The sequence below is a fragment of the Terrabacter sp. 2YAF2 genome, assembly GCF_052114705.1.
GTDB lineage: Bacteria > Actinomycetota > Actinomycetes > Actinomycetales > Dermatophilaceae > Terrabacter.
The window spans coordinates 57,672-114,793 of record NZ_JBFRFG010000016.1; the positions used below are offsets into that span (position 1 = coordinate 57,672).

Here is a 57,122-nt window from a genome sequence, read left to right on the forward strand (position 1 = left end):
GTGCCACTCCGTCCCGAAGTCCGCCTCGCTCGCGAGGGCGTATGCCGCCCCGGCCGCCTCGGCATACTCCGTGACCTCGGGCGCCACGTGCAGTCGCACACCAGCCCCGGCGAGGTCGGTCAAAGCCTTGGGCAGGAAGTCGGCGGCGACGTCGCGGTGGACGAGCAGCGACTCGGCGGCGTTGCAGACGCTGGGCCGCTGCGTCTTGGCGTTGAGGGTGATCGCCTGCGCCTTGTCGAGGTCGGCCGCGCGGTCGACGTAGACGTGACACACCCCGACGCCGGTCTCGATGACGGGGACGGTGGACTCGCGGACGACGGTCTGGATGAGATCGGCTCCCCCACGCGGGATGACGAGGTCGACGTAGCCACGCGCCGTCATGAGGGCACGAGCCGCATCATGGCCACCACCCTCGAGGAGCGTGACTGCGTCTGCTGGGAGTCCTTGTGCCGCAAGGGATCCGCGCATCGCCTCGACGAGGGCGTGGTTGCTGCTCGCTGCCGCGGAGCCACCGCGAAGGATGACGGCGTTCCCGGACTTGAGGGCGAGGCCTGCGGCGTCGACGGTGACGTTGGGACGCGCCTCGTAGATCATCCCGATGACGCCCATCGGCACCCTCACCTGACGGATCTGCAGGCCGTTGGCGAGCGTGGACCCGCGCACGATCTCCCCGACGGGGTCCGGCAGGGCCGCCACGTCACGCAGCGCCTGCGCCACGGCCGCCACCCGCGCGTCATCGAGCCGCAGGCGGTCCTGCAGGCTCTCGCTCATCCCCTTGGCGCGGCCGCGTTCGAGGTCCTCGCCGTTGGCGGCGATGACCTCGGCGACCGCGGCGTCGACGGCGTCGGCGAGCTGCAGCAGCGCCGCGTCCTTCTCGGCGCGTGACAGCAGGGCGAGGCGGCGCGAGGCCACGCGCGCGCGCTCGGCGAGGGTCGTGACGTGCTCGACGACGGCGGGATCGATGGTCTGGGACATGCCTCAAGCGTAGGTCGTGCAGCTCTGACCGGACCGCCCGTTCCCGGGGGCCGGACCGACGGACCGCCACGAACCTTCGGCCACCGGGGCACCGCCGCAGGGTCCGACCGCGGCACAGCCGTTCGTGGCGGTCGGACGGGTCGGGTGGACGCCCCTGCGTGAGCCGCGGTCCGTCACTAGAGTTCGAGATGTGTCGCCTCACTCCGTCATCAGCACCGCCCGACGGCTCGTCGTCAAGGTCGGCTCGAGCTCCCTGACGGGCACCGACGGTGGCCTCGACCACGCCCGGCTCGTCGCCCTCGTCGATGCCCTGGCCCACCAGCACCTCGGCGGCACCCAGGTCGTCCTCGTCAGCTCGGGCGCGATCGCGGCCGGCATCCACCCCCTCGGGCTCAGCGCCCGCCCCCGCGACCTGGCGACGCAGCAGGCCGCGGCCTCCGTCGGGCAGGGCGCCCTGCTCGCCGCCTACACCCAGGCCTTCGGTGGCCACGACATCACCGTCGGCCAGGTGCTGCTCACCGCCGACGACGTGACGCGTCGGACCCACTACGCCAATGCCCGGCGCACGCTGGAGCGGCTGCTCGACCTCGGCGTCATGCCCATCGTCAACGAGAACGACACCGTCGCGACGAGCGAGATCCGCTTCGGCGACAACGACCGGCTGGCCGCCCTGGTGGCCCACCTCATCGACGCCGACGCACTCGTGCTGCTCTCCGACGTCGACGCCCTCTACGACGCGCCGCCGAACCGGCCGGGTGCGAAACGCATCCCCGTCGTGCGCGGCCCCCACGACCTCACCGACATCGAGGTCGGCGGCACCGGGTCCAAGGTCGGCACCGGCGGCATGGCGACGAAGATCGAGGCCGCCCGCATCGCCACGGCCGCCGGCGTCGTGACGTCCGTGACGGCCGCCGACAGGGTCGTGGAGGTGCTCGCGGGTCAGGACGTCGGCACCGTCTTCCTGCCCATCGGCGTCCGGGGTCGCTCGCGGCGGCTGTGGCTCGAGCACGCGACCACGGCCCGCGGACGGCTCCTCATCGACGCCGGGGCCGTCACCGCGCTCGTCCACCGGAAGAAGTCACTCCTGCCCGCCGGCATCACGGCAGTCGAGGGCACCTTCCACGACGGGGACCCCGTCGACGTCTGCGGCCCGGACGGGGCGACGGTGGCACGTGGCCTCGTCAACTACAGCTCGAACGAGCTGCCGTCGCTGCTCGGACGGTCGACGAAGGAGCTCGCCCGCGACCTCGGACCCGAGTACGAGCGCGAGGTCATCCATCGCGACGACCTCGTCGTCCTCTGACCGGCGCGACGCGTCCCGGGGTCGCGACGGCATACGCCCCTGACAGCGCCAGATCGTGACGCGCGAGTGGCCACGCATCCCGTGGGTGCGTGGCCACTCGACGGACGAGGTTCGCTTCGGGTCAGTGAGGGGTCGCCGTCTCGGCGCCGTGACCGGTGAGCGAGCGGACCTCCATCTCGGCGTACTTGGCCGCGTTGTACTCCTTGCTCGTGACCGTCCCGATGTAGCCGAGGACGAACCCGAGCGGGATCGAGACTATGCCCGGGTTGTCGAGCGGGAACCAGTGGAAGTCGACGCCCTGGAGCATCGACGGGCTCTTCTTCGTCACCGCGTCGACCGCCTTGCCCGAGACGACCGGGCTGAAGATGATCAGCGTGATGGCGCTGACGAGGCCGCCGTAGATGCTCCACAGCGCGCCCCGGGTGTTGAACCGCTTCCAGAAGAGCGAGTAGAGGATCGTCGGCAGGTTCGCGCTCGCCGCGATGGCGAAGGCGAGCGCCACGAGGAAGGCGATGTTCTGCCCCAGGGCGAAGATGCCACCGATGATGGCGATGGCGCCGAGGACGAGCGCAGCGAGCCGTGCGACCTTGACCTCCTCCTCGGGTGTGGCCTTGCCCTTCTTGACGACCGTGTTGTAGATGTCGTGCGAGAGCGACGCGCTCGCCGTGATCGTCAGGCCGGCGACGACCGCGAGGATCGTCGCGAACGCCACCGCCGAGATGATCCCCAGCAGGATCTCCCCGCCGAGCTCGAACGCGAGGAGCGGAGCCGCCGAGTTGACCCCGCCGGGTGCGTTCTTGATCTCCTTGGCGCCCACGAGCTCGGCCGCCCCGAAGCCGAGCACGAGGGTGAAGAGGTAGAAGATGCCGATGAGCCAGATGGCCCAGACGACCGAACGGCGGGCCTCGCGCGAGGTCGGCACCGTGTAGAAGCGCATGAGCACGTGCGGCAGGCCCGCCGTGCCGAGCACGAGCGCCATCGAGAGCGAGATGAAGTCGACGGGGTTCTTGTACTGCAGTCCCGGCTGGAGCAGGTCCTTGCCGCCTGCGTCCTGCGAGGCCGTCGTGGCGTCACCGAGCAGCGTCGAGAGGCTGAAGCCGAACTTGCCGAGCACCCAGACCGTCATGATCGCCGCGCCGATGATGAGCAGCACGGCCTTGATGATCTGCACCCAGGTCGTGCCCTTCATACCGCCGTAGATGACGTAGAAGATCATCAGGATGCCGACGACGACGATGACCAGCCGCTGGCCGAGCGCGCCCTCGATGCCGAGCAGGAGGGCCACGAGACCGCCGGCTCCCGCCATCTGGGCGAGCAGGTAGAAGAACGAGACGACGAGCGTCGAGATCGCTGCCGCGATGCGCACCGGGCGCTGGCGCAGTCGGAAGCTGAGCACGTCGGCCATCGTGTACTTGCCGACGTTGCGGAGCAGCTCCGCGACGAGGAGCAGGGCGACGAGCCAGGCGACGAGGAAGCCGATGGAGTAGAGGAACCCGTCGTAGCCGTTGATGGCGATGGCGCCCGCGATGCCGAGGAACGAGGCCGCCGAGAGATAGTCGCCGGCGATGGCGATGCCGTTCTGGCGACCCGTGAAGGCCCGCCCGCCGGCGTAGTACTCGGCCGCACTCCGGTTGTTGCGCGAGGCCCGGATGACGATCGCGAGGGTGACGACGACGAAGAGGGCGAAGATGCCGATGTTGATCGCCGGGTTGCCCACCGTCGTCGCAGCGGGCGCGACCTTTGGAGCGAGCGACGCGGCCGATGTGAGGAGCGCGCTCACTTCTCCCCTCCCATCTTCCGGGCGAGGGCTTCGGCCTCGGGGTCGAACACGCGGTCGGCCCAGCGGGCGTAGATCATCGTGATGGCAAAGGTGGAGACGAACTGGAGGAGCCCGAGGATCAGGCCCCACGTGATGTTGCCGGCCACCCGCGTCCCCATGAAGTCCTTGGCGAAGACGGACATCAGGACGTAGAGGAAGTACCACGCGAGGAACAGCGCGGTCAGCGGGAACACGAACTTGCGGAACTTGCTGCGCAGCTGGTCGAACTCGGGCGAGTTCTGCATGACGACGTTCGGATCGTCCACCACGCGCTCTGGAGCCTCTTTGCTCACTGGGCCACCTCCGGGCGGTTGGTCGCTGCCGGCCGCGCGGCCGGCGAGAGCAAAGGTAGGAGTTGTCGCGCGTGCCCGGCAGGGACACCGCCCCCGGCATCGCTCAGTGGCGCCGACCGCTCGCCGTGCGTGGACTCAGTCGCGACGAGCGGTCTGCTCGGAGCGACGAGCGGTCACGTCCGTGCTGGCGTATGCCGCGTGCTGCGCTCCGCCGACCGCGCCCTCCGTCGTGGTTGCCGTCGGGGCTGTCGTCGGGGCTGTTGTCGGGGCTGTCGTCGGGGCTGTCGTCGGGGCCGTCGTCGGGGCCGTCGTCGGGGCCGTCGATGGGCGACGGTCCCATCGTTCGGGGTGGAACGATCCCCGGTTGAGGTCGATGTGCTCGGGCGCGTGCAACCGCACCATGGTCCGCGCGACGTGCTCGGGGGCGCTCGCGCGGGTGGCGACCGACACGAGCACCATCGTCGCGAACGACAGCGGGACGCTGACGGCCGCCGGTTGCGTCATGACGACGCCGAACCAGCCGCCGGTAGCGATGCCGAACGTCGTCGCCACGACGGCCCCCATCGCCAGGCCACCGCCCACGACGATGCCGGCGATCGCACCCCGCGCCGTGAGGCCTCGCCACCAGATGCCGAGCAGCAGCATCGGGCAGAACGTCGAGGCCGCCACGGCGAACGTCAGCTCCACTGCATGGGCCACAGGCACGCCCGCCGACACGACCGTGAGGACCAGCGAGACCGCGACGACGACGACCGTCGAGAGCCGGAAGGTGCGGATGCCCTGCCGGTGCCCGGCTCCCCAGCGCACGAGGTCCTGGCTCACGACGCCGGCCACCGAGACCACGAGCCCGGTCGACGTCGACAGGAACGCCGCGAAGGCGCCGGCGGCGAGCAGCGCCGTAAGGCCCTCGGCGAGCGGGCCGTCGAAGAGGCGGCTCGGCAGCTCGAGCACGACCGAGTCGGCGCGGCCCGCGGCGACGAGGTCCGAGGCGACGTAGCGACCGATGACGCCGTAGGCGACGGGCAGCAGGTAGAAGGCCGACAGCAGGACGAGGACCGCCAGTGTCGCTCGCCGTGCGGCTCGGCCGTCCCGGTTGGTGTAGAAGCGCACGACGACATGAGGCAGGCCCATCGTGCCGAAGAAGGTGGCCAGCACGAGCGAGTAGGTCAGGTAGAGCGCATGGTCACCGCGCAGCGGCTCGACCCAGTCGGCGACGAGGACGGCGCCGACGTCGGGGTCCGCACTCCGGTCCCCGAGCGCCCCGAGGAGGAAGAAGAGCGGCGTCAGCAGGGCCAGCAGCTTGAGCCAGTAGTGGAAGGCCTGCACGAGGGTGACGCTCCGCATGCCACCGGGAAGGACGTTGAGGCACACGACGACCGCGACGGCCAGCTGACCCACCCACGACGGGGCCCCGGTGAGGGTGCGCAGGGTCAGGCCGGCACCCTGGAACTGCGGGATGAGGTAGAGCAGGCCGATCGCGACCACGAGCAGGCTCGAGACTCGCCGTGCCCCGGCGGACTCGAGCCGCAGCTGGGCGAAGTCGGGCAGCGTGTAGGCGCCCGACCGCCGGAGCGGCGCAGCGACGAACACGAGCAGCAGAAGGTAGCCCGCGGTCCAGCCGACGGGCAGCCACAGCATGTCCACACCGCGGGCCAGGATGAGACCCGCGACCCCGAGGAACGATGCGGCAGAGAGGTACTCGCCGCTGATGGCCGACGCATTGAGCACCGGGCTCACCCCGCGCGATGCGACGTAGAAGTCGCTCATCGTGCGCGAGAGCCGCAACCCGAAGGCGCCGACGGCGAGCGATGCGAGGGACACCAGGATGACGGCGACGATGCTGGCCGTGTTGCTCACCGGTCGCGCACCCCGCTCACCTGCCGTCGAGAAGGTCGCTGAAGTCGTCCTCGTTGCGCTCGGACTGGCGCACGTAGAACCAGCCCAGGGCGATGATCTCCGTGAAGGCGACGGCGGTGAGCAGGACCCAGGGCAGCGGAACCCCGCCGACGTCGACGTCGGCGATGCCGGGGACGGCCCGGAAGAGCAGCGGCAGCAGCCCGAGCGTCGCGGCCAGGACGAGCAGGACCGCGAGGGCCAGACGGAGCTGGCTGCGCATGAGCGAGGTGATGTAGACCTCCCCGAGGCGTGTCTGCTCGTCGATCTCGGAGGCGATCGAGACGTTCCGGGTGCGCGCGGCGGACGTGCGGGGGCTCGTGACCCGGACCCGGGCGCGAGGCGGGTCCTGGGGTCTCATGAGCCACCGCGTCCGAGTGGTTGGGCACGTCGGACGAGGAGGTCGCGGAGCGCGCGGGTGTGACGGCGGCTCACGACGAGCTCGTGTCCGCCGACGACGACCGTCGTGCGTCCGCTCTCGGTGCGCCACTCGGTGATGTGGCCCAGCGCGACGAGCGAGGACCGGTGGATGCGCACGAACCCCGCGTCGTGCCACTGGTCGGCGAGCGCGGTGAGCGGGACGCGCACGAGGTGGCTCTCGGTGGCCGTGTGGAGACGGGCGTAGTCACCCTGCGCCTCGACGAAGAGCACGTCGGAACGCGGCACGAGCCGGCTCACCCCCGCCAGCTCGACGACGATGCTCTCGTCGGCCGGCGACGCAGCGGGCTCTCGGCCGTGGACCTGGCGCACGACGCGGCGCACGGCCTGGTCGAGCCGCTCGTCCCGCACGGGCTTGAGGACGTAGTCGACGACGTTGAGCTCGAAGGCGTCGACGGCGTGCTGCTCGTGCGCCGTGACGAAGACGACCGGTGGCTGCGTGGTGAACCGCGACAGCACGCGCGCGAGGTCGAGGCCGTTGAGGCCCGGCATCTGCACGTCCATGAAGATCGCGTCGACCTGCTCGTCGTGGAGCACCCGCAGGGCCGCCTCCCCCGACCGGACCGGCACGACCTGTCTGACGCAATCGTGCCGACCGAGCATCCAGGCCAGCTCGTCGAGAGCCGGAGCCTCATCGTCGACGGCGAGCACTCGCAGCAGTGGTGATTCGGTCGTGGCAGCCGAATCACCATGCGTCTCATGGCTGCTCGCGGAGCCGCTCACACGTGAACCCCCGGCCGGAACTTGGGCAACCGCACGATGACCTTCGTGCCGGCGCCGGGGGCGGTCTCCACGACGAGGCCGTAGTCGTCGCCGAAGGCCGTGCGCAGCCGCTCGTCGACGTTGGCCAGTCCCACCGACTCGCTGCTCGGGTCACCGGCCAGCACGCGCCGAACGCGTTCGGGGTGCTCCCCCACGCCGTTGTCCTCGATCGTCACGAGGCACTCGTGCTCGGCGTCCTGCGCCAGGATGCTGATCTCGCCCTGCCCCTCGCGGCCCTCGATGCCGTGCTGGACGGCATTCTCGACGAGCGGCTGGAGGCACAGGAACGGCACGACGACCGGAAGCACTTCCGGGGCCACCCGCACGGTCACGGTGAGGCGGTCGCCGAAGCGCGCCTTCTCGATGACGAGATAGGCCTCGATGGACCGCAGCTCCTCGGCGAGCGTCGTGAACTCGCCGTGCCGCCGGAAGGAGTAGCGCGTGAACTCGGCGAGGTCGAGGAGCAGCTCGCGCGCCCGTTCGGGGTCGGTGCGGGTGAAGGACGCGATCGCCGTCAGCGAGTTGTAGATGAAGTGCGGGCTGATCTGCGCGCGCAGGGCCCGGACCTCGGCTTCCATGAGGCGGGTCCGCGAGGCGTCGAGCTCGGCGAGATCGAGCTGTCCGGAGACCCAGCGAGCGACCTCGTTCGTGGCCCGGACGAGTCCCGCCGAGGCGCGGCCCGTGAAGACCTGCAAGGTGCCGACGACCTTCTCGTCCACGTCGAGCGGCGCGACGATGGCCTGGCGCACCACGCACGACGGCTCAGCGCAGGCCACGTCGGCGCCGTCGACGACGGTCGTGCGTCCGTGGGCGAGGGTGCCGGCCGAGATCACGGCCGGTTGGTGGGCGTGGTGCGAACGACCACCGTCCCAGGCGAGCAGACCGGTGGTGTCGGTCATCGCCACGGCGGTCGCTCCGAGGAGCGATCGCAGGTGCTTGAGGGACTTCTCGGCAGCGGCCGGCGTCAGGCCCATCCGCAGCGGCGGCGAGGCGAGCAGGGCGGTGTGCAGGGTGCGGTAGGTCGCGCGGTCGGCCTCGGTGCCGAGATGACCGCGACGCAGCAGCGCGCCCCACGAGCTCATGCCGACACCCTATGCGCCGACACCTGCCCGGACCCCAGGTCGATGTATTCGCGCGTCACCGGGGCCGCGCAGATACAACCCGGGAAGTCAGGCCTTCTGGTCGTCGTCCTCGTCGGCGGCGACGTGCCACAGGCCGGAGCGGCGCTCGGCGTCGAGCTCCTCCTGCGTCGCAGCCCGAGCCGCGTAGCGGTCCTTCTGCGCCTCTCGCTTCTCGTCACGGGTCGGGCGCGAGGACTCGGACAGGCGCAGGTCGGTGCCGCGTGAGCCGAGCAGCTCCGCTCCGGCCTGCAGCGTGGGCTCCCAGTCGAAGACGACCGCGTCGTCGGTGGCACCGATGACGACGGTGTCTCCGGCGACCGCGCCGACCTTGTAGAGCTCTTCCTCGACACCGAGCCGGCCGAGCCGGTCCGCGAGGTAGCCGACGGCCTCGTCGTTGCTGAAGTCGGTCTGGCGCACCCAGCGCACGGGGCGCGCTCCGGTGACGCGGAAGAAGACGCCGTCGGGACCGTTCTCCTTGGTCACCGTGAAGCCCTGGTCGTCGACGGACCGCGGTCGCAGGACGACCCGCTTGGGCACGGCCTCGCCGATCTCCTTGCGGGCGGCGTCGACGTGGCGGGCCATAGCGAAGCTCAGCTCGCGCAGGCCCTCGTGCGCCACGGCGGAGACGATGAAGACCTCGATGCCCCGGGCCTCGAGGTCGGGCTTGACCATCTCGGCCAGCTCGCGGGCCTCGGGGACGTCGGCCTTGTTGAGCACGACGATGCGGGTGCGCTCGGAGAGCGGGCGACCGCCGAGGTCGGCGTCGGGGACGTAGAGCGAGAGCTCGTTCTCGATGACGTCGAGGTCGCTCATCGGGTCACGACCCGGCTCGAGGGTCGCGCAGTCGATGACGTGGACGAGCACCGAGCAGCGCTCGACGTGGCGCAGGAACTCGAGTCCCAGGCCCTTGCCCTCGTGGGCGCCAGGGATGAGCCCGGGCACGTCGGCGACGGTGAAGCGGCTCGACCCCGCGGTCACGACACCGAGGTTGGGCACGAGCGTCGTGAAGGGGTAGTCGGCGATCTTCGGCTTGGCCGCGGACAGCACCGAGACGAGCGAGGACTTGCCCGCGCTCGGGAAGCCGATGAGGGCCACGTCGGCGAGCGACTTCAGCTCGAGCACGACGTCGACGTCCTCGCCGGGCTCGCCGAGGAGGGCGAAGCCGGGCGCCTTGCGGCGGGCGCTCGAGAGGGCCTTGTTGCCGAGGCCGCCTCGGCCACCAGCGGCGATCACGTGCTCGGTGCCCATGCCGACGAGGTCGACGATGATCTGCCCCGAGGCGTCCTTGACGACGGTGCCCTCCGGAACCGCCAGCACGAGGTCGTCACCGTCGGCGCCGTTGCGCTCGTCACCGGCACCGGGTGCGCCGTTGCCGGCCTTGCGGTGCGGGTGGCGGTGGTAGTCGAGCAGCGTCGTCGACGACGGGTCGACGCGCAGGATGACCGAGCCTCCCCGCCCCCCGTTGCCACCGTCGGGTCCGCCGAGCGGCTTGAACTTCTCGCGCTTGACGGAGGCGACACCGTGCCCGCCCGCCCCGGCGCTGAGATGCAGCACCACGCGGTCGACGAAGGTCACTGCCATGGGAGGTCACTCTTCCAGATCAGGGTGGGCGGACGGCATACACAGATCGCGAATGCCGTGTCGCCCGGAAAGGCGGAAGGGCGGGCCGCACGGGCCCGCCCTTCCGGTGAATCAGTGGTGATCACGTCGATCACTCAGCGGCAGCGGTCTCCGGCTGCTCGATGTTGACGGTCTTGCGGCCGCGCTTGGTGCCGAACTTGACGGCGCCGGCGACGAGGGCGAACAGCGTGTCGTCGCCACCGCGACCCACACCCTCACCCGGGTGGAAGTGCGTGCCGCGCTGACGGACGAGGATCTCGCCCGCGTTGACCTTCTGGCCACCGAAACGCTTGACGCCGAGGAACTGTGCGTTCGAGTCGCGACCGTTGCGGGTCGAGGACGCACCCTTCTTGTGTGCCATGTCAGTCCTTCTCTCGTGAGTCTCTGGGTTCCGGGCAGATCACGCGTTGATGGCGGTGATCTTGACCTGGGTCAGCGGCTGACGGTGGCCCTGACGCTTGCGGTAGCCGGTCTTGTTCTTGTACTTCATGATGACGATCTTGGGGCCCTTGGCGGCCTTGACGACCTCGGCCTTCACCGACACCTTCGACAGCTTGTCGGCGTCGGACGTGACGGTCGTGCCGTCCACGAGGAGCAGCGGCGTGAGCTCGATGGCATCGCCGGGCTGACCCGTCACCTTGTCGACGAGCAGGACATCGCCCACCGACACCTTCTCCTGGCGACCGCCAGCGCGAACAATCGCGTACACAGTGAAACTCACTCTCTCATCAAGGGGTGGTATCGCCACTTTCGGCACCGGCCCGTCAACACGGGCCCGGTGGGCGCACCAAGGACAGAGATTACCGGCTGGAAGCGCCCAGCTCCAAACCGAGGTCAGGCGCCGTCGGCGGGACCGGACTCGCTGCTGGCGCGGGGCGGGCCTGCCGGGGCGACGACCCGTCCACGACGGCGGCGCCCCCGGGCGGCGGGCTGCACCGTCGGATCGACCGGGGACGTCCCGGTGGTGTCGGTGGTCCCAGTGGTCTCGACGGTCGACTCGGGCTGCGCCGCAGCGACTGCGGGTCCCGAGCCCTGGGTGCCGTCTGTGCCGGCGGTGCCGCCGGTGCCATCGGTCGCGTCCGTGACGTCGGACTCGAGCTCCACGTGCACGCCCCCAGCGGTGGCCTGCCTGTTCGCGCGGTCCCCGTCATGGGCGTCGTCACCGGACCAGGGCCCGTTGTCCTCGGGGAAGCCGTGGCCGACGCTGACCTCGCTGCGGGCCTCGCCGTGGACCTCGCCGTTGACCTCGGCGATGGCCTCGGCCGCCGCCTCGCCAGCGGGCTGGCCGGACGCGCTCTTGAGTGCGGCCGCGTGGGCCGCCGCGGCGATCTGTGCCGCGGTCGGGCCGTTGCTCTTCGACTCCGCGTGGGAGGGCTGCTGGCCGGACTGCTGGCCGGACTGCTGGCCGGACTGCTGGCCACCGGCGCCGTTCCCGTTCTGGGCACCGCCGCCCTGGCCGGAGCCCTGGCCCCGGCCGCGACGACGGCTGTTGCCGCCGGAGTCGCCCTGGCTCTGCTCCTGCGGGTGCGCGCCCTTGTCGACGGGGTCGGTGTGGATGATGAAACCGCGTCCGTTGCAGTGGTCGCAGGTCTCCGAGAAGACCTCGATGAGTCCCGAGCCCACGCGCTTGCGGGTCATCTGGACCAGGCCCAGCGAGGTGACCTCGGCGACCTGGTGCTTGGTCCGGTCGCGGCCGAGGCACTCGAGCAGGCGGCGCACGACGAGCTCGCGGTTGCTCTCGAGCACCATGTCGATGAAGTCGATGACGATGATGCCGCCGATGTCGCGCAGCCGGAGCTGCCGCACGATCTCCTCGGCCGCCTCGATGTTGTTCTTCGTCACCGTCTCCTCGAGGTTGCCGCCCGAGCCCACGAACTTGCCGGTGTTGACGTCGACGACGGTCATCGCCTCGGTGCGGTCGATGACGAGGGAGCCGCCGCTCGGCAGCCAGACCTTGCGGTCCATCGCCTTGGAGAGCTGCTCGTCGACCCGGTGGTGGGTGAAGAGGTCCTCCTCGGCCGTCCACTTGCTGACTCGGTCGGCGAGGTCGGGGGCAACCGAGCTGATGTAGGGGTGGATCTCGTTCCACGCCTGGTCCCCGGCGACGACGAGCTGCTTGAAGTCCTCGTTGAAGACGTCGCGGATGACACGGACCGTGAGGTCGGGCTCACCGTGCAGGAGCATGGGGGCCTGCCCGCCCGTCGCCGAGCCGGCCGCACCGTTCTTCTTCTTGCCCTTGCTCTTGCCCGCCCGTGGGCTGGAGGCCTCCTCGGCCTTGGCCTGGATGTCCTCCCACGTCCGGGTGAGGCGCTCGACGTCGGCGCGCAGCTCCTCCTCGCTCGCCCCCTCCGCGGCGGTGCGGACGATGACGCCGGCGGAGTCCGGCACGACGTCGCGCAGGATCTTCTTGAGGCGGGCGCGCTCGGTGTCGGGCAGCTTGCGGCTGATGCCCGTCATCGAGCTGTTGGGAACGTAGACGAGGTACCGGCCCGGCAAAGAGATCTGCGAGGTGAGACGCGCACCCTTGTGGCCGATCGGGTCCTTCGTCACCTGGACGAGCACGGTCTGACCGGAGCCGAGGGCGTTCTCGATGCGCTTGGGCTGGTTGGCCTCGAGGCCGGCGGCGTCCCAGTTGACCTCACCGGCGTAGAGCACGGCGTTGCGGCCCTTGCCGATGTCGACGAAGGCGGCCTCCATCGAGGGCAGGACGTTCTGGACCCGACCGAGGTAGATGTTGCCGGCCATCGAGACGTTCGTGGCCTGGTCGATGTAGTGCTCGACGAGGACCCCGTCCTCGAGGACGCCCATCTGGGTGCGCCCGTCCTTGTTGCGCACGACCATGACCCGGTCGACGGCCTCGCGGCGGGCGAGGAACTCGGCCTCGGTGATGATCGTGCGACGCCGGCCGGCCTCGCGACCCTCACGACGGCGCTGCTTCTTCGCCTCGAGACGGGTCGACCCCTTGACGGCGACCGGCTCGTCGCTCTGGGTGCGCGGCTGACGCACGCGGGTCGACACGTTGGGGGTGTCGTCGCCGGCCTCGGCGGCGGAGCCGGCGCGGCGGCGCCGACGGCGACGACGGCTCGAGCCACCCTCGTCGTCGGCCTCACCCTCGGAGTCGGCGTCGATCTCCGCGTCGCGGTCGGCCTCCGCCTCGGCCACCGTCTCGGCGGACCCTCGGCGTGCCCCACGCGAACCTCGGGAGTCGTCGGTGTCTGCCTGCTGGTCCTGGGTCTCGTCCTCGTCGTTGCCGCGCCCACGGCGGCCCTTGCCGCCACGGCGGCGGCGCGAGCGGCGCGGGCTGCCCTCATCGTCGGACTGGGCGTCGGGCTGCTCGTCCGTCTCGGACAGGTCCTCGTCGGTGGCGACGGGCTCCTCGACGTCCTCTGCCGGCTCCTCGACCTCAGGCGGCGGCGTGCCCCGGCGGCGACGGGTCGGCACGGCCTGGCTCGCGTCGGGCGCCTGGAACAGCACGCTGAAGCTGGGGACCGCAGCGGTCGGGCGGTCGTCGTCCGAGTCGGAGATGCCGACGGTGGGCAGCTCCTCGGCCTCCTCGAGCGCCTCGACGTCGATGACGGCGGTGCGGTCGACGGTCGCGGCCACGGACCCAGCGGCGGGGTCCTGCTCCGGCTCGGTGGCGACCTCGTCGTCGCCGGTCAGCGCCCCGGCCACGAGCTCCTCGACGGCGGCGCTGGCCCGGTCGGCCTTCGTGGTGCGCGATCCGCGCTTCGCGGCCCGTGGGGCCGCGGGCGAGTCCCCGGAGTCGACCTTCTTGCGGGTGGCCCGCTTGCGGGCCGGACGCTTCGTCTCGGAGGCCTCAGCGGCGCCGGCATCGTTGGTAACGGCCTCGTTGGTGACGGCCTCGTTGGTGACGGCCTCGTTGGTGACGGCCTGGACCTCGGCGGCCCCGGTGGTGGCGCCGGACGTGTCACGCGAGTCGCCGGCGGAGACGGGTGCCGCGGCTGCTTCCTCGTGCGCGGAGGACACCTCGGCAGCGGCGGCGGGCTCGATGGTGGTGGCCTTCTTCGTCGAGCGACGCGGAGCGCGACGGCGCGGGGCGGGCGCGCTCGCAGCCGTAGGGGCGTCCGCGGTGGGGGCCTGGGCGTCCTGCCCGGCACTCCCGTCATGACCGTGCTCGGCGTCGTGCTCGGCGGGGAACAGCGTCGCGTCGGCGCCGGAGGTGGTGTCGTTGGGTGCCATCAGGCAGCCTCCCGTCAGGTGCGGTGTGACCCACACCCGGCCGGAGCCGCCGACACCGCACGAGTGCGGTTGCAGTCGTCGCGCCGCGTGTGCGACGGAACGGAAGTCGTCTCGCTACACCCGAAAACGGTTCGCGCTGGGCGCGGCCCCGTGATCGAATGCCGTCGGCGTTCTGGTCGGCAACCCTGTCGTCGTCATGACCTGGCAGGTCATTCCAGCGGGTCGGTCACCCTCACGTTTACGGTGTCGAGCGGTCCCTGCGCCAGTCGCGTCACCAGTGGGGGGCGCGGAGGCTGCAGGTCGGCGATCTCACGCAGCGCGGTCAGAATGTCGTCGGGGCGTACAGCCGGTGTGGTGTGCCGTACGACCATGCGAAGTATCGCACAGTCGGCCCCGACTTCGTGAGTCGTGACCGTGTCGGTGAGCGCGTCGCTCGGCGCGAGCACGCGGGCAGAGACGATCGAGCCACGCACGTCGAAGGTGCGCGGACCCGACTTCGTCAGCCGGGTCACCTCGGCCGTGTCGCGCGCCAGCAGGGCCGCCACGGCCGCGTCGAGGACCTCCAGCGGCACGCCGGCGAACTCGAGCAGCCAGTCGCTGGCCTCGAGGCGGTCGGCGAGCGCCCCCGGCGGCGCCTCGACGACCTGGAGGATGTCGATCCCCCGGGGCAGAGCCTCATCGAGAGCGACACGCACGGAGTCGGGCTCGACGCGCTGGGTCACCGAGATCTCGAAGTACTCCGCCTCGCTGCCCGTGCCGGTGGCGGCCGCATTGGCATAGCTGATCTTCGGGTGCGGGTGGAAGCCTGCAGAGAAGGCCATCGGCACGTCCGCCCGCCGCAGCGCCCGCTCGAGCGCGCGCTGGAAGTCGCGGCTCGAGGTGAACCTCAGCCGCCCCCGCTTCGTGTATCGGATCCGGAGCTTCTGGACCGCGGGATCCGGTGCCGGACCCTCGGGGACGCGCTGACGTGCCTGACGAGCCATGCCCGGAAGGCTAGCCCGTGGGGGCTCGCGGCCCCAGCCGGGCCGCAGCCCGACGCAGCGTCGGCGAGGTCAGTCGGTGGAGAAGCCTCGTCGCTCGTCGGCGCGGCGCTGCCGCTCGGCGGTGTCGGCCTCGTCGAGCCGGGTCGCCTCCGCGAGGGTCGGGGCCGTGCCGCCCAGACTGGCCGGGAGGTACTTGAGGTCGGGGCCGGTGAGCGGCTCGTAGGCCGCTCTCGCGACGTCGAGCAGGTCGGCCATCACCGCCTTGTACTGCCCGGTGACCGCCTCGGGGTCGGCGTCGGGCGCGACGGGGATCGGCTCACCCACGTTGATGAGGATCGGCACGTTCGTGCGCCCGAGACGCTTGGGGTGACCCTTCGTCCAGACCCGCTGGGAGCCCCAGATCACGACGGGCAGGATCGGCACGCCCGCCTCGATCGCCATCCGCGCCGCGCCGGTCTTGAAGTCCTTCAGCTCGAAGGAGCGGGAGATCGTCGCCTCGGGGAAGACCCCGACGATCTCGCCGGCCCGCAGCGCCGCGACCGCGGCGGCATACGACGCCGCGCCGGCGGTGCGGTCGACGGGGATGTGGTGCATGCCGCGCATGAGCGGGCCGCTCACCGGGTGGGAGAAGACGCCGTCCTTGGCCATGAAGCGCACGAGCCGGTCGGACTTCTGGGCGGCGAGGCCGGCGTAGGCGAAGTCGAAGTAGCCGGTGTGGTTGATGGTCATCACCGCTCCCCCGGTGCGCGGCACGTTGTCGTCGCCGAGGATGGTGAACTTCAGTCCCTGCATCGCGAAGACCCCACGGGCGACACCGATGACGGACGAGTAGACGGGCTCCATGGGGGACACTCTGCCCTGCGTCGCCACGCTTCGGCACGCCGATGCCGGCAACCCGGCGTGCCGTGGACCAGGGATGACCGTGAGCACGAGCGCTGCGGTGACGCACGCCACGCAAGCGACGGGTGCGACCTGCCCGATTGCGACGTCTGACTCGGGCACCCGGGGCGCCGGCGGACCCGGCCACCCGGCATACGCCCCGAAAGGCGGTCGAGGGCACCCCGGCGGCCATGGAAGGATTGGGCGCATGAATGACACGCCTGCCACCACGACCTCGCGGATCCCCGAGCGGCCCTCGCTCGACGGGCTCGAGGAGAAGTGGATGCAGGTATGGGCCGAGCAGGGCACCTACTCCTTCGACCGCGAGAAGGCACTCGCCCTCCCGCGCGAGCAGGTCTTCGCCATCGACACGCCGCCGCCCACGGCGAGCGGCAGCCTGCACGTCGGCCACGTCTTCAGCTACACGCACACCGACTGCATGGCCCGCTACAAGCGCATGCAGGGCCTCGAGGTGTTCTACCCGATCGGCTGGGACGACAACGGGCTGCCGACCGAGCGCCGCGTGCAGAACTACTACGGCGTGCGCGGCGACGCGAGCCTGCCCTACGAGGCGGGCTTCACCCCACCCTTCGAGGAGGGCGTGGACGCGAACGGCAAGGCCATCAAGGCGGCCGACCAGCGCCCGATCAGCCGCAAGAACTTCATCGAGCTGTGCGACGTGCTCACCGTCAAGGACGAGGTGACCTTCGAGTCGCTCTTCCGTCGCCTCGGCTTCAGCCTCGACTGGAACATCACCTACCGCACCATCGACGAGCGGTCGCGCGCCGTCGCGCAGCAGGCGTTCCTGCGCAACCTCGAGCGCGGAGAGGCCTACCAGAGCGAGGCCCCGGGCCTCTGGGACGTGACGTTCCAGACCGCCGTCGCGCAGGCCGAGCTCGAGGCGCGCGACTACCCCGGCGCCTACCACCGCGTCGCGTTCCACCGTGACGGCGGCGAGCCCGTGTACATCGAGACGACGCGACCCGAGCTCATCCCGTCGGTCGTGGCGCTCATCGCGCACCCCGACGACGAGCGCTACCAGCCGCTCTTCGGCACGACGGTGACCTCGCCGCTCTTCGGCGTCGAGGTGCCGGTGGTCGCGCACCACGCCGCCGAGATGGACAAGGGCGCCGGCATCGCCATGTGCTGCACGTTCGGCGACCTCACCGACGTCATGTGGTGGCGCGAGCTCCAGCTGCCGATCCGCTCGCTCATCACCCGCAACGGCCGGCTCCAGGCCGAGACGCCAGAGTGGCTCGTCGGTGGCCCGGGCGAGGAGCTGTATGCCGGGTCGCTCGCGACCAAGACGACGTTCAGCGCCCGTGAGGCCGTGGTCGCCGCGCTGCGCGAGTCGGGTGACCTCGACGGCGAGCCGCAGAAGACCCAGCGCAAGGCCAACTTCTACGAGAAGGGCGACAAGCCGCTCGAGATCGTCACCTCGCGCCAGTGGTACATCCGCAACGGCGGCCGCGACGAGGCGCTGCGCTCCAAGCTCGTCGGCATGGGCGAGACGGTGGACTTCCACCCGGCCTTCATGCGCTCGCGCTACAAGAACTGGGTCGAGGGCCTCAACGGCGACTGGCTCATCTCGCGCCAGCGCTTCTTCGGCGTGCCCTTCCCGGTCTGGTACCCCGTGACCGCCGACGGCGAGACCGACCACGACCACCCGATCGTGGCTCCGGAGTCCGCGCTGCCCGTCGACCCGCAGATCGACGTGCCGCAGGGCTACGAGGAGAGCCAGCGCGGCGTGCCCGGTGGTTTCGTCGCCGACCCCGACATCATGGACACGTGGGCGACCTCGTCGCTGACGCCTCAGATCGCCGCCGGCTGGCCGGTGCGCGAGGGCGCGGCAGAGGCCGACCGTCTCGGCTCCGACGAGGCGCTCTTCTCGTCCCTCTTCCCCTACGACATGCGCCCGCAGGCACACGACATCATCCGCACCTGGCTCTTCGCCACGGTGACGCGCTCCTACCTCGAGCACGGCGTCGCGCCCTGGAAGCACGCGGCCATCAGCGGCTGGATCCTCGACCCGGACCGCAAGAAGATGAGCAAGTCCAAGGGCAACGCCGAGACGCCCGAGGACGTCGTCAAGGCCAACGGCGCCGATGCCGTGCGCTACTGGGCGGCCTCCGGCCGCCTCGGCACGGACGCCGCGTACGACACCGGTCAGATGAAGGTCGGCCGTCGGCTCGCGATCAAGGTGCTCAACGCCAGCAAGTTCGCCCTCGGCTTCGGTGACGTCTCGGGCGACCTCCGTGCCGCGGTCACGAACCCTCTTGACCTGTCGATGCTCGCGGCGCTCGCCGACGTCGTCGACAAGGCCACCCAGGGTTTCGAGAGCTGGGACTACACTCGCTCGCTCGAGGCCACCGAGACCTTCTTCTGGACCTTCTGCGACGACTACCTCGAGCTCGTCAAGGACCGTGCCTACGGCGGCCAGGGCGACGAGGCGGCCGCGAGCGCCCGGGCGGCGCTCCGCCTCGCCCTCGAGACCCTGCTGCGCCTGCTCGCCCCGTTCATCCCGTACGCGACCGAGGAGGTCTGGTCCTGGTTCGGCCAGGGCTCGGTGCACCGCCAGTCCTGGCCGACGCGCGACGAGCTCCCGGCAGGTGGGGACCCGGCGCTCCTCTCGTCCGTCGGTGCGGCCCTCGCCGGGGTGCGCAAGGTCAAGTCCGAGGCGAAGGTCGGCATGCGCGCCGAGGTGCGCACCATGACCCTCGTCGCCCCCGCCGCGTCCGTCGCGCACGTGCGGGCCGCCGAGTCCGACCTGCGCGCCAGCGGACGCATCAGCGAGCTGGCGTATGCCGAGGGTGACGTCGTCGAGGTCCGCGACGCCGAGCTCGTCCCCGTCGAGAAGGCGCCGAGCAAGGCCTGATCGTCCCGCGGCACCACGGAGCGTTGCCGTCCTGACTTCTCAGGACGGCAACGATCGGACCGCTAGCCGGGTGCCGACGACCCCGCTGGCATAGGGTCTCCGCATGTCGAGACGGGGGCTGCAGACCGCCATCCTCGGTGGTGCCGTCGTCATGGCCGCACTGGTCGTGGCTGCGCTGGGCCAGCCCGTGCCCCTGCTGTCAGGCCCAGCAGAGGTGCAGACGATCCCGCCCCTGCCCACGGTGACCTCCCCGCAGCCGTCGGCGACGACCCCGCTGCCGACGGCGACATCGACGGCGACCCCCTTCGACCCCTCGCCCGTGCTCATCGTCCTCGTCCAGGTCATCCTCGTCCTGGCGGCGCTCGCGGTCGTCCTCGCCCTGGCCCAGCTCCTCCGGTCCCTCCTGCGACGACGGCCGCACCTCGAGCTCCACGAGGAGCCTGACTTCGCCATCCCGCTCGTGCCGAGCGAGCTGCTCGAGGCTGCGCGGGAACGGTTGCAGGACCTCGAGTCCGGCGAACCGCGCAACGCCATCGTGGCGGCGTGGCTCGGCCTCGAGACGTCGGCAGCCGCGACCGGACTGCCCCGGCTCGCGGCCGAGACGTCGACCGACTACACCGAGCGGGTCGTCGGCGTGTGGCCCGTGGACTCGGAGCGGCTGGGCGACCTCGCGGCGCTCTACCGGGAGGCTCGCTTCTCCGTCCACGAGCTCGGCGAGACCCACCGTGACCGCGCCATCAACGATCTCCGGGTGCTCATCGCCGACCTCGAACAGGTCGCCACCCGGCAGGCGGCCGAACGGGCCCCGCATCCGGTCGAGCCGGCGATCCCCCGCGGCACACGAAGGGAGGGGGCGTGACCAGCTCTCCGGACGGCATACCCCCACGGTCGCGCACCCTCCTGACGGCGCTGCGTCCCTGGCGGCGGCGGCTCGTCGGCCTGCTCCTCACGTGGGTCGTCCTCTCGGCGCTGACGGCCGCGCTCGGCCTCGCCCCGGACGTGCCCGTGCTCCTTGCGATCATCGTCGCCACGGCCCTGCTGCTCTGGCACCTCCTCGACCACACCGCGCCGCAGCACCTCACGGTGTGGCCTCTCGTCGACGGCGACTTCGCGAGCCCCTCGAGGGGCAACGACTTCCGCGTCACCAACCTCGCGGCTCGGCTCGAGGCCGCCGACACCCGCAGGGAGGGGCGCGAGAGCGTCGTGCACGACGTGCACCTGCAGCTGCAGGTGCTCATCCGCGAACGGCTCTACGCCAAGCACGGGATCGTCGCGGAGGAGGAGCCCCGCTGGGCCCAAGGGGCCACGCCGCCCGAGCTGTGGGACCTGCTCGTCGGACTCCCACCGCCAGACCTCTACCGCCCGCAGCGCCTGGACCCCATCCTCCGACGAATCGAGCAGTGGTAACGCATGACCGAGATGAACCTGGCCCGCGTCAGTGAGCTGAGCAGCGCCGTCCTCGACGAGGTCGACCGCGCGGTCGTCGGCAAGCGCGAGACGCTGCGGCTCGTGCTGTCGGGTATCCTCGCCGGCGGGCACGTCCTCATGGAGGACTTCCCCGGACTGGGCAAGACGCTTGCCGCGCGCAGCTTCGCCCAGACGCTCGGACTCGACTTCAAGCGCGCCCAGTTCACCCCCGACCTCCTGCCCGGGGACATCACCGGGTCGTTCGTCTACGACCAGCGCGCGGGCGAGTTCGAGTTCCGGGCCGGTCCGCTCTTCGCAGGCCTGCTCCTCGCCGACGAGATCAACCGCACGCCTCCGAAGACCCAGGCGGCGCTGCTCGAGGCGATGCAGGAGAAGCAGGTGACCGTCGAGGGCCGGACGTTCCAGCTGCCGCGCCCCTTCCACGTCCTCGCGACCGCGAATCCCGTTGAGTACGAAGGGACCTACCCTCTGCCCGAGGCGCAGCTCGACCGCTTCCTCATGCGCATCTCGTTCGGCTACCCGACGCCCGACGAGGAGTGGGAGATCCTGTCGAACCGCATGGCCCGTCAGCGCGAGGAGCAGGAACTGTCCCCCGTCGTCGACGCCGAGCAGCTGCTCGCGATGCAGGCCGCCGTCGAGGCGACGGTCGTCGACGAGTCGGTCGGCCGCTACTGCGTCGCGCTGGCCGCGGCGAGCCGCGTCCACGGCGACGTCCTCATGGGCGCCTCCCCGCGCGGCTCGCTCGGCCTGCTGCTCTGCGCCCGGGCGTATGCCGTCGTCGACGGCCGCGACTACGTGACCCCCGAGGACGTCAAGGCCGTCGCGGTGCCCGTCCTGGCGCACCGCATCACCGTCAAGCCCGAGCTGTGGATGAGCAACGCGTCCGGGCACAGCATCGTCGAGAGCCTGCTGCGGACCGTCGCGACCCCGTCGGCGCGCGAGCACCTCGCCGCCGGCCCGACCGCGGGCGCCTGACCGACCATGCAGCCGTGGCATCCCCATCGGACCGCGACCCGTCGACTCGGCGGGTGGGAGCCCACGGCTGCCCACCAGCGCGCCATCGTCCTCGCGGCCGCGGGCGCCATCGTCGCGGTCATCGGCCGGCGTGCGGACCTCCTCGTCATCGTCACGCCGCTCGTCGTCGCCGCCATCTGGGGGCACCTCGTGCGGCCGCGGGACGAGGTCACGGGCACGGCACGCCTTGGGGACACGACGCTTCGGGAGGGCGCGGTCACCGGCCTGCAGGTGACCGTCGAGCCGCCCCTGGCGGATCTCCACGGCGTCGTCACCCTGGCCCAGGCACCGTGGGTGGAGCGCAAGCCCTCGAGCGGGATCGCCGAGCTCGAAGGAGGCGCAGCCACTCTCGGGGTCCGGTCGACCCGCTGGGGCCGCCGCCGGGTGGGCACCGTCAGCATCGCGGTCGCCAGCACCTGGGGAGCCTTCCGCGCCGGTCCGGTCGACCTGCCGGACCTCGACGCCGCCACCCTGCCCGTGCCGGCGTCCTTCGACGCCAGCGCGCCGACCCCGCACCCGCGTGGCATCGTCGGGCTCAACCGCTCGAACCGGCCGGGGTCCGGCTCCGAGTTCAACACGATCCGCCAGTTCCATCCCGGTGACCGGCTGCGCCGCATCCACTGGCCCGTGTCGATGCGCACCGGCACCCTGCACGTCACATCGACGTTCACCGACGAGGACGCCCACGTCTTCCTGCTCGTCGACTGCTTCAGCGACCTCGGTCCCAGGGAGGGCATCGACGGACGCCCGACGAGCCTCGACGTCACGGTGCGTGCCGCGGCCGCGATCAGCGAGCACTTCCTGCGGAGCAACGACCGCCTGACGCTCCGCACGGTCGGCGCGGCCGAGGTCCCCACGCTCGGGGTCGGGTCCGGCACGAACCACCTCCGTCGCGTGCTCGACACCCTCGCCGCCATCTCGCCCGCGACGGAGCGCCGTGACACCGGGGACCGCGCCGTCCGGGGCGTCGACCCGAATGCCCTGTGTCTGGTCCTGTCGCCGCTCATCGACCCGACGATGGTGACGATGGCGCACACCCTCGCCGCCCGCGGGATCACCGTCGTCGTCGTCGACACCTTCCCCGAGCACCTCGTCGCCGACCCGACGAACGTGTACCAGGCGCTGGCCTGGCGGATCCGGCTGCTCTCCCGCGACGCCGAGGTCCATGCCCTTCGGCTGCGCGGCGTCCCCGTCGTGCCGTGGCGCGGTCCCGGGTCACTGGACCAGGTGCTGCGCGACATCGCCCGGCGCGCCTCCGCCCCGCGGATGGCGAGGCGGTGACCGTGTCCGGTCGTGACCGGCGAAGGGTCCGGGTGCGCCGCGCCGTGCACTTCGGCGCAGGCCCCGAGTGGTCGCTGAGCCAGGTGGGTGCGACGGTCGCGGCGATGGGGGGCGTCGCCGTCTACCTCGCGAGCCTGTCCCTGGCGGTCGGTGGGTTCGACGCCGTGTGGTGGGCGCTCGTCCTGCTGCCGTTGCTCACCATGGCCTGGGCGGGCTCGGCGGCTCCCCTCGTCTACTGGGCGCTGTTGCTCTACGGCTGGTTCAACCTCGCCCCGGCAGGGAGCTTCTCCTGGTGGTCGCTGCCGGCGGCCGCAGGGTGCGTCGTGGGGCACGCCGCGACCGCCTTGTCCGCCTCGTCGCCGCCGGCCGGGTCGTTCACCTCGCTAACGGCCCGTCGCTGGGCGCGCCACACCGGCCTGGCCTTCGCTGCGGCCGTGCCCGTCGCCGTGCTCGCCCGACTCCTGGCCGGGCGTCCGCTGGGACTCGTCCCCGCGGCATACGTCATCGGGCTCGGAGGGGTCGCGGTCGGCCTGTGGGTCGTGCGCACGAGCCCGCCCGTCGAGCGGGAGTGAGCCGGGCCGGACGTCCCCAAACTTGGCAGGGGAACCAGCTTGGACAGGTCGTTTGCCTTTCGCCCGGCGGCGACCTATGGTTTCGATGAAACGAAACAGTTTCGTTTCATCGGGGGCAGGGCCGGGGGTGAGCATGAGCACGACCAGCGCGAGCACGACCAGCGCGAGCACGACGGACGCAGCACACGCGAGCCGCCCGCGCGTCGCCGGTGACCGCGAGGTCGAGATCCTCGAGGCGGCGATCGACGTCCTGCGCGAGTCCGGCTACGACCGGCTCACGTTCGACGCCGTCGCCAGCGCCGCCCGGGCGTCCAAGGCGACGCTCTACCGACGCTGGCCGCACAAGCGCGACCTCGTCATCGACGCCGTCGGACTGTTCATCGACTGCCCCGCCGAGCAGGACCCCGACACCGGGAACCTCCGCGGCGACCTGCTCGCCCAGGCCTGCGCCGACGGGGGCCTCGACGACGAGGTCGTCATCGGCACGTGGGGGGCACTCCTTCCCGTCATCCACCGTGAGCCAGAGCTGGCGAACGGCATCCACGAGCGGTTCCTGGCCCCCAAGCTCGAGGCCACCCGCACCATCTTCGAGCACGCCCGACAGCGAGGTGAGATCGGCGCCGACGCCGACCTCGACACCCTGCTGATGATCCTGCCGTCCCTGTCGATCCACGAGGCACTGCTCTCCGGACGTCGACCCGGGCCGGACCGCATCGCCGAGTTCGTGGACAGCGTCGTCCTCCCGGCGTGCGCCGCCACCCTCGCAGCCTCGACCAGCACCCGCTGAGCCGTACCGCGACCAGGCGTCCACACAGCACCAATCCCGCATGCCTTCGAGAGGAACGCCCATGTCTTCGACCACGGTGGAGCAGGTGAACGAGCCCACGGGCGAGTTCACCTCCCACGACACCCCGCCGAAGCGCCTCGGCCTGGCGCTCTTCGTCATCTGCGCCGCGCAGCTCATGATCGTGCTCGACGGCACCATCGTGAACATCGCACTCCCCCACATCGAGACCGACCTCGGCTTCAGCCAGGCCAACCTCCAGTGGGTCATCACGATCTACACGCTCGCCTTCGGTGGCGTGCTGCTCCTCGGCGGCCGCCTCGGCGACCTCTACGGTCGTCGACGCATGTTCGTCTGGGGCATCGTGCTGTTCACGCTCGCCTCGCTCGTTGCCGGCGTCGCGCAGAACGAGACGATGATGCTCGCCGCCCGCGCCGTGCAGGGCCTCGGCGGCGCGCTCGCCGCGCCCAACGCCCTCGCGCTCATCACGACGACCTTCCCGGCCGGCAAGGAGCGCAACCGCGCCATGGGCGTCTTCGCGGCCATGTCGGGCGCCGGAGCCGCCATCGGCCTCATCCTCGGTGGTGCACTGACCGAGATCGACTGGCGCTGGAACTTCTTCATCAACCTGCCGATCGGCATCGTCGTCGCGTTCCTCGCGCAGCGCATCCTCACCGAGTCCGAGGACGGCCGGGGCTCGCTCGACGTCCCCGGCGCGATCACCTCGATCGCCGGCCTGTCCACGCTCGTCTACGGCCTGACACATGCCGCGAGCACCTCGTGGGGCGATGCCACGACGATTGCCTACCTCGCCGTCGGGGTCGCGCTGCTCGTCGCGTTCGTCGTCATCGAGACCCGTGTCGCGCACCCGCTCCTGCCGATGCGCATCCCGGGTGACCGCACCCGCGGCACGTCGTACTTCGTCATGCTCATCGTCGGCGCCGGCATGTTCGCGATGTTCTACTTCCTCGGCATCTACATCCAGAGCATCCTCGGCTACTCCCCGCTCAAGACCGGCCTGGCGTTCCTGCCGTTCTCGGTCGGCATCGTCGTCGCGGCGCAGGTCGCGAGCTTCCTCATCGCCAAGGTCGACCCGCGCTGGATCTCGGGCGCCGGCGCGGGCTTCGCGACGCTGGGCATGTGGGGCTTCACGCACCTGACGCCGCAGAGCACGTATGCCTCGGGCCTGCTCCCGTGGATCGTCGTCCTCGCGTTCGGGCTGGGACTGATCTTCGTGCCGCTGACCCTCACGGCGGTGCACGGCGTCGCGCACGAGGACTCCTCGGTCGCCTCGGCCGTGCTCAACACGATGCAGCAGGTCGGTGGCACCCTCGGCCTCGCGACGCTGAGCACGATCTTCGTCAACAACATGGGCGACAAGGTCGCCGAGCTGACCGCGAAGCTGCCCCAGGGCGGCACCGCGCCGACGAAGGACCAGCTCGCCGCGGCGCAGAAGATGATCGCCGACGAGGCGTTCACCTACGGCGCCAGCAGGGCCTACCTCGTGGCCGCGATCATGATCGCGGTCGGCGGCATCGTCACGCTCGTCGCGCTGCACGTGCGGCACCAGGAGCTTGCGACCGACGGCGCAGCCCCGGCGCACATGGGCTGACCCCCCACACCAATCGAGAGAGCAATCCGTCCCCGCGTCAGGCGGGGACGGATTGCTCTTTCGATTCTGCCCAGACGACGGCCCACGCGACCTCCCAGCCGGCGATCGCGAGCCTGCGCTCGACGAAGGCCTGCTTCGGCAGGTCGACGACCCGACCGACCGACGGCTCGTAGACGTCGAGCTCCTGCTCCCCCGTGGGCGGCATGACGAGCACGACGTGCCGCGGAGTCCAGGCGTTGCCGACGTAGAGCAGCGCGGGACGGCCGGCACGCACCCGGGCCTGGAGGGCGGCATACGCACGCTCGAGACCCGCGCGGCCGCGGTGGCGCACCCACGCGACGGTGTAGTCGGCCGCCGGGTCGGCCGCGCCGAACTCGAGCTCGTTCAGCGCTCCCCACGGTGGCGTGCCGAGGGCCCGCGGCCACGGCAGCTGCAGGCGGCGACCGGCGCCCACGAGTGCATTGGTGCGGGACGCGACGACCTGCTCGTACGCCGCGAACCGCTGCGCCTCGGTGCCGTCGTCGGGCCGGTCACCGTCCTGGGCATCCTTGCGTATGCCGTCCCGGATCCACCCCGCGAAGGCGGGGTTGGCGAGCATGCGGGCGACGGTCAGGGACGCCGACCCGCACGTGGTGCTCGTCTGCTGCACGGGCGCGTGATCGCCGGCGACGAGCCAGAAGGGAGCAACCACGACGGGCCTCCGTTCACGCGAGAGGGTGCCGCGCGTCCCTCAGGATCAGGCGGATTCCTTGCGCGGGCGCTTGGCGCGGGGCTCGGCCTCACGGCGGACGATCGTCGGGTTGACGTTGTCGAGGACGACCTCGCGGGTCACGACGACGCGGGCGATCTCGTCGTCGCTGGGCACGTCGAACATGACGGGCAGGAGGACTTCCTCCATGATGGCGCGCAGGCCGCGGGCACCGGTGCCGCGCAGCAGCGCCTGGTCGGCGACCGCCGCGATGGCGTCCTCGGTGAACTCGAGGTCGACGCCGTCGATCTCGAACATCTTCTGGTACTGCTTGACGAGCGCGTTGCGCGGCACCGTGAGGATGTTGACGAGGGCCTGCTGGTCGAGCGGCGCGAGGGTCGTCAGGACGGGCAGTCGGCCGATGAACTCCGGGATGAGGCCGAACTTCAGCAGGTCCTCCGGCATGACGTCCTGGAAGCTGTCGCCGAGGTCCTTCGGGTTGTGCAGCGGCTGGCCGAAGCCGAGGCCCTTGCGACCCGATCGCGACTCGATGATCTTCTCGAGACCGGCGAAGGCGCCGCCGACGATGAAGAGCACGTTGGTCGTGTCGATCTGGATGAACTCCTGGTGCGGGTGCTTGCGCCCACCCTGCGGCGGGACCGACGCGGTCGTGCCCTCGAGGATCTTGAGCAGCGCCTGCTGCACGCCCTCGCCGGAGACGTCGCGGGTGATCGACGGGTTCTCGCTCTTGCGGGCGATCTTGTCGACCTCGTCGATGTAGATGATGCCGGTCTCGGCCTTCTTGACGTCGTAGTCGGCGGCCTGGATGAGCTTGAGGAGGATGTTCTCGACGTCCTCGCCGACGTAGCCGGCCTCGGTCAGGGCCGTGGCGTCGGCGATGGCGAACGGCACGTTGAGCATCTTGGCCAGGGTCTGGGCGAGGTAGGTCTTGCCCGAGCCGGTGGGGCCGATGAGCAGGATGTTGGACTTCGCGATGTCGATGTGGTCGCCGTCGCGCTTCACGCCCTCACCGGCCTGGATGCGCTTGTAGTGGTTGTAGACGGCGACGGCGAGGGACTTCTTCGCGACGTCCTGCCCGATGACGTAGTTCTCGAGGAAGTCGAAGATCTCGCGCGGCTTCGGCAGGTGGTCGAGGCCCAGCTCGCTGCTCTCGGCGAGCTCTTCCTCGATGATCTCGTTGCAGAGGTCGATGCACTCGTCGCAGATGTACACACCGGGACCGGCGATGAGCTTCTTGACCTGCTTCTGGCTCTTCCCGCAGAAAGAGCACTTGAGGAGGTCTCCGCCTTCTCCGATGCGTGCCACCGATTCGCTCCTGGTTCGTCGGCGCCGAACGCTGGGGTGCACCCGGCCGGCCCCACAGGAGGGCCGACTCCATTAGACGACGAAGGGGGCCACCCTCGCTCGCGCAACGCCGTTTGTCCGCTGATGGCGGACAAACGGCGGCGCGGTCACATATCCGGCATTTTCGTCGAATCGGGCCCTGCCGAACCGTCCTCGCCCGGCCGGCCACGCCGCCTGCCGGCGAGGAGGCCAAGGCCGACCGCCAGGGCGAGACCGCCGACGATCACGACGAGCAGACCCACGAGCGCGATGACGAGCATCGTCGTCAGCGACATCCCACCGCCACCGAGATCGGGGGCGACGCTCCCCACCAGTCCCGGCGCAGCCGTGCTCGGCGGGGACGCCGTGCCGGCGGCCGCGAGCAGGGCACGTCCGGAGGCTGTCGAGGGATCCTCCAGCCCCTGGCAGGTGTCGAGCACGAGCCGACCGTCACGCGCCGACGCCGCGAAGACCTGGAGCCGGCCGTGCTCCGGAGCGACCGGGCCGCACGCGTCCTGGGCGATGACGTAGGTCGTGGTCGCCGCCCGGCCCTTGAAGACCTGGGCCACGTCCAGCGCCCAGACGACGTCATGTGGGCTGCTCGAGCCGCCAGGGTCGTCGACGTCCGCGACCGCCCCGGTGACGATGACCGCGTTGCGGCTGACGACCTCGTCCGGTGTCGCGGCGGCGCAGGAGCACGCCGCGGCGACGGATGCGGGCGCGACCACCGAACCGAGCAGCAGACCCAGCACCACGAGGACGCGGGCGACCGGTGACCTCATGCGCTGCAGCGTACGACGCGACAGTCCGCCATCTGGCGCGGTGTCGTGGCGCGAAGGACCCGTCTCACGCAACAAGTGACCAGATGGCGCGGGTCGGCGGTCCGCGCGGCCGCTCGGACGCAACAACCGACCAGATGGCCCCGTGTCTCGGTTCACGCGGGGACCGCGACATCGCCCGGCAGGCTCGGGAAGTGCCGTCGCCACTCGTCCGACAGCCGCGGAACGCGCATGCCGCGAGCCCGCATCACTCCAGTGATCCGACCGAGCGTGCGGGCGGGCGTGCGGTGGACGTCCTTGGAGCGCACGACGACGAGGCGCACGCCGTTGCCGTCCATCCACTCGCGCCGGTCGATGTCGTGGTCCCACTGCTCGTCCGACTCCGCGTGCTGGCGGCCGTCGTACTCGATGACGACCCCGTGGCTCGGATAGGACAGATCGAACCGGAACCGCACCGTGCCGTCTGCCCACCGGACCTTGTGGTTGACCGTGGGCTCGGGCAGACCGGCCAGCACCATGAGGAGGCGGAGCCGGCTCTCCATCGGAGAGTCCACCTCGGCGCGGACCAGCGCTGCCGCTCTCCGCGCGAGCAGGCACCCCCTGCCCCGGCGCGTCCGAGCGGCTTCGAGGAGCTGCTCGACCGTACAGCGGCCCTTGCGCACGAGAGAGTCCCCGAGAACGACGAGATCCACCAGCCCCAGGTGCGTACTCAGATCGAGGAACGTGTCGACGGGTGTCGTGACGAGGACGCCTTGTGTCGTCGTGCCCCGCTGGCCCGCCCGTGGCCGATGGGCCTTGAGTCCGCTGCCGCGCGGACGCCCGACGCACGTCACGTGGATCAGCCCGTCGTCGGGGACGATCGCGCCCCACAGACGTGCTGCCGTGTGGTGCGACACGACACCCTTCCCGCCTGCGGCGAGCAGCCCGGCCTGAGCGAGCAGCAGCGGCGTGAGCGGCGCTGTCGCCGCCACGTAGACGCCGCGCAGCAGGCGACGGAACCGGCCCGAGCGCAGATCCCACGGTGTGATCCCGTCCGGTGGCGAGAGCACCCGGCGCCCTGTCGACGGATCGGTCGTGGTGCCGACCCGGAACGGCTGTCGTGACGACATGGGTCGATCGTGGCTTGCCGCTCGGCCTCGGGACGGCCGGCATCCACAGGCACGCCCAGGTCCCCCAGCGACCCGGCGCCACGTGGCGACTTGTCGCGCTGGCACCGTTGGACGCACCACGACAACCCGCCAGGTGGCGGTGAACGGCGGACGGAACCGACTCAGGCGGAGGTCAGGTCGCGGACGATCGCGACGTACTGCTCCTGCGCTGCCTCGGTCGACGTGCCCGACAGCTTGGCCCACGCGTCGTACTTGGCGCGCCCGACGGGGTTCGTGAAGCCGGGGCGCGAGCCGGTCGCGTCACCGGCCGTGGCCTGCTTGAACAGGCCGTAGAGCTTGAGCTTGACGTCGTTCCCCGGGTCGGTCGACAGTCCCTTGACCGCCTCGACCGCCTGCTCGAACTCCGCACTCGCCATGACTGGACCTCCACGCTCGACGCCAGGTTCAAGGCCATCCAAGCAGGTGCGCAGAATCGAAAGAGCAGTTCGTCCGCCTCAGCGCCCACGCGGGGCGCCGACCAACGGCGGACGAACTGCTCTTTCGATCGGGAGAGTCAGACCTCGAGGGAGGCCTTGCGCGAGGCGAGGACCTCGTCGATGAGGCCGTAGTCCTTGGCGTCCTCGGACGAGAGGATCTTGTCGCGCTCGATGTCGGTGCGGACCTGCTCGGACGTGCGGCCCGTGTGGTGCGCGAGGGTGTCCTCGAGCCACGTGCGCATGCGGAGCACCTCGTTGGCCTGGATCTCGATGTCCGAGGCCTGGCCGTAGTCGCCGCCCGAGAGCGCCGGCTGGTGGATGAGGATGCGGGCGTTCGGCAGGGCGAAGCGCTTGCCCGGCGCGCCGGCGCCGAGGAGCACCGCCGCGGCCGAGGCGGCCTGGCCGATGACGAACGTCTGGATGTCGGGCCGGACGAACTGCATCGTGTCGTAGATCGCCGTCATGGCGGTGAACGAGCCACCCGGGCTGTTGATGTACATGAGGATGTCGCGGTCGGGGTCGAGCGACTCCAGCACGAGCAGCTGGGCGATGATGTCGTCGGCCGACGCGTCATCGACCTGCACGCCGAGGAAGATGATGCGGTCCTCGAAGAGCTTGTTGTAGGGGTCGGACCGCTTCATGCCGTACGAGGTGCGCTCCTCGAACTGCGGCAGGATGTAGCGGCTCGACGGTGCGGCGACCGCGAGGCGGTTGGTGGGTTCGATGTTCATGCGTGTCTCCAAGTCCTGGTCAGGCCGCGGTCAGTTCTCGCCCTCGGCGTCGGCCTGGCCGACACCCTTGCCCTCGACCGCCTGGTCGGACCGGCTGAAGACGTGGTCGACGAAGCCGTAGTCCTTGGCCTCCTCCGCGCTGAACCAGCGGTCGCGGTCGGAGTCCTTCTCGATCTGCTCGACGGTCTGGCCGGTGTGCTCGGCGATGAGCTGCGCCATCTGCTTCTTGACGTAGAGCATCTGCTCGGCCTGGATCTTGATGTCGGTGGCCGTGCCGCCGATGCCACCCGAGGGCTGGTGCATCATGACGCGGGCGTGGGGCGTGGCGTAGCGCTTGCCCTGCGTGCCGGCCGAGAGCAGGAACTGGCCCATCGAGGCGGCCATGCCCATCGCGACGGTGGCGACGTCGTTGGGGATCCAGTTCATCGTGTCGAAGATGGCCATGCCGGCAGAGATCGATCCGCCGGGGCTGTTGATGTAGAGCCAGATGTCCTTCTCGGGGTCCTCGGCCGAGAGCAGCAGCAGCTGCGCGGCGATGGCGTTCGCGTTGTCGTCGCGGACGTCGGACCCGAGGAAGATGATCCGCTCCTTGAGCAGGCGGTTGTAGATGTGGTCGTCCAGACCACCCGGCATGCCGTTGCCGTTGGCGGAGGTCTCCGAATTCACCGTGTCTCCATCGTCGAAGTGGTCCAGCCTGTCGCCACGGGAGGTGGCGCCGGCTGGCTCGTCACTGACCCTAACGCCCCACCCCTCGGGCAGATTTCCCGAACCGCGCCGTGTTCGCCGTGAGCGCACAAACCTGAGCCGGTCCGACGCAACCACTCGCGCCCGCACGCGCGGACCCCGCCCTGCGTATGCCGCCGGGCGGGGTCCGTGGGAACGCGCGGTCACTCGTTCAGGCCGTTGTCCTGCCCTGCGTCCACGGCGTCGGACTCGGCCCCGTTCGACTCCGGCGCGGCCTCGTCGAAGGAGCCGTTGCCACCTCCCTCGGAACCGGCCTGGTCGAGGGAGCGGTCGCGCGGCTCGGCGACGGGGTTGCTGCCGTCGAGGTTGCCGCGGTCCGCGTCGTCACCCGAGCCCTGGGCCGCAGCGCTGCCGCTGTCGTCGTGGCGGGGGACGTTCGTGCCGTCGGGGTCGGTGCTGTTGATGTCGGTGTCCGCCATGCCGGCGGACTCGTCGGTGCTGCTCATCTCTGGCTCCCTCGTCGAGGTGCGAGCCGCCGGGCGGCGACCGCCCGTCACGTACCCGCGCCATCGGCCCGACAACCCGCAGGTCAGCCGACGGTCGTGACCCGGGTACACGCGAGGCCGGCTCCCGTGCGGGAGCCGGCCTCACGGCATTCGTGGTGTCAGACGGTCAGGCGTCGGCCTTCTCGGCCTGCGCGTCGTCGGCAGCCTCGTCGGCATCGACAGCGGCGTCGGCCTCGTCACCCTCGGTGCCGGGGACGGCCTCGTTGAGGTCGATGACGTTGCCGGCGGTGTCCTTGACGGCGACCTTCTCGAGGACCGTGGCGAGCGCCTTGCGGCGGGCGACCTCGGCGACCATGGCGGGGATCTGACCCTCCTGGTCGAGCGACTGCGCGAACTGGTTGGGGTCCATGCCGTACTGCTGCGAGCTCATGACGAGGAACTCGATGAGCTCCTGCTGCTCGACCTTGACCTCTTCCTTCTCGGCGATGGCGTCGAGCACGAGCTGGGTCTTGAGGCCCTTGCGGGTGCTCTCGCCGACCTCGGCGCGGTGCTCGTCGTCCTCGAGACGACCCTCGCCCTCGAGGTGGCTGTGCACCTCGGCCTCGACGATGCTCTCGGGGATCGGCACCTCGACCTTCTCGAGGATGGCCTCGAGGAGCTTGTCACGGGCCGCAACACCCTGGGCGAACTTGGCGTCGACCTCGGCCTTGGCGGTGAGGTCGGCCTTGAGCTCCTCGAGCGTGTCGAACTCGGAGGCCAGCTGGGCGAACTCGTCGTCGAGCTCGGGGAGCTCGCGCTCCTTGACCGCGGTGACGGTCACGGTGCAGTTGGCGTCCTGGCCCTCCTGGTCGCCACCGGCGAGGGGGGCGGTGAACTGCTTGGTCTCGTCGGCCGTCATGCCGAGGAGGGCCTCGTCGAGACCGTCGAGCATGTTCTTGCTGCCGACCTCGTAGGAGACACCGGTCACCTCGTCGATCTGCTCGCCGTCGATCTCGGCGGACAGGTCGATGGAGACGAAGTCGCCGTCCTGGACGGCACGGTCGACGCCCTTGAGCGTGCCGAAGCGGGCGCGGAGGTCGGTGAGGCGCTGCTCGACCGCCTCGTCCTCGACCTTGGCCTCGTCGACGGTCAGCTCGATGTCGCTGAAGTCGGGCAGCTCGATCTCGGGCCGCTTGTCAACCTCAGCGGTGAAGACGAAGTCCTCGCCGTCGGTCGCGGGCACCTGGAGGTCGGTGATCTCGGGCTGGCCGAGCGGGCGGACCTCGTTCTCCTCGAGGGCCTGGCCGTAGAACGTCGGGAGGGCGTTGTTGACGGCCTCCTCGAGGACGGCCGCGCGGCCGACGCGCTGCTCGATGATGCGAGCGGGGACCTTGCCCTTGCGGAAGCCGGGCACCTGGATGTGCTCACCGATGTGCTTGATGGCCGCATCGAGGCTCGGCTTGAGCTCCTCGAACGGGACCTCGACGGTCATCTTGACCCGGGTCGGGCTGAGGGTCTCGAGCGCACTCTTCACTGCGGGTTACTCCATTGGGGTGGTGCCGACGTGTCGTCGACGGTGAATGGACGGGCCAGCGCACCATGCTATCGGGCGCGCGGCCGATGGCTAAATGCGCGGATCGTCCGCGGACGCCGCCCGCCTATGCTCGGGACCCATGAGCACCTCTCCCGGACCGTTCACCTCCCCCGAGAGCGCTGCCCTGCGGCCGATCCAGATGGTCTCGGTCGCGGTCGGCATGGGGGCCCTGATGCTGAGCGTGGTGCGCATCCTCGTCGACCCGTCCGCGCCGATGCCGTCGCCGTGGGCGGTCGGCATCGTGCTGGCCACGCTCGTCGCCTCGGCCACGCTCATCCGCTACGTCGGGTATGCCGTCCCGGCCCTCCCGCACGGCCTGCCGCGGGAGAACGCCGAGACCACGAGCCTGCGTTACTTCACCTCCACGACGACCCTGCGGGTGGCGCTCGCCGAGGCTCCGGTGCTCGTCGCGTTCGCGTGCTCGTTCGCGTTCACGCCGCACTCGTGGCTGCCGTTGCTCATCGCGCTTCCGGGCGGCCTGGCGCTGTTCTGGGTCCACGGGTGGCCGTCGGCCCGCACGGCGGCCGCGGTCGAGGCCGGCCTCGAGGCCGACGGCGCGGAGAGCTGGCTCAGCGAGACGCTCGGCTTCCGCTGAGCTCGGTCTCGATGGCGTATGCCGTGTGGCCGGTCAGGCGACCGTGCCGCCGCTGCGCCAGTACTGCCCGTCGGCCCGGTCGAGAAAGCCCTCCTCGACGAGGTAGCGACGCAGTGCCGCGACATCGGGGTGGAAGGCACGCAGCCGGTTGTTGACCTGCGTCTCGTCGTAGCGCTCCCCCGGGTCGAACTCCTGCGCGAGCAGGTCGAGCACGACGAGGCGCTTGCGGATCTTGGTGGGGATGCTCGTCAGGGTGCCGTCGGGAGCAAGGAAGGCGCGGAGCACGGCGTCGCGGTCGCGTAGGGCCTCGTGCAGGTCGGGGCGGAACATGCCAGCCACCGTAGGAACGCACGGGTTGCGAGGTCCAGTCGTTTGTGCTGCAGGGACACTGAACGCCACCCCAGTCCCACCCGCCACAAAACGGGTGATATCACACGATGTCCGGTAGCCTCCGCCGCATGAACCATGCAACACCTCCCTCCATCGCACCATCCCGGCGCGTCCTCCTGCCGATCGCCATCGTGGTCGGCCTCATCACGGCACTGCTCCTGCCCGCCGGCGCGGCGTCCGCGCTGGGCAAGGTCAAGTGCGACGTGTCCGGGCAGCCGGCGGTGGCGGTCGGCTCCTACGACCCCATCGTCAACCACAACTCCCCCGGCCCGTCGATGCACGAGCACCAGTTCTTCGGGAACATCGCCTGGCACTCGCTGGCCAACCCCAACGCCGCGAACTACGCCGACCTCGTCGGCAAGGCCACCAACTGCCGCAACGTCCTCGGCCTGTCGTACAGCGCCGACTCGGCCGGGTACTGGACCCCCACCCTGCGCTACGTCTCCGGCCCGAAGGCTGGGCAGCTGATCCCCGCGCAGCAGTTCACCGCCTACTACCGCAGCGCGTCGGGTGCCACGTTCGGCGCGGCGCAGCCGATCCCTGCTGACACCCGCCTCGTCGCCAGCCGGTACAACTGGAGCTGCGGGATGAAGTCTGGCGCCCGCGCGACGCCCGTTCAGTCCATCCCCGACTGCACCGGCCTGTCGGGCAAGCCGGGGCTGACGCTGACCGCGCACATCGACTTCCCCTCCTGCTGGGACGGCGTCAAGCCGAACCACACGGCGGCCCAGAACGGTGACACCAGGGACAACGCGCACTACGCGTACGCGGTCGCGAAGAAGTGCCCCGCGGGGTTCCCCATCGGTGTGGCCGAGCTGCGCGAGACGATCCAGTTCCCCTATGTGGGCAACGGCACGGACGTGGCGCTGTCCTCGGACAAGATGATGGGCACCAGCGACGGCCGCTCCCTGCACGCTGACTTCTGGCAGACGTGGAGGGACAAGGAGTTCGGCGACTTCCTCAAGACGTGCATCGTCTCCCAGACCGCCGCGTACAGCACCTCCAAGTGCGACCCGTGACCTGACCCGCCCGGAGAGCCCTCCACCGCGACACTGACTGAGCCCCGCTCACCTTCAGGTGAGCGGGGCTCATGACGTCTTGAGGGTCGGAGGCCGACCTGCAAAGGCGTTCAGCGCCAAGCTGTTTCGTGCTGGCAATCGGAGCGGGCGACGAGAATCGAACTCGCGTGATCAGTTTGGAAGACTGAGGCTCTACCATTGAGCTACGCCCGCAAGGCGCCGGTCGTGCCGGCGACCCGCTGCGCTAGCCTACTGGTTCGCGTCCGGTCCGCTGAAATCGACCCGCCCGCGGGCGCGTTCGCGTCCGGCACCCGGACGCGACGGGGCATGGCGCAGTTTGGTAGCGCGTCCGCTTTGGGAGTGGAAGGTCGCAGGTTCGAATCCTGTTGCCCCGACCGTGTGATGTCCCGGGACATCGAGACGAGCCGGACCTACGCAAGGTAGGTCCGGCTCGTTCGTTGCCGGGCTGCGCCCGGGCGGCGTCAGTCGGTGAGGTCCAGACGGAGCTCGTTGATGGCGCGCCCCACGGCAATCCCCTTGGCCTCGAAGCCATCTCGCGGCCGCCACTGGGGACGGTCGACCCGGTGGGCCTCGAAGCGCGCATGAGCGGCAACCTCGGCCAGCGCGTGCTCGGCGTAGAAGTCCTGGTCGGTGGCGATGAGCACGTGCCCGCCGGGCTTGAGGGTGCGGGCGAGCAGGTCGAGGTTCGCGGGACTGACGAACCGCCGCTTCGTGTGCTTCTGCTTGCGCCACGGGTCGGGGAAGAAGAGGTGGACGGCGTCGAACGTGGCGTCGTGTACCCGCTCCTCGAGGAAGAGCACCGCGTCGCCGATCTCGACGCGCAGGTTGGGCACCCCGGCCTCATCGGCGTCGGCGAGCATCCGGGCGAGTCCGGGGGTGTGGACGTCCATGGCGACGATGTCGTGCTCGGGGAAGGCCGCGGCATACGCGATCGCCGCATGCCCGTGCCCGCAGCCGATCTCGAGGACGACGGGCGCCCTTCGCCCGAACGCGGCCGAGGCGTCGAAGGGGCCCTCGGGCAGGGACCGGGACGGCGCGAGGCGCTCGACGCGTTCCCTGGTCAGGGACGACAGCCGCCCACGGCGGACGAACGTGCGCACCCGTGCCGGCGTGACGCCCGGCGGCAGGTCGGGGACGGCGTGCTCCTTGCGGCCCGTCGACGCGGCCGGCGCGCTCGCCGTCCGGATGGGCACGGCATCGGTTGAGTCTGGCTGTTGGCTCACCCCGGCATCGTAGTGAGCGGTGGCGATGGCCGACGCACGCGCCGGCGACGGCTCAGGTGCGCCAGATCGTGACGACGGCGCGGTCGTCGCCGAGGCCGGCCGCGGCCTGGTCGCAGAGCCGCTGGGCGAGCCCCTCGAAGCCGGTGCGGACGAACGACTCGGCCCGGCCGAGCATGCGGTCGATGCCGTCGACGAGGGTCTTGTCGCGGGCCTCGATGACGCCGTCGCTGTAGAGCACGAGCGCGTCACCGCGACGGAGCGTGCCCGTCTCGCGGGGGTAGGTGGCATGGTCGATGACACCGAGCAGCGGCCCCCGCCCACCGGAGAGCATCCGCCACCGGCCGGAACCCGCCGCGAACTGGGCGGCCGCCGGGTGGCCGGCGTACCCGATGGTGAAGTTGCCGGTCTCGAGGTCGACGGCGACGTGCACGGCCGTGGCGAAGCCCTCGTCCCAGCGCAGCCGCAGCAGGTGGTTGTTGGCGGACTGGAGGAAGCGCCCCTCGCTCATCTCCCCCAGCAGGCCGCCGAGCGCACCGGAGAGCAGCAGCGAACGGGTGCCTGCCTCACGGCCCTTGCCCGACACGTCGACCAGGGCGATCTCGAGGGTGGCGCCATCGGTGGAGCGGCTCGCCACGACGAAGTCACCGGCGAACCCGTCGCCGTAGGCGGACTCGAGGGCGACCTCGGCCCGCCACGAGGGTGGCAGGGGCGGCAGCTCCCCCTGGGCCCGGAGCCGGTCCCGCATGTCGACGAGCATCGACTCGCCGCTGACACCGACGACGCCGACCTGGGCGCGGGCGTGCGAGAGCCACAGCATGAGCGTCATGATGGCGACGGTCACGATCTGCGCGCCGGTGTTCGCGGGCTTCAGCTCGCCGAGGTAGGCGCCGAGGATCGACATGGCGAGGAAGAGGCCGATGTAGACCACGAGCAGCAGACGGGGCTCGAGGAAGAGGCCCGAGAGCACGACGACGAACGCATACACGCCCCACGGCACGTAGTCCGGCCAGAGGACGACCGACACCGTCGCCGCGACGCCCAGGGCGAGGAAGGCGCTGACGAGGACCCACGGTGCCCGGCCCAGCCACGCGCCCAGCTGACGGAGGCGTCGCACCGGTCCGGCAGCGTAGTGAGAGCGCCGAGAGACGACGCTCTCGATCCTGGACACGTGCCTCCTCGCCGTGATGGAGGGGACGGCGGACGCCAAGCAGTCAGCGCGCGGACGAATCCGGCAAAGCCGGCAAGTCCCCCGTGTTCTCGTACGCCGAAACCATACCCAGACGCCGGCTGTGGCGCGCCTCATCGGTGAAGTTCGTCGCGACGAAGGTGTCGACGATCTCCTTGGCGACGTCGTCCGGCGTGAACCGGGCGCCGATGGAGACGACCTGGGCGTTGTTGTGCTCGCGCGCCAGGCGTGCCAGCTCGGCGCTGTAGGCCAGGGCCGCCCGGATGCCCGAGACCTTGTTGGCGGCGATCTGCTCGCCGTTGCCCGAGCCGCCGAGCACGACACCGAGGGATCCCGGGTCGGCCGCGACGGCCTCGGCCGCCCGCAGCACGAAGACCGGGTAGTCGTCCTGCGCGTCGTAGCCGAACGGGCCGTGGTCGACGACGTCGTGGCCGGCGTCGCGCAGGTGGGCGGCGAGGGACTGGTGGAGCTCGTATGCCGCGTGGTCGCCGCCGATGTGGATGCGCATGTCCGTCCTTGGGTGCGTCGGAGTGGTGTCTTGAGGAACCGGGGTGCTGCGGGGTGGAAGGAGCGAGGTCCGTCTCAGGTGAGGATGGGGCCCTGGGTGCGGCTGCGCTTCAGCTCGTAGAAGCCGGGGATGCCGGCGACGAGCACGCAGCCGTCCCAGAGTCGCGCGGCGTCCTCGCCCTTCGGGGCGGGCGTCACGACCGGGCCGAAGAACGCGACGCCGTTGACGGCGATGATCGGCGTGCCGACGTCGGTGCCGACGAGGCTGATCCCGCGCTTGTGGCTGCGGTGCAGCGCCGCGTCGTGCTTCTTGTGGTGGGCCTCCTTGGCGAGCGCCGCGGGCAGGCCGACCTCCTCGAGCGACTCGCGGATGACCTGGTCGAAGTCGGCGATCTTGCGCAGGTGGATGCGGGTGCCCATGGAGTCGTAGAGGGGCTTGATGACGGAGTCTCCGTGCGCCTCGGCGGCGGCGATGATGACGCGGACCGGGGCCCACGCCTCGTCCATGCGCGCCCGGTAGGCGGCGTCGAGGTCGTGCCGGTGCTCGTTGAGCACCGCAAGACTCATGACCGACCACGTCACGTCGAGGTCGCGCAGCGTCTCGACCTCCATCAGCCAGCGCGACGTCATCCACGCCCACGGACAGATCGGGTCGAACCACATCTCGACGGTGTCACCGCTCGTCTTCGGGCTGTCCTTCACATCGACCATGCGGCCCATCATGGCACTGCCCCTGACGCACCGATTGCGGTGGTGGACCGGTGGGGGTTCCGTGCGAGGATGGCCCGCGACGACGCCGTCCACCGACGCACCGTCGCGCCCCCGAACCCTTCCCAGGAGGTCCCTACGTGCCCGGCAAGAACCTCACCCGCGACGAGGCGGCCAGCCGCGCGGGCATCCTGCGCGTCGACGCCTACGACGTCCGCCTCGACCTGACCACGGGCCCGGAGAACTTCCACACCGTCACCACGGTCGCGTTCACCTGCTCCGAGCCCGGCGCCGACACGTTCATCGACCTCATCGCCGACTCCGTCGAGAAGGTGACGCTCAACGGCGTGGACCTCGACCCGGCCGAGGTCTTCGCGGACTCACGCATCGCCCTGCCCGGCCTGGCCGCCGAGAACGAGCTCACCGTCGACGCGACGGGCCGCTACACCAACACCGGCGAGGGACTGCACCGCTTCGTCGACCCCGTCGACAACGAGGTCTACCTCTACACGCAGTTCGAGGTCCCGGACTCCCGGCGCATGTATGCCGTGTTCGAGCAGCCGGACCTCAAGGCGTCCTTCCGCTTCACGGTGACCGCGCCCGCGCACTGGAAGGTGATCAGCAACTCCCCCACGCCCGCCCCCCAGGCCGCCGGCGTGGCGGACGGCGTCGAGCGCGCGACGTGGTCGTTCGAGCCGACGCAGCGCATCTCCTCGTACATCACGGCGCTCATCGCCGGCCCGTACGACGAGGTCCGCGACGAGGTGCAGACGCGCAAGGGTGTCGTGCCGCTCGGTGTCTACTGCCGCAAGTCGCTGACGCAGTACCTCGACGCCGACAACATCTTCGACTGCACGAAGAAGGGCTTCGCGTTCTTCGAGGCGGAGTTCGACCAGCCGTACCCGTTCGAGAAGTACGACCAGATCTTCACGCCCGAGTACAACATGGGTGCGATGGAGAACGCCGGGGCCGTCACCTTCGTCGAGGTCTACGTCTTCCGGTCCAAGGTCTCCGAGGCCAAGATCGAGCGCCGCGCCCTGACGATCCTGCACGAGCTGGCCCACATGTGGTTCGGCAACCTCGTGACGATGAAGTGGTGGGACGACCTCTGGCTCAACGAGTCCTTCGCCGAGTGGGCGTCGACGACGTGCCAGGCCGAGGCCACCGAGTGGACGAGCGCGTGGACGACGTTCGGCACCGCGGAGAAGGCGTGGGCCTACACCCAGGACCAGCTCTCCTCGACCCACCCCATCGCCGCCGACATGCGCCACCTCGAGGACGTCGAGGTCAACTTCGACGGCATCACGTATGCCAAGGGCGCGTCGGTGCTCAAGCAGCTCGTCGCGTACGTCGGTCGTGAGCCGTTCGTCGCCGCGCTGCGCGAGTACTTCCGCAAGCACGCGTGGGGCAACACGACGCTCTCCGACCTGCTCGGCGAACTCGAGAAGGCCTCCGGCCGCGAGCTGACCGAGTGGAGCAAGCTGTGGCTCGAGACGGCCGGCGTCAACACGCTGCGGCCCGTCTTCGAGGTCGACGCGGACGGTCGCTACAGCTCGTTCGCGATCACGCAGACCGCGACCGAGGAGCACCCGACGCTCCGCCCGCACCGCATCGGCATCGGCCGGTATGCCGTCCGACGCGCTGAGGCGGGGGCGGCCGGCGACGTGCTCGAGCGGGTCGGCTACGACGAGGTGGACATCTCCGGGGCGCGCACCGATCTCGCGGAGCTCGTCGGCCAGGAGCAGCCCGACCTGCTGCTGGTCAACGACGACGACCTCGCCTACGGCAAGATCCGCCTCGACGAGCGCTCGCTCGCGACGGCGCTCTCACTGCCCCGCGGCTTTCAGGACTCGCTGCCCCGCTCGCTCGTGCTCGGCGCGACGTGGGACATGACCCGTGACGGCGAGATGCCGGCCCGTGACTTCGTCCGCTTCGTCCTCGAGTCGATGCCGGGCGAGACCGACTCGACCCTGCTGCGCGTCCTCCTCGGTCAGGTCTCGACGGCCGCGCGCCTCTACACGGCACCGGAGCACCGCGCCGAGGTCTCCGCGCTGCTGTCGTCCTCGCTGCGATCGCTGGCCGAGACGGCCGAGGCCGGCAGTGACGCCCAGTTCCAGCTCGTCGAGGCCTGGGCGGGCACGACGTCCGACCCGGCCGACGAGGCGCGGCTGCGGGCCTTGCTGTCGGGCGCCGAGTCCCTCCCGGAGCTGACCGTCGACACGGAGCTGCGGTGGACCTTCATCAAGGCTCTCGCGGCTCTCGGTGCGGCCGATGACGTCGAGATCGCGGCCGAGCTCGACCGGGACCCCACGGCCACCGGCAAGGAGCGAGCCGCCGAGGCGCTCGCCGCACGGCCCACCGCAGAGGCCAAGGCCGACGCCTGGGCCAAGGCCGTCGAGCGCAACGACCTGTCCAACCAGATGGTCGAGGCCATCAGCGCCGGCTTCCGTCGGAGCGCCGACCTGTCGCTGCTCGAGCCCTACGTCGAGAAGTACCACGCGATGCTCGTCGACGCGTGGGCCGAGCGCAGTGTCGCCATCGGCGAGCGCGTCGTGGGCGGCTTCTACCCGTTCTCGCTCGCGAGCCAGCAGCTCAAGGACGCCTCGGACGCCTGGCTCGCCGCCAACGCGGACGAGGCGCCCGGCCTGGTGCGCACCGTCGCCGAGAACCGCGACACGATCGCCCGCGCGCTGGTGGCGCAGGAGCGCGACCGCCGCGGCTGAGCCACGGGTGCGGGGCCGCCTCGCGAGGCGGCCCCGCACCACGGCTCTGCCGGCTCCCGGCTGAGGCCTCACCGACCCTCACCGACCACCTGACCGACCACCTGACCGACCACCTGACTGAGAACCTGCTGAGAACCTGTGATCGACGCCTTCACGAACCTGACCGCTGTGACCCCCCTGACCTCCACGCCCACACCGACACCGAGTCCGTCTCCCTCGCAGGAGCTGCCCGTGAACCTCTCGATGCCCGACCTCTCCAACCTCACCTGGGCCGGGGTCGGGGACTGGCTCGTGGGCACACCGCTGCTCATCATCACGGTGGTCGTCGTGGGTCTCCTCGCGCGCTTCGTGCTGCACCGGCTCATCAACCGGGTCGTCGCGACGGCGACGTCGCGGCGCGCGGAGCGTCTCGCGAGCATCCCCGGCGCGGGCCGCGCCCTCCAGGCCGTCCGTGGCGCGAACGTGCGACACGTCCAGCGCACCCAGACGATGGGCGCCCTGCTCAAGAGCATCACGACGTTCGTCGTGCTCGGCATCACCGCCCTGACCGTCCTGTCGCTGGTCGGGATCCCGCTCGGGCCGATGCTCGCCTCGGCGAGTGTCGGCGGCGTGGCGCTCGCCTTCGGCGCGCAGAGCCTCGTCAAGGACTTCCTGTCCGGGGTCTTCATGATCGTCGAGGACCAGTACGGCGTCGGTGACGTCATCGACACCGGCGAGGTCGTCGGTACGGTCGAGAACGTGTCGCTGCGCGTCACCCAGCTGCGCGATGCCGGCGGCATGACGTGGTACGTCCGCAACGGCGAGATCGTCCGGATCGGCAACAAGACTCAGGGCTGGTCGACGGCCATCGTGGACATCCCCGTCGCCTACGACCAGGACGTCGAGAAGGCGATCTCCGTGATCCGTGACGTCGTGAGCGTCATGGACGACGACGACGCCTTCAAGGACATCCTCCTCGAGGAGCCCAACGTCGTCGGTGTCGAGTCGATCGCCAACGGCGCCATCACGATCCGCATCATCGCCAAGACGATCGCCAACGAGCAGTTCGGCGTCCAGCGCGAGATCCGCGAACGGGTCAAGAGGGCCTTCGACCGTGAAGGCGTGCGCAGCCCACTGCCCGTCATGGCGCCCTACAGCGGGCCCGCCCCGAAGTGACGGGCGAATGGAGCCTGCCCGGTACACGGCCGTCCGCCGCGGCAGCCGGACGGCGACCGTGAACCCGCCTCTGCGAGACTGACCGACGTGACGTACTACGACGACTTCGGGGGCCACGAGACCTTCGCCAAGCTCGTGCGCGAGTTCTACCGCGGCGTCGCAGAGGACGAGCCGCTGCGCGCCCTCTACCCCGAGCAGGACCTCGGTCCGGCGCAGGAGCGCCTCCGGATGTTCTTCGAGCAGTACTGGGGCGGCCCGACGACGTACTCCGAGCAGCGCGGTCATCCGCGACTGCGGATGCGCCACCTGCCCTTCCAGGTGACGCCCGACATGCGCGACCGATGGCTGCTGCACATGATGAACGCCGTCGACACCCTCGAGCTCTCGCCGGAGAACGACGACCGGCTGCGCGACTACCTGACGCGGGCGGCCTACAGCCTCGTCAACGCGCCGGGTCCCGACGGCACGTTCTGAGGCGCCGATCGACCCGCTCCCGGTGGGACTCACAGCAACTCACAGCCCGTTCACGGCTGTGGACCCACAGCCGGGGTGTTCTCTGGTCGCAGGAGAACCCACGTCCGGGTGCGTGTGCCCGGTGACCACGACGGAAGGACGCGCATGCTGTCGATCAACGGGAAGCCGCTGAACAAGAAGGTGGCGGGCGTCGCTGCCGTGGGTGCGGCGGCGGCGGTCATCGGGCTCGGCGTCACCCAGGTGGCGCGCGCGGACGACGCGAGCACGACCACACCCACCCCGACGGCGAGCTCGACGCAGGGGGACGCGAACCAGGGCACGACGGGCGGCGCCGGCCACGGCTGGGGCCCCGGGGGTCGCCACGGCGGCAGGGGCGGGGGAATGGGTGCGGGCGTCGACGTGTCAGCGCTCGCCACGAAGCTGGGTGTCGACCAGACCAAGCTCGCCGACGCACTCAAGGCCGTGCGTGACGAGCTGCGGGCCAGCCACACCCCCGGTCAGGGCAACGCGACGAGGCCCGACCCGGCAACGATGCAGGACGAGCTGGCGACCAAGCTCGCGGGCAAGCTCGGCATCGACGCGGCCAAGGTCAAGGCGGCCTTCGCCGACCTGCGGGCCGCTCACGAGGCCACCGAGCAGAAGGCGTTCGACGACCGGCTCGCGCAGGCCGTCAAGGACGGCAAGCTGACCCAGGCTGAGGCCGACGCCGTCAAGAAGGCGGCCAAGGCCGGCGTCATCGACATGCACGGCGGGCCCCGCTGACGACGGGCACACCCGCTGAAGGGCGTCACCCCGGKCCGGGGTGACGCCCCGACGGGACGACGTGGTTGCTCAGCAGCGGGGCGAGGTCGGCGGGGAGCTCGTCGTCGAGCCCGAGCCAGCGCTGCTCGGCGATCTCGGCGAGCGGCGCAGGGACGTCGTCGGGCCGCAGCTGCGTGACGTAGACGGTGGCGTCGACCCAGGCGTCCGGTTCGTTGGCCGCGACGTCGTGGAATCGGCCGAGCCGCTCACCGAGGCCCGAGACGTCGAGCCCGACCTCCTCCATGACCTCACGCACGGCTGCCTCACGGGCGCTCTCCCCAGGGTCGATCTTGCCGCCGGGCAGCATGAAACGCACCGACCCGGCTTTGCGGACCGTGAGCAACTGCCCGTCCCGGACGAGGCAGAAGGCAGCCGTGACAAAGGTCGTCATGCACCAGACGGTAGCGCCACGCCATCGGGGTCCTCGGCCGGGCGGCCCCCGGGGTCATCGCGACGGCGGCGGACCCGCTGCGACGCGGCGGCGCACCTCGGCGAGACCCTCGCCGCCCTGCGGCACGTCCCACCAGCTGTCGATCCACCACGTCGCCCCGGCCTGTTCCCAGGCGGGAGGCTCCGCCGGCTCGAGGGTGGTGAACGAGCCCCACGAGTCCGCCTCGATGACGACGTCGTAGCCCTCCCAGGGCAGTCCCTGCTCCGCGCGGAGCCGGCGCACCGTGTCGACGACTGCAGCGAAGGCCTCGACCGTCTTGGGTCGACCGTCGGGTGCGTGGATCGCCGGGATCAGACCCTGCCAACGGGCGGCCCGCTCGAGCGAACGCTGCCGGCCACCCCCAGGGCTCGGTGCGCCGACGACCCAGACCGGCGGGTGGGGCCTCTGCGGGGTGGACGGAGGCAGCATGAAGTCGTTGGCTCCGGCGCTGTAGTACCTCCCGGCATACGTGAAGGTGGCGGCGTCACCGAGCAGCCCGGCGTAGATCGCGAGGCTCTCGTCGAGCTTGCGGGCGCGGGCGGCGCGACCCTCGTCGGCCTCGAAGGCGAGCCATCCGGGGTGGAGGGCGCCCAGACCGACCGACATGAACGCACGACCACCGCTGATCCGGTCGACCGAACCGACCCGGGAGGCCAGGTCCCAGGGTCGGTGGCGTGAGGCGGGGGTCAGCAGCGTGCCGAGGCGGATGCGCTCGGTGACCATCGCCGCCGCGCCGAGCTGCACCCACGCCTCGACGCCGTAGAGCGCCTCCCAGCCGAGGACGGCGTCCCATCCGCGCTCCTCGCCGAGACGCCCCAGCTCGGCGAACTCGCGTTCGGTGGCGTACGGGACGACGAAGCCGCTCTTCATCCTCCGTTCCTACCAAGAAGCAGGGACAGTCCGGCCCCGAGCGACACGTTGCAAGAACTTGCAGAATTTTCTTTGAGTTTTCGGTCCGATGAGGAACGATGGTGGCTCGTGACGCCATCAGCAACCCAGACCCTGAACCACCCCGAGCTCGAGTCCGGGCTCGCCGCCGGACACGACGTGGACGTTCGCGAGGACGCGACCCCCGTGCACGCCGCCGACCGACCCGACGCCGCGTGGTGGCGGCAGGCGGTCATCTACCAGATCTACCCGCGCTCGTGGGCCGACAGCGACGGCGATGGCATCGGCGACCTCCCCGGCATCACCTCGCGCCTGCCGCACCTGCGCGCCCTCGGCGTCGACGCCATCTGGCTCTCCCCCTTCTACACCTCGCCGCAGGCCGACGCCGGCTACGACGTCGCCGACTACCGCGACATCGACCCGATCTTCGGCTCCCTCGACGACGCCGACGCGATGATCGCCCGCGCCCACGAGCTCGACCTCAAGGTCATCGTCGACATGGTGCCCAACCACTCGTCCGACGAGCACGAGTGGTTCAAGGCCGCCCTCGCCGCGGGTCCGGGCTCGGCGGAGCGCGCGCGCTACATGTTCCGCGAGGGCCGTGGCGAGCACGGCGAGCTGCCCCCGAACAACTGGGAGTCCGTCTTCGGCGGGGCCGCGTGGACGCGCGTCACCGAGGCCGACGGCCGCCCGGGCCAGTGGTACCTGCACATCTTCGACACCAAGCAGCCCGACTTCAACTGGGAGCACCCCGAGGTGCGCGCCGAGTTCGAGTCGATCCTGCGCTTCTGGCTCGACCGTGGCGTCGACGGCTTCCGTGTGGACGTCGCGCACGGCCTGATCAAGGAGCAGGGCCTGCCCGACACCGACGACGAGCGCACGACGATGCTCGGGCACGCCGAGCACGAGGGCGAGCACGGGCACGGAATCGCCGAGGAGGCGCCGCGCATCGACCACACGAAGCGCAGCCCGATGTGGGACCAGGACGGTGTCCACGAGGTCTACCGCGCGTGGCGCCAGATCCTCGAGTCCTACGGCACGCCCGACCGCATCCTCTGCGCCGAGGCCTGGGTCGAGCCGCAGGAGCGCGCCGTCGCCTACGTCCGCCCGGACGAGATGCACCAGGCGTTCAACTTCGACTTCCTCACCTCCTCGTGGATCGCCCACGACCTGCGCGCGGTCATCACCTCGTCGCTGCACGCCGCGGACTCCGTCGGCGCGCCGTCGACGTGGGTGCTGTCGAACCACGACGTGGTGCGCCACGCGTCGCGTCTCGGCTTCGCGCCCGGCACGCCGCGGATGAACGGCATCTCGGCGACCGACCCGCAGCCCGACCGCGCGCTCGGCCTGCGCCGGGCCCGCGCGGCGACCGCGCTCATGCTCGCGCTGCCCGGTGGCGCGTACATCTACCAGGGCGAGGAGCTCGGTCTGCCCGACTCGACCGACATGCCGGCCGAGTTCCGCCAGGACCCCACGTTCGCTCGCACCGCCGGCGCCGAGACGGGCCGTGACGGCTGCCGCGTGCCGATCCCGTGGTCGGCCGATGGACCGTCGCTGGGCTTCGGTCCGAGCGCCAGCACGTGGCTCCCGCAGCCCGATGTCTACGCCGACTACGCCGTGGACCGCCAGGAGGGCGTCGCCGGCTCGACGCTCGAGCTCTACCGCGCGCTGCTCGCCGCGCGTCGCGAGCTGTCCCTCGGGACCGGCTCGCTGACGTGGGTCGAGGGGTATGCCGGCGACGTCGTCGCGCTGACCAACGGCTCGTCCCTGCGCGACCGGGTCCTCGTGGTCGCCAACCTCGGCGCCGAGCCCGTCGCCCTGCCGAAGGGCGCCGAGGTCATCGTCACCTCTGCCCCGCTCGAGGACGGCCTCGTGCCGACCGACGTGACGGTCTGGGCCCGCTGGTCCTGATGTCGTGACAGGCGGTCTGCCCGCCCGCACGTGAGGCCCCTGTCCTTCGGGACGGGGGCCTCACGGCATACCCGGGCCTGTGGATGACGGCCGATGCGGTCCGCCCCGCTCTCCTACGGTCGAGGCATGACGCGCTACTCCATCGACACCGAAGGGGTGTCCCGTGAACGGCTCGCGCTGGCACACGACCCCGCCGAGCTGCATGAGTGCGCGTCACTCGTCGCCGCAGCGACGGCGGGTGCCCTGAGCGCACTGGGCGTCGAGGGTGAGGGCATCCGAGTCGCACTCGAGCGCTTCCGTGCCGTGCACGCGTATGCCCTCGACGCGGTTGCCGACGCGGCGAGTGCCCTCGGCGACCGACTCGACCGGTCGACCCTGGAAGTCCGCGCGGTGGAGCTCTTCGTCACGGCCGGATTCGCGCAGGTGTCGGCGAGCGGGCCTGCGTCGCAAGGCATCTCGGCCTCCGGCTCCGGATGAGTCGCGTCCACGACGCCGGGAGCGCTGCCGCATCGATCGCAGGAGCGGTCGCGCTGCCGCTGCCCGCGGGAGACGTCGAAGGCCTGCGTGGTGCAGCGCGGTCGCTGGACCGGGTCGCCGCGCGGGCTCGTTCGACCCTCACCGTGCGCGGGACGCTGGGCGCGAGACTCGGCGCGGTCTGGACAGGAGATGCGGCGACTGCGGCCGAAGCCGAGGCGGCCGAGCTCGCAAGGCGGTGTCACCCCGTCGTCGACGCCCTCCCCGCGGCCGCACGCGCACTGCTGGCGTATGCCGCCGCACTCGACCACGCGATCGCGCGGGTGCGCTCGTTGCAGCGCCAGTGGGATGCGCTCGACGCCGAGCACGTGCTGACCGTCCTTCGCCTCGCCGCCCTCCCGGACCCGACGGGGACGATCGGCGTGCTGGGGATGGAGCGATCCCGCGCGGACCTGGCCGCGGGACGCGCTCGGCTGAGCCGCGCGTACTCGGGCGTCATCGACGAGCTGACGGCAACGGCGCGCCGGTGCGCCGGCGGCATCTCCGGTGTGACCGGCGCGACGTTCCCGCCGGGGAGGACGGTGAGCGCAGCAACAGTGCAGTCCGCCGTCACCGGAGGCCTGTGGTTCGCCGACGGTGTCGTGGCAGCACGGGCGTCGCGAGACGCCGGCCTCGCCGACAGCGTGCTGGTGCGCCGTGCGGTCTCAGCGGGTGGGGGCTCGGCGGGCGGATTGCGAGACGACACGGTCGCGCAGATCGCGACCCGCATCGAGGCACGCGTCGATGACCCGGTGTACGCACAGACGCTGCTCTCGGAGCTCGGTGCCGACGGGCTGGCGCAGCTGCTCCTGGCCGCGGGCGTGACGAGGAGCGGGTCGGGTGCCCACGTCGACACGGTGCGCCGGGTTCTCGGCGCGTTCGGGTCACTCGTCATCACGGCAACGAGCCATCGTCCGCCCCCGGGCACCGACCCCCGGACTCGCTCCCAGCTGGCGTCGGGGGCGGCACTGCTCGCAGACGACCTCGTCGCCGGGGTGGACACGGTCCGTGTCGACCCGTCGGGCAGCGGCCGCGCCACCGGGGCCTGGCTGATGGGACAGCTGCTCTCGGGGGCGCGAGCGGCACGTGACGACCGACGGCTACCCGCACGACTCACCCGACGGGCGGCGGCAGCAGTCGCTTCTGCCGAGGTCGCCGAGACCCGCGACGCGGACTCGGAGATGCGGCACGGCACGACCGTGCGCCCTGACGGCCCGGAGGCGTTCGCCTCCTGGTTCGACGACGCCGCGCGGACGGGCGACGCCCTGCACGTCCTGCTCGAGAACGTGGGCGACGACCCTGCCGAGCAGGCCGCGCTGCTGGCCGAGCCGTTGCCCGGTCCGGGGGCCACAGGTGGCGCACTGTCGAACTCGCGAGGTGACCGGCTCACCCTCGGCGAGCACCTCGTTCGACGCTGGATCACCCACGAGGCCAACGGGATCGAGAGCCACCCCGATCTGCGCCTGGCAACCGACGCCGACCTCGTGCGACTGCTGTCGGGTGTCGTCTCGGGCACCGACACCGGTGCTGCTGAGACCCGTGCGCGCGTCATGCTCGAGCTCTCCCGCATGAGCGCACACGCGATGCTCGAGGCGTCGACGACACGGATCTACGCCCGGTCCACCGCGCCGGTCGAGAACCTCGTCGTCGACTGGTTCTCCGCGATGCGCGAGAACGTCGACCTCGCGCTGACGACACCGCTCCAGGCGTCTGGACCGGCTCCGAGGTACTCCGCCGAGACGTCACGCGGCACACAGCCGTGGCTCGACAGTCGGGAGCTGGCGGGGGTTGTCGGCGCGCTGGCGGTCGACACCGGGACGGGGCTGCACGCGAAGGACGCCGGTGCGGCATACGACCGGCTCGTCGACCACGAGCTCGCAGCAGCGCAGACGACCGTCCGGGGTGGTGGCGACGTGCGTCGCGACATCGTGCGCCTCGGGTTCCTCGACCAGGCAGCGTCGGCTGCGCTCGTCGCCGTCGCGCGACGTCAGGACGCCCTCAACCGGTCGGCGTGGCAGGGGCTCGCCGAGGCAGGGCACGCCATCGACGAGATCCGCCGTGGAGGCCCGATGGGGCTGGTGTCGATGGTGCACACCTACGCGCAGGGCGGGACGCTGCGGACCACGAGTGACGACCTCGTCATCGCGCTCGTGCGCTCTGACGTCGAGCTGTCCCAGACCGAACTCGACGACGCTCGGCGTGCCAGGCTCGTGTCCCGCGTCGAATCGCTCGCGGGCGGGTGCGCCGACGTGCGATCGACGATCACGGTCGGCGCCGGACGCGCGCCCCTGCTCCCGACGGCCGGCGACCTCCGGGCCGCGCGCCAGGTGGAGATCCGTGCGGCTATGGACGCCCTGCTCGACGACAAGGCGGGCGGCTCCGCCGGCACGGCCACGGAGCGGCTCGGGCAACGAACTGGTCCCACCGACCGCGCCCACATGGTCGACGGTCACGATGACGGACTCGCCGGGGTGGACCGTCTTTCCAAGGGCCGTAGCCCCAATACTCGGCTCGTCGAATCGGATCAGGAGCTTCGGGACCTCTTCGACGTGCTGAAACGCGATGCGTGGCCCATCGACCCGGAAAGTTACCCCGGCGTGCGCTACCTGCGACCGGACGGGCTCAGGGTCAGCCTGCGGGAGAAGTCGACCTCCGGTGGTGCCACGATCGACCTGCACTTCGCAGACGGTCGCAAGAGAAAGGTGCACATCAGATGAAGTGGGGAGTACCACGTTCTCGACTGACCCACGAGGAACAGATCGATGAGCTCTTGGCCCGTGCCACGGACGACTGGCTGCAGCCCGCAGATATCTTCGACATCGCCAGGTTTGCCGGGGACACGGACGAGGATGCCTATGTCGAGCGAGCCATCCGCCTCGTAGAGGCCCTTCTTCGTGAGGGGCTCGTCGTGCCTGGAGATGTCAGCAGAGAGGGATTCCGGCCTTGGGCTTCCACCATTGACGAGTCGCTCAATCGCATTGCCAGCGTGTGGCAAGGCGATCACGACGCTGCCCCGGTCTCGTTCGTCGCCTGGCTGGAAGCAACCCAGGCGGGGCACGCGAGGGGTGAGAGAGCCCTGCTGACTGCGCGCCTCACGGACGGGTGACATTGCCCACCAGCCGATTTAGCGTGCCACCAGACTCGATTGATAGCGCCCGGCCCTCAGCATGAGTTCGATCGCAAACGGCCCTGATGACACACGTCATGGAGGCTGAGCTCACCGCGGACTTCGTCGGAGGCCGAGCGCGTCTGATGCCTGCAGAGCTCGTGCGCGGCTTCCGCCTTGGTTTCTCGACGACCGCGCTGTCGTGAAGCTCGCCGAATTCGCTTTGGCGCGAGGGACGTGCGAGCTACCGGCATTGGAACAACTCGCTCTACTGCTCGCGGATGAGCTCGATCGTGTCCCAGCGCTGCTCACCGAGATCGAGACGACAACTTCAACTTCCGATCCGGATCCGTCACGTGTCTAGCTCTACCTCGTTCTCGCTCGCCTCTACGAGCGGCGCTCGTCGTCGAGGGATCCGATGGCCGAGATCGAAGGCATCTACGCCGACTTCAACTACCCCGACGAGATCGAAGGCTTTGTGCCCTTCTTGCCGGCACCCCTGGGGCAACCGTCCGGACGGGATGCCATCGAAGAGGGCTGGCGGGCATATCTGGACGAGCGTGCAGTCGAGTACTCCACCCGTGCCATTCGGTCAGAGTCATGACCTGATGCGACAACAGCATTTGATTCTGCGGGTGGACGTCGCCGAGGCTGCTACAGGCCGTGAGCCGGCACATCGGATCGGGCGATAGCCTCGGTTCCATGGCGACGACGCGGGCCTACCTGGAGCGGACTCCGGTGGCCTTGGCCCACCGGGGCGGATCGCTCTACGCACCCAACCTGGGGCTCGAGAACACCATGACCGCATTCGGCAACGCCGTCGGCCTGGGCTACACCCATCTCGAGACCGACGTCCACGTTACGAGGGACGGGAAGCTGGTCGCGTTCCACGACACCGACCTCGACCGGGTCAGCAACGCGCACGGGCGGATTCGCGACCTGCCGTGGTCCGAGGTGTCGCACGCCGAGGTCGGCGACGGCGGCCACGTGCCGCTGCTCACCGACGTGCTCGACGCCTGGCCCAACGTCAACCTCAACATCGACCTCAAGGCTCCCGGAACGGCCGAGCCCCTGTGGCGCCTCATCGAGGAGCGGGGGCTGCACGACCAGGTCTGTGTCGGCTCGTTCTCCCAGCGCAACATCTCGCAGTTCCGGCGGCTCTCGCACGGAACGGTGGCGACAGCGGCCGCCCAGATCGGCACGGCGTTGGCCCGATTCGGGCCCCGTGCGCTCACCGCGGTCCTCCGCACCCCGGCGGACGTCTTCCAAGTGCCCACGTCGATCCCGTTGCGCGGCAGGCCTGTTCGGGTGGTCACCGAGCGTCTCGTCGAGACCGCGCACCGTTACGGCAAGCAGGTGCACGTCTGGACCATCGACGACGCCGACGAGATGCGGCGCCTGCTCGACCTCGGCATCGACGGCCTCGTCAGCGACCGCATCGACGTGCTCAAGGACGTGCTCGTCGAACGTGGCGTGTGGACCGGCCGCGACTGAGGCGACCCGACCAGGCGCCCGGGCTGGCGCACGCCGCGAGGCGGACGGCATACGCCATCGGGTCAGCGGACGAGGACGTGACCCCGCGACGTGCTGAGGCGGGTCCACCGGCCGTGGGCCGCGATCGACGCGCCCTCCCCCGCTGCGGTGAAGCCCAGCACGTGCGCGCCGAAGGCGAGGCCGGCGGCGATGGGCGGCACGGTGTCGCTCATCGCACCCCACGTGCGCCGTCTCAGGGAGTCGACCGCATGACCACCGGCATTGGCAGGCGTGCCCTCCGCGACCTGCGAGATGCCTTGGAGCGCAATGGATTCGATGACTTGGCCGTCGAGCTGACCAACAGGCTCCCATCCGTCACGCGGCGGCGTGAGTCCGCTCCACGGAGCACGCACGGTGGTGGGGGGGACGCTGAGCGCGGCGGTGTTCCCGTCACGCGCCAGACGGTCGTTGACGGACGCGATCGACACGGTCGTGTCCACCGAGGCGGACGGTGCGATCGTGACGACGCGCATCCCGAGCACCGTGCCCTCGCCCAGGAGCCCGGTCCCCTCGATGACCGCGACGGTCGTGACGAGCAGGTCGCCGAGCACCTGGAGGCGCACCGCGCCGTCGGGGTTGGCCCGGCTCGCGCGGGCGAGGTAGGTGCCGAGGTCGGCGAGCCCGCGCGGGTCGCCGAAGTCGATGTGCGCGGTGTCGGTCACCGACGCCGCCTCCGGAACGGCGCAGGCTCGCCGAGGTGGACCCGGACCGACGCACGCTCGTCGGGTCGCATGCGCCGGGGCGCCTCGCTCGCGAAGTCGTAGAGCGCGAGCTCGGTCTCCGCGACGGCGTAGACCGGTCGCTCACCGTCGCCCACGCCATCGGGGTCGGTCACGATGTAGGCGACGTCGAAACCCGCCCCGCCGATCCGCGAGACCCACATCTGGATCTCCACGGGCGCATGCCGGAAACCCAGGGGCCGGCGGTACTCGATCTCGTGACGCGACACGAGCACGCCCTCGTCAAGCATGGTCTTGTCGCCCGCTCCCCCGCCGTCGAACCAGTCGCGGAAGGCGATGACTCGCGCGTCCTCGAGCAGCCTGAGGAACTGCACGTTGTTGATGTGGGCGTACGCGTCCATGTCGGACCAGCGCAACGAGACCTGCGCGGCATACGGCCTCGCCTGTGGTTCGGCCTCGGGAGGGGTGCCGGTCACGTCGCTCGTCTCCGTCATAGGCCCCATCCTTCCAGCCCTGAGCGGCCACGCTCGTCCACATCCCCTCCGTGGACGGCCCGTGCGTCCACAGCCTGCGTATGCCGGTCGGGCCGGTCGGTGCGGCCACGTAGGTTGGGTGCCATGACGTCACCCTCCACCTCGGCCCCCTCCGCACCGTCCGTCGCCGACGTCGACCCAGCCCTCCGCGACCGAGCGACCACCGCGCTCCGTCGGCTCGTCGGCCGAGAGGACGTCGAGTTCCGCGACGGCCAGCTCGAGGCGATCAACGAGCTCGTGGCCGGGCGGCGCCGCGTGCTCGTCGTGCAACGTACCGGGTGGGGCAAGTCGGCCGTCTACTTCGTGGCCACCGCCCTCCGGCGGGCCGAGGGCGCGGGTCCCACCGTCATCGTCAGCCCCCTGTTGGCGCTGATGCGCGACCAGATCGCGGCTGCCCAGCGCGCGGGCATCAGGGCCGTCACGCTCAACTCGACGAACGCCGAGGAGTGGGGCGCCGTGTCCGGCGCTCTCGCACGTGGCGAGGTCGACGTGCTGCTCGTCAGCCCCGAACGCCTCAACAACCCGCGCTTCCGCGACGAGCAGCTGCCCGCGCTCGCCGAGACGTGCGGACTGCTCGTCGTCGACGAGGCCCACTGCATCAGCGACTGGGGCCACGACTTCCGACCGGACTACCGGCGCATCCGCGACCTGCTGACGACGCTGCCCGAGCGCACACCGGTCCTGGCGACGACAGCGACGGCCAACGCGCGCGTCGTCACCGACGTCGTCGAGCAGCTGGGGGCTGGCGGCCGCGACGTCCTGACGCTGCGAGGGCCCCTGGCCCGGGCGTCGCTGCGTCTCGGCGTGCTGCCCCTCGCGGCCCCGGAGCAGCGCCTCGCCTGGCTCATCGCACACCTGGGCGAGCTGCCCGGCTCGGGCATCGTCTACGCGCTCACGGTGGCGGCCGCCGAAGACGTCGCAGCGGCGCTCCGCGAGGCAGGACACCAGGTGGCCGCCTACACCGGACGCACCGAGCCGTCCGAGCGGATCCGGCTCGAGGAGGCGCTGCGCGACAACGAGGTCAAGGCCCTCATCGCGACCTCGGCTCTCGGCATGGGTTTCGACAAGCCCGATCTCGGTTTCGTCCTGCACCTCGGCGCCCCGTCGTCGCCGGTCGCCTACTACCAGCAGGTCGGTCGCGCGGGCCGCGCCACCGAGCGTGCCGACGTGCTGCTCATGCCCGGCCCCGAGGACAAGGACATCTGGCGCTACTTCGCCTCGGCCTCGATGCCCAAGCAGGATCAGGCAGACGCCGTCGTGCGTGCACTGACCGAGTCCCCCAAGGCCCTCTCGACGGTGGCACTGGAGACCATCGTCGACGTGCGCCGCACTCGCCTCGAGCTGCTCCTCAAGGTGCTCGACGTCGACGGCGCCGTCCACCGCGTGCCCGGCGGCTGGACCGCCACCGGCGAGCCGTGGACCTACGACGCCGAGCGCTACGGCCGGGTCACCGAGGCCCGGGAGCGCGAGCAGCAGCTCATGGTCGACTACGAACGCACGGACCGCTGTCGCATGGCCTTCCTCCAGGAGACCCTCGACGACGACTCCGCCGAGCCCTGCGGCCGGTGCGACCGGTGCGTCGGGCCCTGGTTCGACACGACGATCCCCGAGGCCGCGGTCAACACGGCCCGGTCACGCCTCGAGCGACCTGGTGTCGTGCTCGACGCGCGCGCCCAGTGGCCGTCCGGCATGGACCGCCTCGGCGTCCCGTTCAAGGGAAAGATCGCGCCCTCGGTCGCCATGGACGAAGGCCGAGCCGTCGCCCGCCTGAGCGACCTCGGGTGGGGCCAGCGTCTGCGCGAGCTGCTCAGGGGCGAGGACCGGGAGGTCCCGGCCGAGGTCCTGCGCGCGTGCGTCGACGTCCTCGCGGGCTGGGGCTGGCGGGAGCGGCCCGCGGCGATCGTGTCGGTCCCCTCGCGCCGACGGCCGCTGCTCGTCAGCTCGTTGGCCGAAGGCATCGGTCAGCTCGGGCGTCTGCCCTACCTGGGGGCGCTCGACCTCGTCGAGGGCGGTCCCGTCGGCGAGCCGGGCGGTAACAGCGCCTTTCGGCTGGCCAACGTCTGGGGACGACTCGCGGTGGGGCCCGAGCTCGGGAACGCCCTGACTGGCATACCCGGGCCGGTGCTGCTGCTCGACGACGTCAGCGACTCCCGCTGGACCCTGACCGTCTGCGCCGGCCTCCTCCGTGACGCCGGTGCGCCGGCCGTGCTCCCGATGGCGCTGGCCATGGAGGCGTGACACCGGTCGCGGGCTGCGACGGCGACTCGGTCGCTGCCACTAGGGTCGTCCCGTGACTGCAGACGCCCCCTCCGAGCCGCGCCCGCTCCCCCCGCTCGACGACCTCATCGAGGTGCTGACCCTCGAGGACGTCGGCACGGCCCACATCGCCGTCACGGACGTCCAGGGGCGCGACGCCGCCGAGTCGATCGGCGCCGCGTCCGCGCGGGTCTTCGAGGGCCGCAGCCAGAAGATGCCCCATGGCCGCGTGTTCGGTGGACAGGTCCTGGCCCAGTGCGTCATGGCCGCCGGCATCACCGTGCGCGACCTCAACGACGGCGACGGGTCGCGCCCCATCCACTCGCTCCACGGCTACTTCATGCGGCCGGGCGACGACACGCTGCCGATCCGCTTCGCCGTCGAGGAGATGCGCGACGGCAACTCCTTCTCCACCAGGCGCGTGCATGCGGTCCAGAAGGGCGCGCCGATCATGTCGATGACCTGCTCCTTCCAGGAGCGGGCCGGGGGCCTCGACCACCAGAACGCGATGCCGCACGTGCCCGGGCCCGAGGGCCTCGTCTCGCTGGCGGACGCCTTCCGCGGCGTCGACCACCCCGGCGCCCGCCACATCGCAGAGGCGCGCCCCATCGAGCTGCGTCCCGTCGAGAGCAACATGTTCCTCGATGCGGGTCCCGAGCAGGTCGCGGCGAACCACGTGTGGATGCGTGCGGTCGCCCGGCTCCCCGACGATCCCCTCCTGCACGCCG

52 protein-coding genes, 2 tRNA genes and 3 pseudogenes (2 of these 57 cut by a window edge) are annotated in these 57,122 nt (G+C 70.9%); 25 read left to right on the top strand and 32 right to left on the bottom strand.

Annotation, left to right across the window (positions count from 1 at the left end; genetic code table 11):
• On the bottom strand, positions 1-975 hold the 5' portion of the coding sequence (locus AB4030_RS16565; RefSeq protein WP_442280311.1) for a glutamate-5-semialdehyde dehydrogenase. The gene continues 309 nt to the left of window position 1, outside the view; 975 of the gene's 1,284 nt are visible here — the first part of the coding sequence; the start codon lies at positions 973-975; its stop codon lies beyond the left edge, outside the window.
• A 190-nt stretch (positions 976-1,165) separates the two neighbouring features.
• Here AB4030_RS16565 and proB point away from each other — a divergent pair, with 190 nt between their 5' ends.
• Positions 1,166-2,278: a glutamate 5-kinase gene (proB, locus tag AB4030_RS16570; RefSeq protein ID WP_442280312.1), complete on the top strand. Its 1,113-nt coding sequence runs from the start codon at positions 1,166-1,168 to the stop codon at positions 2,276-2,278.
• 121 nt (positions 2,279-2,399) lie between these two features.
• On the opposite strand, the gene AB4030_RS16575 is transcribed toward proB, so the two are convergent.
• On the bottom strand, positions 2,400-4,058 hold the full coding sequence (locus tag AB4030_RS16575; RefSeq protein WP_442280313.1) for a solute symporter family protein: 1,659 nt from the start codon (positions 4,056-4,058) through the stop codon (positions 2,400-2,402).
• Positions 4,055-4,342 carry a DUF485 domain-containing protein gene (locus tag AB4030_RS16580; RefSeq protein WP_442280399.1) on the bottom strand — a complete coding sequence of 96 codons (288 nt, stop codon included), beginning with the start codon at positions 4,340-4,342 and terminating at the stop codon, positions 4,055-4,057. The genes AB4030_RS16575 and AB4030_RS16580 overlap by 4 nt, the downstream gene beginning before the upstream one ends.
• On the opposite strand from AB4030_RS16580, the pseudogene AB4030_RS16585 reads away from it, so the two are divergent.
• Positions 4,341-4,679 (top strand): annotated as a pseudogene (locus AB4030_RS16585) (hypothetical protein); the annotation flags it as partial. The gene AB4030_RS16580 and the pseudogene AB4030_RS16585 sit on opposite strands and share 2 nt — an antisense overlap.
• 89 nt (positions 4,680-4,768) lie before the next feature.
• Here AB4030_RS16585 and AB4030_RS16590 read toward each other — a convergent pair.
• The 10 genes and pseudogenes from AB4030_RS16590 to AB4030_RS16635 all read right to left on the bottom strand — a co-directional run.
• A pseudogene (locus AB4030_RS16590) lies at positions 4,769-6,247 on the bottom strand (sodium/solute symporter); the annotation flags it as partial.
• A gap of 16 nt (positions 6,248-6,263) precedes the next feature.
• The gene (locus AB4030_RS16595) at positions 6,264-6,644 is read right to left on the bottom strand and encodes a hypothetical protein (protein WP_442280314.1); all 381 of its coding nucleotides are present in this window, start codon (positions 6,642-6,644) and stop codon (positions 6,264-6,266) included.
• Positions 6,641-7,372 carry a LytR/AlgR family response regulator transcription factor gene (locus AB4030_RS16600; protein ID WP_442280315.1) on the bottom strand — a complete coding sequence of 244 codons (732 nt, stop codon included), beginning with the start codon at positions 7,370-7,372 and terminating at the stop codon, positions 6,641-6,643. Before AB4030_RS16600 ends, AB4030_RS16595 begins: the two co-directional genes overlap by 4 nt.
• Positions 7,373-7,440: 68 nt before the next feature.
• Complete coding sequence (locus AB4030_RS16605; protein WP_442280316.1) at positions 7,441-8,565, bottom strand: sensor histidine kinase; 1,125 nt, start codon at positions 8,563-8,565, stop codon at positions 7,441-7,443.
• 87 nt (positions 8,566-8,652) lie between these two features.
• A complete protein-coding gene (gene obgE / locus AB4030_RS16610; RefSeq protein WP_442280317.1) occupies positions 8,653-10,185 on the bottom strand; it encodes a GTPase ObgE in 1,533 nt (510 codons plus the stop codon).
• Positions 10,186-10,315: 130 nt separating this feature from the next.
• Complete coding sequence (gene rpmA, locus AB4030_RS16615; protein ID WP_030200289.1) at positions 10,316-10,585, bottom strand: 50S ribosomal protein L27; 270 nt, start codon at positions 10,583-10,585, stop codon at positions 10,316-10,318.
• 39 nt (positions 10,586-10,624) lie between these two features.
• A complete protein-coding gene (gene rplU, locus AB4030_RS16620; RefSeq protein WP_028785644.1) occupies positions 10,625-10,933 on the bottom strand; it encodes a 50S ribosomal protein L21 in 309 nt (102 codons plus the stop codon).
• Positions 10,934-11,058: 125 nt separating this feature from the next.
• On the bottom strand, positions 11,059-14,424 hold the full coding sequence (locus AB4030_RS16625) for an Rne/Rng family ribonuclease (protein ID WP_442280318.1): 3,366 nt from the start codon (positions 14,422-14,424) through the stop codon (positions 11,059-11,061).
• A gap of 209 nt (positions 14,425-14,633) precedes the next feature.
• Positions 14,634-15,407, bottom strand: coding sequence for a TIGR03936 family radical SAM-associated protein (locus tag AB4030_RS16630; protein WP_442280319.1), 774 nt, complete (start codon positions 15,405-15,407; stop codon positions 14,634-14,636).
• 69 nt (positions 15,408-15,476) lie between these two features.
• Positions 15,477-16,250, bottom strand: a complete 774-nt coding sequence (locus AB4030_RS16635; protein ID WP_442280320.1) for a lysophospholipid acyltransferase family protein — start codon at positions 16,248-16,250, stop codon at positions 15,477-15,479.
• Positions 16,251-16,494: 244 nt separating this feature from the next.
• Here AB4030_RS16635 and valS point away from each other — a divergent pair, with 244 nt between their 5' ends.
• The 8 genes from valS to AB4030_RS16675 all read left to right on the top strand — a co-directional run bounded on the left by valS (position 16,495) and on the right by AB4030_RS16675 (position 25,852).
• Positions 16,495-19,161, top strand: coding sequence for a valine--tRNA ligase (gene valS / locus AB4030_RS16640; RefSeq protein ID WP_442280321.1), 2,667 nt, complete (start codon positions 16,495-16,497; stop codon positions 19,159-19,161).
• Positions 19,162-19,264: 103 nt separating this feature from the next.
• Complete coding sequence (locus tag AB4030_RS16645; protein ID WP_442280322.1) at positions 19,265-20,020, top strand: DUF4129 domain-containing protein; 756 nt, start codon at positions 19,265-19,267, stop codon at positions 20,018-20,020.
• Entirely contained in the window at positions 20,017-20,568 is a 552-nt protein-coding gene (locus AB4030_RS16650; protein WP_442280323.1) for a hypothetical protein, read from the top strand. The genes AB4030_RS16645 and AB4030_RS16650 overlap by 4 nt, the downstream gene beginning before the upstream one ends.
• A 3-nt stretch (positions 20,569-20,571) precedes the next feature.
• Positions 20,572-21,564 (top strand): AAA family ATPase, encoded by a 993-nt coding sequence (locus AB4030_RS16655; RefSeq protein WP_442280324.1) that lies wholly within the window; start codon positions 20,572-20,574, stop codon positions 21,562-21,564.
• 6 nt (positions 21,565-21,570) lie between these two features.
• Entirely contained in the window at positions 21,571-22,884 is a 1,314-nt protein-coding gene (locus tag AB4030_RS16660) for a DUF58 domain-containing protein (RefSeq protein ID WP_442280325.1), read from the top strand.
• A 2-nt stretch (positions 22,885-22,886) separates the two neighbouring features.
• The gene (locus AB4030_RS16665; protein ID WP_442280326.1) at positions 22,887-23,456 is read left to right on the top strand and encodes a hypothetical protein; all 570 of its coding nucleotides are present in this window, start codon (positions 22,887-22,889) and stop codon (positions 23,454-23,456) included.
• Between the two features lie 133 nt (positions 23,457-23,589).
• On the top strand, positions 23,590-24,243 hold the full coding sequence (locus AB4030_RS16670; RefSeq protein ID WP_442280327.1) for a TetR/AcrR family transcriptional regulator: 654 nt from the start codon (positions 23,590-23,592) through the stop codon (positions 24,241-24,243).
• A gap of 61 nt (positions 24,244-24,304) precedes the next feature.
• Complete coding sequence (locus AB4030_RS16675; protein ID WP_442280328.1) at positions 24,305-25,852, top strand: MFS transporter; 1,548 nt, start codon at positions 24,305-24,307, stop codon at positions 25,850-25,852.
• Between the two features lie 37 nt (positions 25,853-25,889).
• On the opposite strand, the gene AB4030_RS16680 is transcribed toward AB4030_RS16675, so the two are convergent.
• From AB4030_RS16680 to tig, 9 genes are all read right to left on the bottom strand, one after another.
• The gene (locus AB4030_RS16680; protein WP_442280329.1) at positions 25,890-26,543 is read right to left on the bottom strand and encodes a hypothetical protein; all 654 of its coding nucleotides are present in this window, start codon (positions 26,541-26,543) and stop codon (positions 25,890-25,892) included.
• Positions 26,544-26,588: 45 nt separating this feature from the next.
• Positions 26,589-27,866, bottom strand: a complete 1,278-nt coding sequence (gene clpX / locus AB4030_RS16685) for an ATP-dependent Clp protease ATP-binding subunit ClpX (protein ID WP_442280330.1) — start codon at positions 27,864-27,866, stop codon at positions 26,589-26,591.
• 146 nt (positions 27,867-28,012) lie between these two features.
• A complete protein-coding gene (locus tag AB4030_RS16690; protein WP_442280331.1) occupies positions 28,013-28,666 on the bottom strand; it encodes a hypothetical protein in 654 nt (217 codons plus the stop codon).
• 152 nt (positions 28,667-28,818) lie between these two features.
• Positions 28,819-29,772 carry a DUF559 domain-containing protein gene (locus AB4030_RS16695; RefSeq protein WP_442280332.1) on the bottom strand — a complete coding sequence of 318 codons (954 nt, stop codon included), beginning with the start codon at positions 29,770-29,772 and terminating at the stop codon, positions 28,819-28,821.
• Between the two features lie 161 nt (positions 29,773-29,933).
• Complete coding sequence (locus AB4030_RS16700) at positions 29,934-30,188, bottom strand: acyl-CoA-binding protein (protein ID WP_442280333.1); 255 nt, start codon at positions 30,186-30,188, stop codon at positions 29,934-29,936.
• A 137-nt stretch (positions 30,189-30,325) separates the two neighbouring features.
• A complete protein-coding gene (locus tag AB4030_RS16705) occupies positions 30,326-30,979 on the bottom strand; it encodes an ATP-dependent Clp protease proteolytic subunit (RefSeq protein ID WP_442280334.1) in 654 nt (217 codons plus the stop codon).
• Positions 30,980-31,009: 30 nt separating this feature from the next.
• Entirely contained in the window at positions 31,010-31,612 is a 603-nt protein-coding gene (locus AB4030_RS16710) for an ATP-dependent Clp protease proteolytic subunit (RefSeq protein WP_442280400.1), read from the bottom strand.
• 254 nt (positions 31,613-31,866) lie between these two features.
• Positions 31,867-32,169 (bottom strand): hypothetical protein, encoded by a 303-nt coding sequence (locus AB4030_RS16715; RefSeq protein WP_442280335.1) that lies wholly within the window; start codon positions 32,167-32,169, stop codon positions 31,867-31,869.
• Positions 32,170-32,335: 166 nt separating this feature from the next.
• Entirely contained in the window at positions 32,336-33,682 is a 1,347-nt protein-coding gene (gene tig / locus AB4030_RS16720; protein WP_442280336.1) for a trigger factor, read from the bottom strand.
• Positions 33,683-33,821: 139 nt separating this feature from the next.
• Between tig and AB4030_RS16725 the strand changes: the two genes are divergently transcribed.
• Complete coding sequence (locus tag AB4030_RS16725) at positions 33,822-34,337, top strand: hypothetical protein (protein ID WP_442280337.1); 516 nt, start codon at positions 33,822-33,824, stop codon at positions 34,335-34,337.
• A 33-nt stretch (positions 34,338-34,370) separates the two neighbouring features.
• On the opposite strand, the gene AB4030_RS16730 is transcribed toward AB4030_RS16725, so the two are convergent.
• Positions 34,371-34,667, bottom strand: coding sequence for a DUF2087 domain-containing protein (locus AB4030_RS16730; RefSeq protein WP_442280338.1), 297 nt, complete (start codon positions 34,665-34,667; stop codon positions 34,371-34,373).
• 128 nt (positions 34,668-34,795) lie between these two features.
• On the opposite strand from AB4030_RS16730, the gene AB4030_RS16735 reads away from it, so the two are divergent.
• Positions 34,796-35,746, top strand: a complete 951-nt coding sequence (locus AB4030_RS16735) for a DUF1996 domain-containing protein (RefSeq protein ID WP_442280339.1) — start codon at positions 34,796-34,798, stop codon at positions 35,744-35,746.
• Between the two features lie 142 nt (positions 35,747-35,888).
• Here the strand turns inward: AB4030_RS16735 and AB4030_RS16740 are convergent.
• Positions 35,889-35,959: transfer RNA gene (locus AB4030_RS16740), tRNA-Gly, on the bottom strand.
• A 108-nt stretch (positions 35,960-36,067) separates the two neighbouring features.
• Here AB4030_RS16740 and AB4030_RS16745 point away from each other — a divergent pair.
• Positions 36,068-36,141, top strand: a tRNA-Pro gene (locus AB4030_RS16745).
• Between the two features lie 87 nt (positions 36,142-36,228).
• On the opposite strand, the gene trmB is transcribed toward AB4030_RS16745, so the two are convergent.
• The 4 genes from trmB to AB4030_RS16765 all read right to left on the bottom strand — a co-directional run bounded on the left by trmB (position 36,229) and on the right by AB4030_RS16765 (position 39,394).
• The gene (gene trmB, locus AB4030_RS16750; protein WP_442280340.1) at positions 36,229-36,990 is read right to left on the bottom strand and encodes a tRNA (guanosine(46)-N7)-methyltransferase TrmB; all 762 of its coding nucleotides are present in this window, start codon (positions 36,988-36,990) and stop codon (positions 36,229-36,231) included.
• Between the two features lie 52 nt (positions 36,991-37,042).
• Positions 37,043-38,104, bottom strand: a complete 1,062-nt coding sequence (locus AB4030_RS16755) for a PP2C family protein-serine/threonine phosphatase (RefSeq protein ID WP_442280341.1) — start codon at positions 38,102-38,104, stop codon at positions 37,043-37,045.
• Positions 38,105-38,201: 97 nt separating this feature from the next.
• Positions 38,202-38,684, bottom strand: a complete 483-nt coding sequence (locus AB4030_RS16760; RefSeq protein WP_442280342.1) for a ribose-5-phosphate isomerase — start codon at positions 38,682-38,684, stop codon at positions 38,202-38,204.
• Between the two features lie 74 nt (positions 38,685-38,758).
• Positions 38,759-39,394 (bottom strand): mycothiol-dependent nitroreductase Rv2466c family protein, encoded by a 636-nt coding sequence (locus AB4030_RS16765; protein ID WP_442280343.1) that lies wholly within the window; start codon positions 39,392-39,394, stop codon positions 38,759-38,761.
• A gap of 137 nt (positions 39,395-39,531) precedes the next feature.
• Here AB4030_RS16765 and pepN point away from each other — a divergent pair, with 137 nt between their 5' ends.
• The 4 genes from pepN to AB4030_RS16785 all read left to right on the top strand — a co-directional run bounded on the left by pepN (position 39,532) and on the right by AB4030_RS16785 (position 44,505).
• Positions 39,532-42,114: an aminopeptidase N gene (gene pepN / locus AB4030_RS16770; protein ID WP_442280344.1), complete on the top strand. Its 2,583-nt coding sequence runs from the start codon at positions 39,532-39,534 to the stop codon at positions 42,112-42,114.
• A gap of 231 nt (positions 42,115-42,345) precedes the next feature.
• Positions 42,346-43,269 (top strand): mechanosensitive ion channel family protein, encoded by a 924-nt coding sequence (locus AB4030_RS16775; protein ID WP_442280345.1) that lies wholly within the window; start codon positions 42,346-42,348, stop codon positions 43,267-43,269.
• Positions 43,270-43,356: 87 nt separating this feature from the next.
• Positions 43,357-43,743, top strand: coding sequence for a globin (locus tag AB4030_RS16780; RefSeq protein WP_442280346.1), 387 nt, complete (start codon positions 43,357-43,359; stop codon positions 43,741-43,743).
• A gap of 144 nt (positions 43,744-43,887) precedes the next feature.
• Complete coding sequence (locus tag AB4030_RS16785) at positions 43,888-44,505, top strand: hypothetical protein (protein ID WP_442280347.1); 618 nt, start codon at positions 43,888-43,890, stop codon at positions 44,503-44,505.
• Between the two features lie 25 nt (positions 44,506-44,530).
• On the opposite strand, the gene AB4030_RS16790 is transcribed toward AB4030_RS16785, so the two are convergent.
• Together AB4030_RS16790 and AB4030_RS16795 are read right to left on the bottom strand one after the other, a co-directional pair.
• On the bottom strand, positions 44,531-44,935 hold the full coding sequence (locus AB4030_RS16790) for an NUDIX hydrolase (protein WP_442280348.1): 405 nt from the start codon (positions 44,933-44,935) through the stop codon (positions 44,531-44,533).
• Between the two features lie 54 nt (positions 44,936-44,989).
• Positions 44,990-45,844 carry an LLM class flavin-dependent oxidoreductase gene (locus AB4030_RS16795; protein WP_442280349.1) on the bottom strand — a complete coding sequence of 285 codons (855 nt, stop codon included), beginning with the start codon at positions 45,842-45,844 and terminating at the stop codon, positions 44,990-44,992.
• 108 nt (positions 45,845-45,952) lie between these two features.
• Here AB4030_RS16795 and AB4030_RS16800 point away from each other — a divergent pair, with 108 nt between their 5' ends.
• The 6 genes and pseudogenes from AB4030_RS16800 to AB4030_RS16825 all read left to right on the top strand — a co-directional run bounded on the left by AB4030_RS16800 (position 45,953) and on the right by AB4030_RS16825 (position 52,886).
• Positions 45,953-47,773, top strand: coding sequence for a glycoside hydrolase family 13 protein (locus tag AB4030_RS16800; RefSeq protein WP_442280350.1), 1,821 nt, complete (start codon positions 45,953-45,955; stop codon positions 47,771-47,773).
• Between the two features lie 126 nt (positions 47,774-47,899).
• Complete coding sequence (locus tag AB4030_RS16805; RefSeq protein WP_442280351.1) at positions 47,900-48,250, top strand: hypothetical protein; 351 nt, start codon at positions 47,900-47,902, stop codon at positions 48,248-48,250.
• Positions 48,247-51,003: a hypothetical protein gene (locus tag AB4030_RS16810; RefSeq protein WP_442280352.1), complete on the top strand. Its 2,757-nt coding sequence runs from the start codon at positions 48,247-48,249 to the stop codon at positions 51,001-51,003. Before AB4030_RS16805 ends, AB4030_RS16810 begins: the two co-directional genes overlap by 4 nt.
• Entirely contained in the window at positions 51,000-51,392 is a 393-nt protein-coding gene (locus tag AB4030_RS16815) for a hypothetical protein (protein ID WP_442280353.1), read from the top strand. The genes AB4030_RS16810 and AB4030_RS16815 overlap by 4 nt, the downstream gene beginning before the upstream one ends.
• Positions 51,393-51,768: 376 nt before the next feature.
• Positions 51,769-51,996, top strand: a pseudogene (locus AB4030_RS16820) (DUF2247 family protein); the annotation flags it as partial.
• Positions 51,997-52,094: 98 nt separating this feature from the next.
• A complete protein-coding gene (locus AB4030_RS16825; RefSeq protein ID WP_442280354.1) occupies positions 52,095-52,886 on the top strand; it encodes a glycerophosphodiester phosphodiesterase in 792 nt (263 codons plus the stop codon).
• A gap of 62 nt (positions 52,887-52,948) precedes the next feature.
• Here AB4030_RS16825 and AB4030_RS16830 read toward each other — a convergent pair whose 3' ends face one another.
• Positions 52,949-53,587: a hypothetical protein gene (locus tag AB4030_RS16830; protein ID WP_442280355.1), complete on the bottom strand. Its 639-nt coding sequence runs from the start codon at positions 53,585-53,587 to the stop codon at positions 52,949-52,951.
• Positions 53,584-54,099 (bottom strand): acyl-CoA thioesterase, encoded by a 516-nt coding sequence (locus AB4030_RS16835; protein WP_442280356.1) that lies wholly within the window; start codon positions 54,097-54,099, stop codon positions 53,584-53,586. Before AB4030_RS16835 ends, AB4030_RS16830 begins: the two co-directional genes overlap by 4 nt.
• A gap of 123 nt (positions 54,100-54,222) precedes the next feature.
• On the opposite strand from AB4030_RS16835, the gene AB4030_RS16840 reads away from it, so the two are divergent.
• Both AB4030_RS16840 and AB4030_RS16845 read left to right on the top strand, forming a co-directional pair.
• Positions 54,223-56,376, top strand: a complete 2,154-nt coding sequence (locus AB4030_RS16840) for a RecQ family ATP-dependent DNA helicase (protein ID WP_442280357.1) — start codon at positions 54,223-54,225, stop codon at positions 56,374-56,376.
• 52 nt (positions 56,377-56,428) lie between these two features.
• A protein-coding gene (locus AB4030_RS16845; protein ID WP_442280358.1) for an acyl-CoA thioesterase crosses the window boundary here: on the top strand, positions 56,429-57,122 show its 5' portion. Its footprint extends 275 nt past the window's final position; the window shows 694 of its 969 coding nt (coding positions 1-694); the start codon lies at positions 56,429-56,431; its stop codon lies off the right edge, out of view.

Coding starts and splice junctions, on each gene's coding strand:
- AB4030_RS16795 (WP_442280349.1), bottom strand. CDS start 45,844: ATGAAGAGCGGCTTCGTCGTCCCGTACGCCACCGAACGCGAGTTCGCC.
- AB4030_RS16710 (WP_442280400.1), bottom strand. CDS start 31,612: ATGCCGGGTGGTCTGGACGACCACATCTACAACCGCCTGCTCAAGGAG.
- AB4030_RS16690 (WP_442280331.1), bottom strand. CDS start 28,666: ATGAGGTCACCGGTCGCCCGCGTCCTCGTGGTGCTGGGTCTGCTGCTC.
- AB4030_RS16660 (WP_442280325.1), top strand. CDS start 21,571: ATGCAGCCGTGGCATCCCCATCGGACCGCGACCCGTCGACTCGGCGGG.
- AB4030_RS16700 (WP_442280333.1), bottom strand. CDS start 30,188: ATGGCGAGTGCGGAGTTCGAGCAGGCGGTCGAGGCGGTCAAGGGACTG.
- AB4030_RS16835 (WP_442280356.1), bottom strand. CDS start 54,099: ATGACGGAGACGAGCGACGTGACCGGCACCCCTCCCGAGGCCGAACCA.
- AB4030_RS16580 (WP_442280399.1), bottom strand. CDS start 4,342: ATGCAGAACTCGCCCGAGTTCGACCAGCTGCGCAGCAAGTTCCGCAAG.
- AB4030_RS16815 (WP_442280353.1), top strand. CDS start 51,000: ATGAAGTGGGGAGTACCACGTTCTCGACTGACCCACGAGGAACAGATC.
- AB4030_RS16605 (WP_442280316.1), bottom strand. CDS start 8,565: ATGAGCTCGTGGGGCGCGCTGCTGCGTCGCGGTCATCTCGGCACCGAG.
- AB4030_RS16810 (WP_442280352.1), top strand. CDS start 48,247: ATGAGTCGCGTCCACGACGCCGGGAGCGCTGCCGCATCGATCGCAGGA.
- AB4030_RS16655 (WP_442280324.1), top strand. CDS start 20,572: ATGACCGAGATGAACCTGGCCCGCGTCAGTGAGCTGAGCAGCGCCGTC.
- AB4030_RS16825 (WP_442280354.1), top strand. CDS start 52,095: ATGGCGACGACGCGGGCCTACCTGGAGCGGACTCCGGTGGCCTTGGCC.
- AB4030_RS16725 (WP_442280337.1), top strand. CDS start 33,822: ATGAGCACCTCTCCCGGACCGTTCACCTCCCCCGAGAGCGCTGCCCTG.
- valS (WP_442280321.1), top strand. CDS start 16,495: ATGAATGACACGCCTGCCACCACGACCTCGCGGATCCCCGAGCGGCCC.
- AB4030_RS16630 (WP_442280319.1), bottom strand. CDS start 15,407: ATGGCTCGTCAGGCACGTCAGCGCGTCCCCGAGGGTCCGGCACCGGAT.
- AB4030_RS16715 (WP_442280335.1), bottom strand. CDS start 32,169: ATGAGCAGCACCGACGAGTCCGCCGGCATGGCGGACACCGACATCAAC.
- AB4030_RS16635 (WP_442280320.1), bottom strand. CDS start 16,250: ATGGAGCCCGTCTACTCGTCCGTCATCGGTGTCGCCCGTGGGGTCTTC.
- AB4030_RS16705 (WP_442280334.1), bottom strand. CDS start 30,979: ATGAACATCGAACCCACCAACCGCCTCGCGGTCGCCGCACCGTCGAGC.
- rpmA (WP_030200289.1), bottom strand. CDS start 10,585: ATGGCACACAAGAAGGGTGCGTCCTCGACCCGCAACGGTCGCGACTCG.
- AB4030_RS16805 (WP_442280351.1), top strand. CDS start 47,900: ATGACGCGCTACTCCATCGACACCGAAGGGGTGTCCCGTGAACGGCTC.
- AB4030_RS16765 (WP_442280343.1), bottom strand. CDS start 39,394: ATGGTCGATGTGAAGGACAGCCCGAAGACGAGCGGTGACACCGTCGAG.
- AB4030_RS16840 (WP_442280357.1), top strand. CDS start 54,223: ATGACGTCACCCTCCACCTCGGCCCCCTCCGCACCGTCCGTCGCCGAC.
- AB4030_RS16760 (WP_442280342.1), bottom strand. CDS start 38,684: ATGCGCATCCACATCGGCGGCGACCACGCGGCATACGAGCTCCACCAG.
- obgE (WP_442280317.1), bottom strand. CDS start 10,185: ATGGCAGTGACCTTCGTCGACCGCGTGGTGCTGCATCTCAGCGCCGGG.
- AB4030_RS16645 (WP_442280322.1), top strand. CDS start 19,265: ATGTCGAGACGGGGGCTGCAGACCGCCATCCTCGGTGGTGCCGTCGTC.
- AB4030_RS16675 (WP_442280328.1), top strand. CDS start 24,305: ATGTCTTCGACCACGGTGGAGCAGGTGAACGAGCCCACGGGCGAGTTC.
- AB4030_RS16695 (WP_442280332.1), bottom strand. CDS start 29,772: ATGTCGTCACGACAGCCGTTCCGGGTCGGCACCACGACCGATCCGTCG.
- AB4030_RS16595 (WP_442280314.1), bottom strand. CDS start 6,644: ATGAGACCCCAGGACCCGCCTCGCGCCCGGGTCCGGGTCACGAGCCCC.
- AB4030_RS16625 (WP_442280318.1), bottom strand. CDS start 14,424: ATGGCACCCAACGACACCACCTCCGGCGCCGACGCGACGCTGTTCCCC.
- AB4030_RS16670 (WP_442280327.1), top strand. CDS start 23,590: ATGAGCACGACCAGCGCGAGCACGACCAGCGCGAGCACGACGGACGCA.
- AB4030_RS16730 (WP_442280338.1), bottom strand. CDS start 34,667: ATGTTCCGCCCCGACCTGCACGAGGCCCTACGCGACCGCGACGCCGTG.
- AB4030_RS16785 (WP_442280347.1), top strand. CDS start 43,888: ATGCTGTCGATCAACGGGAAGCCGCTGAACAAGAAGGTGGCGGGCGTC.
- AB4030_RS16735 (WP_442280339.1), top strand. CDS start 34,796: ATGAACCATGCAACACCTCCCTCCATCGCACCATCCCGGCGCGTCCTC.